Here is a 55854-nt window from a genome sequence, read left to right as displayed (position 1 = left end):
CAGGGGGGGTAAATGCCTCAAACGCTGAGGAATATGCCCGCACAGGGATAGATGTTGCGGTGACCTCGTCTGTTTACTGGGGGAAACCAGCCGATATTGAAGTGGTTATGCGCCCTGCGGAACAGCTTTGAACTTTGTGCTTATATAATTTTCCTAACAATTGACCCGCTTGAAAAATATCCCCGCTTCATGTATGGTTAAATGTGGCGTGTGTTTAAAACATATGCCGCAAACTACGGGTGATTTATGAAAATTCTGCTTACCAATGATGACGGAATCTACTCTGACGGCATATATCAGCTTTACCTTGCCTTGTCTGAGTTTGCGGATGTCACCGTTGTTGCTCCGCTGACAGAACAGTCCGCCGTGGGGCATGCCATTACAATTTACGATCCCCTCCGCACGGAGGAGTTCTACAGATACGGCAAATTTTTCGGCACTGCGGTGAAGGGAACCCCTGCCGACTGTGTGAAAATAGCTCTCTCAAACATCGTTGCGGAAAAGCCGGATCTTGTTGTTTCCGGAATTAATCACGGTGCGAATGTCGCCACAAACGTAATTTATTCCGGCACTGTTTCCGCCGCTACCGAAGGGGCTATGCTGGGCATAAAGTCCATAGCGGTCAGCCTCGCCTCCAAAAGATGCCGCAACTTTGAACCTGCGGCCAAGGTCGGCGCATTTTTCGCCAGAAAGCTTTACCATATGGACACTGACAACGGGATGCTTCTGAATATAAATGTTCCTCCTCTTGAATACGAGGAGCTTAAAGGGTGGAGATACGCTGTTCAGGGCAACACCAAGTTTCTGGACAGCTTTGCCGTGAGGGAAGACCCGAAAGGGAACAAATACTTCTGGCTCACCGGAGAGGAATACAAGAGGGACGACCGTGATAATTCTGACGACTATGTGGTTTCTCAGGGGTATGTCAGCGTTACGCCTCTTATGTTTGATATGACACATCACGGGCTTTATAACAAATTAAGATCAACGGAGGACGGCGGTGAAATTAACTAGACTTTTTATGGTTCTTATCGTGGCTGTTTCGCTTTTCAGCGGTATAGTGGGATGCGAGGGCGGATGCTCTGACGCTACTTCGCCCGAAAAGAAAACCGAAAGCGAATAATGAAAAAATTTGTTGCCTCCTGTCTGCTTTTTGTTTTGACCGCTGTTCCGGCTTTTGCCGATGTGCTCATCCCTGAATTTGCGTTCACGGGGGAGGATATTTCCAAGTTCAGCGTGGCGCCTTCCTACATGGACGTTTCACTTTCGTTCAATGTTGCCTCCGGCTTTGATACCTACATCAGGCAGGAAAGCTTCCGGCTGGAAAACACTCAGGAAAAAGAGTACTCATCCGCCGAACCGGGCGGGATGTACTCCGGCAGCTTCGGCACAAGCCTTTCTTCCGTTTTTGTGGGGGAAAGGGCCTACCGCAACAACATAGTGAAAAACTTCATCCGAAAGGAATATATTCAGGTTATTGAATCATACGGGAAATACAGACAGAGGCTTGCAGGAACACCTTATATTCAGGAATGTTCGCTCCTTTACGGTCTTTCCCTTATGGAAACGGGCAATCTCTCAGGCGGTGCGGATGCGCTTAAAACCGTTATCAAATCCGGCGGTGCTGCGGGTGATATAGCCACAGACAGCCTTTTCTCATATTACTTCAACACAAAGAACTACCCTGCCGTCATAACCGCAGGCAGGGAACAGCCGAAGTTTACCGAATATTCACTTTATACATACCTCTACTCCCTCATGCAGAGGAAGGACTACGCTCAGATAGAGAAGACCGCTGCGGAGCAGAAGGAGCTTTTTGACAAGTTCCCTTATATGTATGATTTCGCTGTGGTGGCGGACTACCTTCTCGGCAAACCGGAAGAGGTGGCAAAGCTTGCCGGCAAAGCAACAGCGAACACAGCACCCATGATAGCCGACACCCTTCTTTCACGGGGAGACAGAGCCGGGGCTGAAAAGCTGATTAATGCCATGCCTGAGGGTGAGGCAAAAAATGTTCTGAACGCGAAGCTTGCTGTTCTCGGCAGGAATGTCAACAGAGCGGCTGAGCTTACCGGAAAGCTTAAGGCGGATGAAAACAGGCTGAACGTTTTCTTCTTCTACGTCAGGCAGATGTTCCCTGCGCTTGATCCCGCCTTCGGCGACCGCATAAACTTTGATAAGAAAATCAATAAGGACTATATAAACTACTATAACGGCCTTGCGGCAATGGCGGGGAAAGACTATCCGCAGGCGGTGCGCCGTCTGGACAGCATAATATTCAGCCGCGAACTGATGGAGAGTGCATATTTCTACCGCGGTATAGCATATTTCCGCACGGATATTTCAAAAACCGAGTTTCTCCTCCTGAAATACATAGATTCCAGCGAAGAGGACGAAAAGGTTAAAATAGCCCGTTATGTTCTGGGGCAGATTTACTACCTCCGGGGCAGAACAGCGGATGCGCTGATGCTGGTGGAGGACTGCTTCACAGATGACTGCAAGCTGCTTAAGGCTGAAATAGCCATCGGCGGGCAGAAATATGAGGCTGCGGAAGGACTTCTCGGCAATCTTCAGGGAGAAAAAGCCTCCAAACTGCGCGCTGCGATTCTTTACAATAAAAAAGACTTCAAGGGCGCTCTGGCCGAACTGAAAAAGGTTCCCCACACTGAAAAAGAGACTGATTACCTCCTCATGCTCACGTATCTCAAGCTGGATCAGCATGACGAGGCAGTGAAAATATACAGAAAACATTTTGCAGACATGCAGTTTTTCGACACTCTGACGGAGAGTCTGTTCCTCGCAGGTGACTACAGGCGTGTGCTTGATCTGCTGAACTCCACGGACAATGAGCCGAAAAACCTTCTGCTGAAGGCTAAGGTTTACACCTCGATGAAGCGTTATGACGATGCGGAGCCTATTTACCGCACGCTAATCGCCAAAAATTACGCTATATTCGACTCGGTTTACGGTCTGCTTTCCGGCTATGCGGCAAGGAATATGAAGACTGAGTTCCTGAAAACCGGAGAGATGTCACTCACCGGACTGGGCAGGTTTGAGAGAAAGGATTTCCTGCTCATTCAGGCAGCCAGACTGGCCATTGATCTCAAGGAGATTGATCTGGCAACCAAGATGGTTAACCGCTTTTTCGGCGAGTTTCCCGATTCCCAGTATGTGCGCGAGGGGTATCTTCTGCGCGGAAGGCTGTTCAAAAATACAGGCAGGCTTGAACAGTGTATAGCTGATGCGGACAGGCTTATGGCTATCGGCGGCTCAAAAGAGGATGCCCTTTTCCTAAAAGCTGACTGCACGGAAGCCAAAGATTCTGCTGCGGCTGTTAAAATATATCTCCAGCTTACTGAATCCGAAAGGTTCAGGGAGCTTGCCAACAGCAAGATTGCCGAGGTTTCCAGAAACCCTGCGGAAGTTCTGAAATCCGCTGAATATTTTAAGGACAAGGATTCGGAGCTTTACTATACGGGTATGGACAGATACCTCTCACTCCTTGACGGGGCGGAGCTTGTTAAAAACGAGCAGACGGTTAAGGATATGCTGGTAAGCAAGAATGTTTCCGTTATGCCGGGTGCGTATTTTCATCAGGGCAGAATACTTGAGGTTAAAAAACAGCCTGAACAGGCGGCAGCAGCATATATGAAGGGGTATTACCTCTTCCCCGAATCAAAATATGCGAAACAAAGTTTAAGAAAAACGGTCGATATATATAAGAAGCTCGGAAAAACTTCTGAGGCTCAGGTGCTGGAGAAGAAGCTCAGCGGGAAATAGGGAAATCCCCCTCTTTCCCCCTTTTTAAAAGGGGGAGGGTCGTTCAGGGCATTAATAGCTGAGCAGGTTTCCATGGAAGAGACTGCCGCGTCAGGCTCACGCCTTCCTCGCAGTGACGGTTAAGATGTCATTGCGAACTCTTTAAGAGTGAAGCAATCTCTCATGCGAGTGGGGGCAAGCTGTAGGATGTAGTTTTTTTCAAACTGTACAGTCTTGTGACCGTCTGCGGCGTAAGATAGTGTATAAGTGTGTAATATATTAAGGTATTTATATCGGTTCGGATAGCGGATGAGCGTGATAGGTTCCCATGGAAGGGAGCCCGCCGTGCGGAGCGAAGGACGGTTTATCCGTCCGCGAGCGTGTTTGAAAAAAACACAGGATGTAGTTTTTTCAAACTGTACAGTCTTGTGACCGTCTGCGGCGTAAGATAGTGTATAAATGTGTAATATATTTAAGGTATTTATATAATTGGAGGTCTATTGATGTTGGATTCATTCGTGCAGATTATGGAGAAGGGCGGAGTGCTTATGTATCCGATTCTGTTTCTGTCCATGATTTCCCTTGGAATATTCCTTGAGAGGCTTTATGCCCTCAGAAAAGAAAGATACATGCCGAAGCTTTTTCTGGATAAGCTTTTTGAGGCACTCAGCAAAAAAGATCTCGGAGCGGCAAGAACAATCAGCAGCGCTGATGCCAGTTCTGCTGCCAAAATCGCCTCTGATGTGCTGAACAACCTTGACCTGCCCATTTCCAGACTGATGGAAGCCACTGAGGAATCAGGCCGTTACGAAGCCCGCAGGCTTGAGAAATATCTCCCCACGCTCCAGACCATAGCCAGCGTTTCCCCTCTGCTCGGTCTTTTGGGTACGGTTCTCGGTATGATTAAGACATTCATCGTGATAAGCTCTCAGGGTGTGGGCGATGCTCAGGCTCTCGCCGGGGGTATATCCGAGGCGCTGCTTACCACTGCGGCAGGTCTCAGTGTGGCTATCCCCACCATGATATTTTACTACATAGTGCGCCACAGGTCTGACAGGGTGAGCCTTGAGCTTGAACAGGCCACCAGTAAAATGATTAACCTTATCTTCAAAGAGGGCGGACAGTGAAATTTTCCAGAGACGACCGCAAACAGAGCCTTGATATAAACATTACGCCTCTGATAGACGTGGTCTTCCTTCTGCTTATTTTCTTCATGGTATCAACATCATTCATAGTTTCGAGCTCCATTGATGTTGATTTGCCCAAGGCGAAGGGTGACCCGGTGGAGGTTAAGAAAAATATCCGTATTTCCATAAACAGCGAAGGCGGAATCCATGTTAACGGCGTTCTTTACGCTGATGACAAGGTGGCGGGAATACTGGACAGCCTTAAGAATGAAAGCCCTGAGGCGACGGTTGTTATAGAAGCCGATAAGGCGGCAACCCACGGAAAGGTGGTTTTTGTTATGGACGCTGCCAGAAAAACCGGCTTTGCAAAGTTCGCAATAGCAGTTGACGAGGAGTAGTCTTGGCACGGCTTTTTCCGTTTGTTCTGATCTCTGTTCTGGCGCATATAGCCGCTTTGGGCTTTCTGCCGGAATTTAAGGTCGATTTTTCGAGCAGATCCGAACCCATAGCGGTGGAGATAATTCCTCCGAGGCCTAAGATTCTGCCCAAACCGCCCGTAAAGGTTACCGGTGTGCCGGAACGGCCTGCGGAAAACCCTTTCAGAAATGTTGAACCCACAATAACCATGCCGGAGCTTGATATTCCGAAGGTTGATGTTGATACAAATTACGAGGTCGAAATTCCTGACCTTAAGGTAAGCCGTGTCACCACCGATTCTGAAGTCAGAGTGGATAAAAGGCTCCTCTCAGAGATTCAGTCCACCCGTGAGACCGTGGAAAAGGAAGTCAGGGCAGGGCAGGGCGAAAAGTCCACCACTGAGGCGAAGGAATACGCGGACAGCAGCTTCTTTGTGCTGGAAAATATAAGCAACAACAGACGCCGCATAACCCATGTGCCGCCTAAGCCCACATTTTCTCTGTCTAACGACACAAAGGTGAACGTGCGTTTCAAGATAGACAAACAGGGAACCACATACGGAATAGTCCTCATAACCAGAAGCGATTCAAACATAGAGAAGCTGGCTGTTGAATTTGTGGAAAGGCTCAAGTTCAACTCAGTTACATACGCAACCAACGACTCCGCTGAAATAACTCTCTACTTCAAGGTTAGATAATGAATTCTCTTACTGAAAAAATACGCGCCCGCATTGCCGATAAAGGTATGATAACTTTTGCTGAATTTATGAATATGGCTCTGTACGAGCCGGAGCAGGGCTACTATCAGAAAAAGAACCCCTTCGGTCATCAGGGGAGCTTTTACACCTCCGTAAACGCTTCCGCATCCTTCGGCAGAACCCTTGCCAATGCTTTTGCTGATACGGCGGAAAGACTTTCTCTGCCCGCCTGTTTCTGTGAAATGGGTGCGGGAAGCGGCATGCTGGCTAATGATATTCTCACGCATCTTAAAACTTCCAAACCTGAATTTTATGCAGGGCTCAGCTACACCATCATAGAGAAAAGCGGCTATCTCATTGACTGTCAGCGTGAACTGCTTAAAGAGCATGAAGGAAAAGTAAGCTGGAAAAGCTTTGAGGAGTTCGGCGGATTTCAGGGTATTTTCTTCTCAAACGAACTGGTGGACGCTTTTCCGGTGCACAGGGTCATCAGGCTGGGGGAAGATGTTAAGGAACTCTATGTAATTGAGCATGAGGGCGGGCTGACATTTTATCCTGACAGGCTTTCCACCCCGAAGATACAGGAATATCTCGACAGGATAAACCTCAGAATAACGGACGGGCAGATAGTCGATCTCAATCTGGACATGATAGGCTGGGTTCAGGCTCTGGCCTCGAAGATAGAAAAAGGCATGGTTTTCACCGTGGACTACGGCTACCCGGCAGAAAATATATTCGCCTCCTACCGCAGGGACGGAACTGTTACCTGCTACTTTAAACATTCCCAGAACAATGACTTTTTCGAGAGAATAGGTGATCAGGATATAACCGCCTTTGTGGATTTCACTTCATTGCAGAGCTATGGCAGGGATGCGGGGCTGGAGCCGGTTTCACTTACACCGCAGTGGCTGTTTCTTGTGCAGTCGGGCATTCTGAGCGAAATAGAAAATGCGGAAACAGACCTCCAGAAGGCATCGGTTAAGGCGCTTATAATGCCGGAGGGTGGCTTCGGGACAAACTTTTTTGTTCTGGCGCAAAGGAGGAATGTTGAGATACCGGACGACTTCCCGTACCGCAAGGGGGCCAAGGAAACCCTTGATATTCTGGCGAAAATGAACGGATTCTGAAAAACCTGAGAGGCAGTAACTGTTGAGGGAGAACCGGGATTTTCTTTAGATGATCTAATGTATTTATGTTTTATTCATATTTTTTTCTGCTATTCTGAGTTTATCAGTTAAAATTTATCTTACGGACAGACACAATGGAAATGAGAAAATACGTAACACTGCGTATAACTTTATTATGCGTTCTGCTCACTGCCGCAATGACGGCTGTTATCGGCATGAAATCGATTTCCGATAAAAAGAGGGATATAGGGGAAACTCTTGCGGAAACAGCGTATCTTACATCGGATAAGCTGGATCGTTACATGTGGTCACGCTACAGCGAAATAAAAACCTTCTCAAGGATAGAGGCTGTGGCAGAAACGGAAAATTATACCTCAATCAGAAAAACCATTGAAAATCTTCAGAAGAATATTCCTTCATTTTCATGGATAGGTTTTACCGATACTGCCGGTACAGTGAAGGCCAGTACGGGCGGGATTCTCGAAGGAATAGACATATCAAAACGTCCTGTATTCACTGAGGGGATTAAGGGTGAGTTTGTAGGGGATGTACATGATGCTGTTCTGCTTGCCAAGCTCCTCCCAAATCCCAGCGGAGAACCTATGAAGTTTGTGGATGTAAGCTTCGCTGTTGAGGATGCATCTGGAAGCAGGAAAGGTGTTCTTGCTGCGCATCTCAGCTGGGAGTGGGTCAATGATATAAAGAATAAGATTCTGGAACCTGTGAATAAACGGAAAAATATTTCCGTATACATAATCAGTCAGGATAATACCGTGCTTCTGGGGCCGAAAGAGGAGATCGGAATGACGATTGCACTCGACAGCCTGAAGTATGCCCGGAACAATGACTCCGGCTGGCGGGTAGAGGACTGGGGGGATGGCAGCAAATATCTTACAGGCTACTCATTCAGCAACGGTTACGGGGATTACAAAGGGCTCGGCTGGACTGTCCTCATCAGACAGCCGCTTAATGTGGCTTATCAGCCTGTTCAGCAGTTGCAGGTTTTTATAATATCCACCGGAGTTCTTTTCACTCTTATATTTTCTGCTGCCGGGTGGGTTTTTGCGGGTGCAGTATCAAGTCCTATTGTCTCTGTTGCGAAGGCTGCGGATAAACTGAGGTTCGGCAAGATTGCCCCTATCCCTGTCTACAAAGGGATAAAAGAGATTGAGGTTCTTTCGGATTCAATAAATGATCTCATTCTCAGCCTTTCCAGCACCGAGTCCGAGCTGAACAACATGCGCAGTATTGCTTTGGCTGATAAACTCACCGGACTGCCCAACCGGGCGGCACTGGAGAGATATTTGGAGAAAAATACCGCTCTGGCAGCCAGACAGGGGTTTGCTCTTGAATTTATGTACATAGATCTGGACGGTTTTAAACCGATAAACGATACCTACGGTCACGCAGCCGGGGATGAGGTGCTGAAAGAGGTGGGCAGAAGGCTTACTGCGTCAGTCCGCAAAGAGGAGATAGCAGCCAGAATAGGCGGGGACGAGTTTGCCGCCGTTCTCTTTGCCAGTGATTTGACTACCGGGGAAAATGTCGCAGCAAGAATAATAGAGTCTGTCTCAATGCCTGTTGATATAGACGGGAAATCAGTCAGAGTCGGGTGCAGCATAGGCATCTCTCTCTGGGAAAGCGGAAACTGCACAGCCGAGGTATTTGAAAAGGCTGATAAAGCGCTTTACATATCAAAAAAGAACGGAAAAAACAGATATACAAGAAATTAGGGAAAACAGCACAGCCGCCCTCAGGGGCGGCCATGCAATATTATTTCAGATAAGCTTCTGTACGAGGAAAAACAGCAGATAAAACAGCAGGAAGAAGCATATCACAAAGGCGGATATGCCTATTGACCAGTATTCAATCAGACCTTCCACATAACCATCCTCAGATTTTGCCATTTTCTCCCTGAGCCCCTTGAACCTGTTGTCGGGAACCATTATAAGCAGGAGCCCCACGGGGTTTCTGGTGAGCATCCCCAGCGTTTTCGGTATATAGCCGAAGAAGAGAGCCTTGCCGAAATCCATAAACCTGATCAGTATATTGTCCACAAGCCATACGAAAAGCTTGTAGCCTTTTCTGTAGAAAAAGTCGAAATCGAGATTGACTGACTTTATCTCCGCAGGGTAAAGCCCGCTTCTCAGCAGCAGCGTGAACGCCAGTATGGAGAACAGCAGAAGCTGAAGCTGGAAGATGGTGTGGTCTGCCGTATATGCGTTGTATGTGACTTCATATGGGAGTATCTGAAACAGATAGCCCGGAAAAATGCCGAGGAAGATGTTCAGGAACGCCAGAAAGCCCATGCCCATGAGCATATTGAGCGGCGCTTCCTTCGGTTTCAGACCGCTGTCATGCCCGAAGAAGGCAAAGAACGGAATCTTGATCCCTGAGTGGTCAAGAACGCCCGCAGAGGCAAACAGGAGCACAAGCCAGATTACCATGAAGCCTTCCGTCGCAACGGATGACAGGATCATGGATTTTGTTACGAATGCCGAAAACAGAGGAAAGGCTGAGATCGTCATCGAACCGACTATGGTGAAAACCGTGGTGAACGGCATGTATTTGTAAAGCCCGCCGAGCTCTGTTGCCTTTATTTTGCCTGTCTGGTGGAGAACAGCGCCCATGCCCATGAACAGCAGGGATTTGAACATTATATGTACAAAAGCCTGCCCCACAGCGGCGTTTATCGCCATTTCGCTCCCCACGCCTATACCCACAACCATGAAGCCGAGCTGGTTGATAAGGCTGTATGAGAGAACCTTGCGCAGGTCATTCTCAAGCACAGCGTAGAATATGGGGAAGGCGGTCATCACCGCTCCGGTGACTATGAGCACCTCTTCGCCGGAGAAGCCTCTGGTGAGGGTGTAGATAGCTGTTTTTGTGGTGAACACGCTGAGCATTACAGTGCCGAGGAAGCTTGCCTTGGGGTATGAATCCACAAGCCATGTGTGGACGAACGGCCACGCGGCGTTCACGCCGAAGCCTATCATTATCAGCCCTGTGGCAAGGTCTGTCCAGCCCATGTGTACGAAGGCGGCATTGCCCGTGGTTATGATATAGATCACAATGCCGATGAGCAGTGCAAGTCCGCCCACAAGGTGGAATATGAAGTAGCGGAAGCCCGCTCCCACAGCCTCCTGAGAGTCCTTGCGCCAGATTATGAAGGTGGAGGCGACTGTCATTATCTCCCAGAAAATGTAGAGAGTTATAAGGTCATAGGCGAAAACCGCACCCAGACCGCCGCCCGCGTATATGAGGCCGATTATGAACTCTTTATTGCTTTTCACATGTATTCCGTAAACCAGAACGGCAATGGAAACTATGTGGAAGGCATATCCGAAAACGAGAGAGAGCTTGTCCACCCTGAAAAGGGCGAGTTCATGCCCCAGAAACTCGTACTGGAGGTAAACCCCGTGGGGGATCATGGCGAGGTTGATAAGGCTCAGCACCGGAACGGCAATAAGCAGTGCATTGCGCAGATTGCCTTTGAGGAAGCCCGCAATGACTCCGCCGAGCATGAAAAACATAAAAGGAGGAATGAGAAGACCGCTACTCATAGTAGTTCTCCTTTCTCATGATCAGCGGGCGGATAACATACTTGGCAAAAAGCACCAGCCCGACGTAGGAAATGAAACCGTAAACGGCGTAAAAGCCTGTTTTTTCCTCAAAGAAGAAATAGGCATGCTTGTGGACGAATATATCCGCAAAAAAGATAACAGCGCACAGAACATAGAGAATAATCAGAATTATCTTTATGTTCCGGGGGTTATCGAAAATATATTTCTTTTCGGTATCCTTCATGATTAATCCGCCCCCTAGTGAGATAAAAATATATAAGCGAGGTACAGAACAGCCGCTGCAAGCACAGCGCCGAAAACAGGCTTATAGCCCGGTACCGCATCGTGTTTAAGCTCTTCGAGTTCCTTGTCATGTTTTGCAGCCATAATGCCCTCCTACTTTGTAAAAAGTCCGCTGACTATTATGTCAGTGAAGCCGGTGAGAACCTGCGGGAAGAAGAACAGAAGCACCGCTGCGCCCGCTGTTATGCACATGGGAATGAGCATGGCAAGGGGGGCTTCGGTGACTTTGTCGTCCATACCCGCATCCAGAGGCTTCATGTACGCTGTGTAGATAATAGGCAGGAAGTACAGCGCATTGAGGAATGAGCTCACAGCGAATACCACAGCCACGGGGAGCATCCCCGCTTCCACAGCGCCTGAAACAAAGTAATACTTGCTTATGAAGCCTGAGAGGGGCGGTATGCCTATGAGGCTCAGTGCGCCTATGGTGAACACCGCCATGGAGACAGGCATTTTTTTGGCTATGCCGCTTATCTGGCTGATGTACTTCTTATGCAGAGCCACATAAACCGCACCCGCCCAAAAGAAGAGGCTTATCTTCGAGAAGGCGTGGATGGTTATGTGGATTATGCTTGCTTTAATGCCTGACGGGGAAAGCAGAGCCGCCCCCACGACAATGTATGAAAGCTGGCTTATGGTGGAGTAGGCGAGCCTTGCCTTGATATTGTCCTGCCTCATGGCTATCAGGGATGAAACCACAATGGTGACGCACGCGAAAGATGCGAGGAATGCTCCCGCGCCTATCTCCCTGAGGAGGTCAACACCGAAGACATAAAGAATAACCCTCAGCACCACAAAAACACCCATCTTCACCACCGCAACAGCATGCAGAAGCGAGCTGACCGGTGTGGGCGCCACCATGGCGTTGGGCAGCCATGAGTGGAAGGGCATTATCCCTGCCTTTGCTATGCCCGCGATGTAGAAGGCGAATATGACACCGAAGAAGAGGCTGTGTATTCCGCCTGTGTCACCGAAAACGCCGCCTAACCTGAAATCCATGGTTCCGGCTGTGAAGTAGGTGAACACTATAGCGGGAAGAAGGAACGCTATTGAGGTTCCCAGAAGGTATACAAGGTAAATCCTTGCCCCTTTGAATGCCTCCTCGTTCTCTTCGTGTGCGATAAGCGGATATGTGAAGAGCGTAAGCGCTTCATAAAATATGTACATAGTGAACAGGTTCGCCGCGAAGGCAGCGCCTATTGTCACGGAGAGCGAGCCCGCGAAGCAGATGAAGTATCTGGTCTGCGCATGCTCATTAAGCGCCCTGACATAGCCTATGGAGTAGAATGAGGTGAGAATCCACAGGAAAGATGCCGTAAGGGCGAAGAAAAGCCCCAGACTGTCCACCTTGAAGGCAATATCAATGCCCGGATAGGCGGTGACAAGCTTGAAATATATCTCCTTTCCGCCGAGAACCGCCGGAACCATACTGAGAACAATGACGAACTTGGCGACAGCGGCTATTATAGTCCAGCTTTCACGCAGGTTCGGGTTTCTGCGGGAGAGATAAATGGGGACTATGGCTACAAGGGAAACCAGCACAGCATAAAGAGGCATAGCGGAGTGTATCATTTCCATGCCACACCTCCGAGAACAGCCTCAGCAGCTTTGGCGGCCATCTCCACAGGGAAGGTGGCGAAAATGCCGAAATATATGCAGAGAAAGGCGACAAAAGCCATGGGGATAACCATGCCCATCGGTTCGCTGAGCTTTCTTTCCGCGGAGTGAGCATCAGTATGAACATCACACTCATGACCGCCTTTAAAGTACATTACAAATATTACCTTGCCGAAGTAGATTGCCGTAAGCAGGGAACTGAGGAGCACAACACCGATTGCGTACCAGTGGCCTGAGGCTATTGCACCCATTATCAGATACCATTTACTGACGAAGCCCACCGTGAGCGGCACGCCGATTATTGAAAAGGAGAAGACGGTAAACGCCGCAGCCATAAAGGGCATTCTCCTGCCCAGTCCCGCAAAGTCGCATATCCTCTCTGTGCCTATGTTGAACACTATAAGACCCACAACAAAGAACAGACCGCCCTTCATAAGAGCGTGGCTGAATATATGCACCATGCCGCCTGTGAGCGCTTCTGTATTGACCATAGCAGCAGCCAGAAGGATGTAGCCTATCTGCCCCACGCTGGAGTAAGCGAGCATTTTCTTTATGTTTGTCTGCGCTATGGCTATCACAGAACCTGCGATTATTGAGAGCGAAGCGAAGAAGATGATTATACTTGTCATGGGTATTGAGCCGAGGCTGAACTCAATGTCAAACACTGAGTACATAAGCCTTATGAGCACATAAGCCCCGACTTTGGTGGATGTTGCTGCCATGGCGGCGCTCACCGCTGAGGGTGAGTAGGTGTAAGCGTCAGGCAGCCAAAGGTGAAGGGGGAAAACCGCCATTTTCACAAACAGTCCCACCAGAATGAATGCATAGGCCGCAAGTACAACGCTTGAACCGTGCAGAGGCTTGACCCTTTCAGCCAGATCCGCCATGTTCAGTGTGCCGGTCACCATGTAAAGGTAGCCGATGCCGAGAACGATGAACGTAGCGGCTATTGTGCCTATGACCAGATAGTTGAAGCTTGCCATGGGAGCATATCTTTTGCTGCTGACGGCTATGAGGGCATAGCCAGAGAGGGATGTTATCTCAAGGAAAACATAAACGTTGAAAAGGTCGCCCGTGACCGTGATGCCCATCATACCAACAACAAAGAGGATGAACACAGAGTAGAAAGCGGGGTGCTTCTCCTCCGGTATTTCCTTTTCCACAAGCTCTTTCCCGAAGAGGAGCGAGACGAGGGATATGAACGATATGACAGCCAGAACAAACGCATTCAGCATGTCTATTCTGTATTCTATGCCGATGGGGGGAGCCCAGTTGCCCATGAAATATGAGATGGGACCTGTGGCGCTCACCTTGGCAAGCAGCGACATTATCATGCCGAATGAGGCTGTTATAACAGCGACAGTCACGTACCAGCATATTTTTCTGCTGTACATACCCAGAAGAGGGATCACAGGAACAAATATCAAAGGAAGAGCAACAAGAAAAGCGGGAAAGTTAGCTGATAAGTTCATCGGCCTGCACTCCCGCCGGAGCTTCCGGCTTCTATCTCTCTTATTTTATCGTCTTCTATCGTTCCGTAGGCCTGATAGATCTTGATTATAAGAGCTATCGCCACCGCAGTTGTGCTCACTGAAACCACTATCGCCGTGAGTATCAGAACATGGGGAAGCGGGTTGTCATACCTGATTGCCCCCTCCCATATAATGGGCGCTGTGCCGTCTTTAACCTTAGCCATTGAGATGTAGAAAAGGAAAACGGATGTCTGGAATATGCTTAAACCTATGATTTTCTTCATAAGGTTCTGCTTGGCGATAACGGCGTAAAAGCCTATCATCATCAGGCAGACGCATATAAGGTAATTGTATTTTGCGGCAATAAAATCAATCATCGTCCTTCCTCGCAATCTCAAAGAATATCGTAACCATTACCGAGGCAACCGCAAGACCGACACCCAGTTCAATCCCTATCATGCCGAGGTGGTTGCCCGCCTGGGCTGAGCCGAAGGGGAGTTTGCCGTATTCCAGAAACAGACCGCCGCAAAGTACGGTGATGAAACCTATTCCTGCGTATATCATCAGCCCCAGAGAGCATGTGATGTCACTTATTTTCTTTTTGAATTTTTCTCTGGCCTTTTCCTTGCCCACTGCAAGGGCTATGAGGATGAAGGCGGAAGCAAAGATAACGCCGGCCTGAAAGCCGCCGCCGGGGCTGATTTCGCCGTGCGCCTGAACATAAAAAGCGAACAGGAGGATAAAAGGAACCATACATCTGGCGACTGTGCGCAGAATTACATCATCTTTCATTTTTATCCCTCCTTCTCAAAAGCAGAATCACGGAGATGGCAGCAGTGAAAACCACTGATGTTTCTCCGAGGGTATCAAACCCCCTGTAGCTGGCGAGAATTGATGTTACGATGTTGACGGAGCCTGTGTCACTCTCTGAATTCTGTATATAGTACGGCGCCACATGATTATGAATCGGCGCTTCGGGGTTGTTGTAGTCGGGCATGTCCACCGTTGCGTAGAAGAGCATGGCTGCCGTGACCATAACAATGAACAGCGGCCCGTACTTGGCAAGGCCTGTTCTTTCTCTGGATGATTCAAAGCGGTTCATCCGTGTTAGCGCCCCTATCATGAAAACACCGGACACCCCCGCGCCGACAGCGGCCTCTGTGAAGGCGACGTCAACCGCGTTAAGCTCCGTCCACACAAGCGCTATGAAAAGGCTGTATGCGCCCAGATACATTATGGAGTTGAGTATGTCCTTAGCCTGAATTGCGGCTATGGCTATTATTACCAGAAAGAGAAGCAGCATAAGGTTAATCATTTCTCTTCCTCCATGGCTTAAGCCCTTCAACCCATGCGGCTTTTGCTATTGCATGCGCTGCTGTGGGGTTTGCGATGTAGATAAAAATTATTACGAACAGCATTTTGAGGCTCAGTATATTGAAGCCTTCATAAATGATCAGTCCGATGATAATCAGAGTCTGTCCGAGAGAATCCGCCTTGCTGCCAGCGTGCAGCCGGAGGTAAAAGCCGGGGAGCCTCAGTATCCCTATTGATGCCGTGATGACGAAAAAGCATCCGACAAAAATAAAAATACCGCTTAATATGAGTTTAATTTCCATGATTTCCCCCTAGTCCAGCCGGCCTCTCTCCATGAAGCGGAGGAGAGCTATGGTGACAATGAAGTTGATCAGTGCGTAGACAAGGGCGAGATCGGAGAAATGAGGTCTGCCGTAGATATATCCCAGAAGCAGGATAATGATGATGGCTTTCGTGCCGATCAGATTCGCCGCCAGAATTCTGTCAAAGACCGTAGGACCCTTAAGCATTCTGGCTCCGGAAATAAATACCGAAAGAAGGATGAGTACCGCTGCTGTTTCAAACATTTCCGCTCCCCTCAATTTTGAGCACCCTGCGTTCCATCTCTCTGCTTAAGAGACCGTCCGCATGCTCCGGCGTGAGTGCATGAACAACAAAAATGTTATCTTCCTTAATGTCCAGCGTGACAGTTCCCGGCGTTATTGTGATTGAGTTTGCCAGAATTGTCAGTCCCAGATCGGTCTTCAAGTCGGACTTGAATTCCACAATCTGCGGATCGATGGGCATCGAAGGGCTCAGTATTATTTTGACCACCTGAAGGTTGGCAACAATTGTCTCCTTCATAAGCCACGGAAGATAAAGGATAATATCCTTAACTATCCGGATGTGATCCTTCCTGAGCCTGCGCAGAAAGAAGTCATGGCTGAGATATGCGGCTGTCAGACTGAAAATCACCGCAAAAGCCACCAAAAGTCCGCTGAACTCTCCTGATAACATGAACCAGAAGATGAAAAGCACCAGAAATGTGAATATGAATGTCATCCCCGCTCCTTAAAACAAAACAGGTTTATAGTATCAGTTTTGAAGATGTAGTCAATATTTTTCGGAAAAACCGTATACAGGGTTTTATTTTTTAAGATATTGTAAACAATGCAAATAGTCAGTATTACCGAAAAGAAGGCAGCCTGCGCTATAGGGTTTATGTATGAGACATATCTTAAAAAACTATAACTGATACCGCTTAATGTATTTTGTATACAGTATACCACTGATTTGCGGAGTTTAGGGTTATTTAAACAAAAATTTTTAAAATTTTTATGTTGCAGTATCGGCATATCCGGCATATAGATTTACTAAGTTAGATATTTCTAAGTAGGTGAACTATGATTGAAAAACTTATTCTCTTTGCCATACTGGCCTGCGCAGTGTACTTCCTTTACCACAAATTTTTTAAAAGCAAAGGCTGCGGCTGCGGCGACGGTAAAAGCTGCTGCGGCGGCGGCAAGCACGAAAGTTAGGCATACACCGTGGACATATTTTCTCTTTGAGGTATATTATAACTTACCCAAGGAGATAGCCTTATGCCCGAACATATAAGCATAGCTCTCAGAGGCGAGAAGGTTCTGGGTCTCAGAGCCGAAGAGGTTGAAGACCCTGCCGACCCTCTGATAAAGCAGCTTGCAAAAGATATGCTGATAGCAATGAAAACCCACGGCGGCGTGGGTATAGCTGCGCCGCAGATAAGGGTCTCAAAGCGTGTTCTTATTATCCACTCCAAACCTAATGAGCGTTACCCCGATGCTCCAGATATGGAGCCGCTGATCATGGTAAATCCTGAAATAATCTCATTCTCAGAGTGCTTTGACACTATGTGGGAGGGCTGTCTGAGTGTTCCCGGTCTGAGAGGGCTTGTCCCCAGACAAACGGGGATCAGCGTGCGCTTCTCTGATCTGAGCGGAAGAGAGCAGGAAACCTGTCTTCAGGGTTTTCCCGCACGGATTTTTCAGCATGAGTTTGACCATCTGGAAGGTATACTTTTCCCTTTGCGCGTTGCGGACTGTTCTGATATTTATTCCGAAAGTGAGTACAGAAGAAGGGTGCTCGGACTTTCATGATTGATGACAAGGCTTTTAACGAGCTCTACCACCCTGTGCTTATCCCCCGGACTATGCTGAAAGCAGTGAAAAGCCTTCTGAGCAGTGCCTTTAAGAAGGCGGCAGGTTCCCCGCTGGAGAGTGTTCTTCTCAGCCTCTGGCTGAACCACTCCGCATTCAGCGGGCTCATTGAGCGTTCCGGCTTGCCCGGACACGCGGTAAGAAACAGGTATGGTAATGCTCTTATTCTCAGCCTTCCGCCGGAATCCCTGAACCGTATGGCTGTTTTCGCCTCAAAGCATCACCGCCGAAGAACGGCCGGGGTGTTTATATGGGACGGTGACTGGGACAGGGGTGAAGCTGTGTTCAGAGACACTGACAGATACGCCCTGATGTCGGATATTTGGGAAAACAGACAGGATTTGCGGAAAAGCAGAAAATATACCGAACTGACAGAGATGATAAAGCGGGGGACTCCTTACACCGAATTCAATAAAAACCGTTCCGGAATTTATCTGAATACGGAGGATAAGGTCTGCAAATATCTGGAAATATATCTGAAATTTATGCAGCAGCTTGAGGTTCACGGCTATGACACCTCACTGGAGAAGGACCCTGTCTGTATCGCACTGGACATGGACGGCAGGCCTGTGAAAACCGCCAAAGGTCTCCACCGCCTTGCTATGGCGCAGATTCTGGGTATGAAGAGTATTCCTGTAATGGTGAGGGGTGTTCACCGCGGATGGTGGGAGAAAACAGCCGGAACCGAAAAGGACAACAACCTGAAAGTTATGCGCGCCATTGAGCATCTCCGGCAGATTATCTGAGAGCCTTTTTCAGCTTTTTCTTGAGGTTTATAACTCTCTTGTAGCAGTGCAGCCACTTAAGCGCATCCCTGACGGCATTTCCCGGATTATCACCCGAAAAGGCAGCATATTCTCTCATCATTATCGTCATAGTGTCGTCATCCGGCCAGAGTTTTATGAAGTTTTTGAGCCTTTGCTCATAGGTCAGCTTTCTGAAATGCATGCGGTTGATGTCCACAAGCTCGAACTTCCAGTCAGAGCCGTTTTTACTGACAAGTATGTTTCCGGGTGAATAGTCCAGATGATGGATATTCTTTTTATGCAGTCTGAAAGTGAAGGCGGCAAAGGATTTCAGCAGTCTGTTCCTGTCTTTGATTTCTTTATCAAGAATGGCTTTTCTTATTGTAAAGTCATTTTCGGAATAGGACGAAACATAGAAGCTCTCCTTTATCAGGCCGCCGGAGAAGAACTCGATATATCCGAGCGGATCCGGAGTGCCGATACCCAGAGATTTCAGAGCGACTGCATTCATGAAAGACCTTTTCGCTTTGCTGTCCCTTAAAAAGGAGTATGCGACCCTGTTAAAGGATGCCGGAACTTTAAATGATTTCAGAACCAGATCCATGCCTTTATAGCGGACGATCCTGATTTCATTCCTGGCTTTCTGCAACACTCTGAAATTTTGATCAAATAGATGTTTGATGTTCACCAGCAGATCTTCGCAATCATGTGCGCTGTCTGCGGTTTCGTATCTGAAATAAGTCAATCTGCCTCACGGAAATTCTGTGCTGAATCATAATCATGCTATGCACATTAAAAATAATATTGCCGTTTTGGATGCAGTGTTCAATATAAAGAGTGTAATTTTTTGTAACAAAAGAATGACATATGGTTGACAGTGATGAGGTAAACTGAATTGCTAATTAAGCATGCGCTCTTTTGCCTGTGATGTAGGCTATGCGGTAGGTTACGGGAATGGTTTCACCGTCACCGAAGAATGACTGGTAAAGCTCGCAGAATCTGCGGTATGAATCTTTTCCTGCGGCTGTTGTTCTGCCTGTGAACCTTGCTCCGGTGGCTTTCTGTTTTTTCAGAAATTCTTTTACATCGGGAAATTTCAGCACATAGTCGTGTATTTCAAGCTGATGGCTTATTCCGGGAATTTCTGACAGGAGACTGTCATAAAATGCGGCAGTTTTCAGGGGATAAACACTGCCGAAACCTGTTATTCTGTTCAGCACCGCCATTTCCGCAAAGGTTCCGTCACAGAAAACGGAAAAGCAGAACCTTCCCCCTGTTCTGAGTGTGTCAAGCGCCGCAGGAATGGAGATTTCAGGCCGCTGAAACCATTGCAGAACGGATGAACTTACGAGAATATCCGCGCATCCGTTTTTCAGCGGGAGCCTCTCTCCGTCCGCCTGAATGAACAGGCCGGGAAATGACGACGAGGCTTTTGCCATGGAGTAGGCTATGTCAAGGCCGATGAAGCGCTGAGGTCTGCATCTGCTTATGAACATTCCGGTGAAAATGCCGCTGCCTGTGCCTATCTCCACCGCAGTATGCGGTGCGTCAGCCTCAATGAGCGAGCAGAGCCTCGCTGCTGCGATTTTCTGTATATCCGCAGAGGAATCATAGCAGTCCGCCGCTTTGTCAAAGAATCTTTTTATGTGTATTTTCATAGATTATGTCGGCAATGACCTTTTCTTTAATATAGTGACCGCTTTCAATGGTGATGAGCTTTTCCCCGTGGAGCATGTCCGCCACATCCTCACTGGCGCGGAAATTTACTATCATATCCGCAGCACCCTGCACAAGGATAACTTTATCCGCGGCATCACTGCCTTTTACATCCGCACGGCTTTCCAGCAGAAACTCAAGACCGCTGATCAGAGCAGATATTGTTTTTTCATCTGTTGCAGGTGCAAAGTCCGCCAGCCCGCATTTATCGTAAAAATCACGCAGAACGGCCTGCGGATCGCGCTTCATTTTCTTTATCATCAGCATAACAGCCTGAGAATGAAAGTAGTCACAGAAGCTTATAAACGGCGCGAACAGAAAAATTTTTTCATATTTATTCATTATGCTGTCTATGTTTTTGAGAATAATGTGTGCCCCTGTGGACCACCCCGCCAGAATCTCGCCGCCTTCGGCCAGAGCGTTTTCAATTTCGTTTTCCGAGTGGGTTACAAATGGGAGATAAAACGGATAGGCGGAGGAAATCTGGGGAAAGAGAGCGGGAAAACCCGCCCAGCCGGAAACGAATTTAAGCATTTTTCAGCCTCCTGACGGAATGAACAACGTGCTCAAGCTCATCATGGTTCAGATCAAGGCGGATTGAGAGGCGCAGTCTCGCCGTGCCGTCAGGAACCGTGGGGGGGCGTATCACCCCTGTCCTGATTCCGGCATCTTCCAGAAGCCTGCCCGCCTGCTGAACCTTGAAGTTATCTCCTATTATAACAGGAATTATCTGCGTGGAGGAACCGGCAGTATCAAATCCTGCCAGATTCAGGGCATTCCTCACTTCTGCCGCTTTTTTGAGAAGTTCCTCACCGCAGGACGGATTGCTTTTAAGCCATCTGAGAGCGCCGAGATTTGCCCCGATTACCGCCGGGGGCAGGGATGTGGTGAATATGAACGCGCGCCCCTTATTGCGGATGAAGTCTGTAATATAGGCATCTCCTGCTATATATGCGCCGAACGAGCCCAGAGCCTTGCTGAATGTTCCCATGTGAACATCTATGCGCTTTTCAAGCCCAAGTTCATGGGCAAGCCCTCTGCCGCAGCCGAGTACGCCTGTAGCGTGAGCCTCGTCTACTATGGTAAGTGCGCCGTATTTTTCCGCAAGGCGGGTTATTTCTTTCAGATCAGCCCGGTCGCCGTCCATGCTGAAAACGCTGTCGGTGACAATTATCTTCTCTTCCGTGCTTTTATATTGCTCCAGAAGCTCAGCAAGATGGGCGGTATCATTGTGGCGGTAGCGTATATGTTTTGCCCCGCTGAGCTTTATTCCGTCTATTATGCTTGCGTGGTTGAGCTTATCCGAAAAAACCGCAGTATGTCTCCCCGCAAGAGAGGCTATTACTGCCAGATTAGCCATATAGCCCGTGTTCAAAACAAGACAGCCTTCCGTTCCCTTAAACTCCGCCATCTCTTTTTCCAGAGTGCCGTACAGGGAGAAATTCCCCGTGACAACTCTGGAGGCGCCGCTGGAACAGCCAAGGGCAACGAGCGCCGTTTGGGCTTCATCAGTCAGTTCCTTTTTTTCGGAAATACCCAGATAATTGTTAGAGGCAAGGTTTAAAAGACGCTTTCCGCCGGAAATAATGTATTTCCCCGCTCCTTCGTCTATATCGGGCAGACTGCGGTAAAGCCCCTCGGATTTTATTTTTTCCAGTTCATGTTTCAGCTTTTCTCTCATATTTTTAAGGATATAACCCATGCTTGCGCGGTGTCAACGAATATAGTAAAATGAAAACCATGAAAACAGATTCAAAATGTCCCACAAATATCTGGCATCCATGCACACAGATGAAAGACCTTGAAACCCATCCTCTCCTTGAAATAGAGCGGGGTGAGGGGGTCTATCTCATAGACAGGAACGGCAAAAGGTATATAGACGCTGTTTCGTCATGGTGGGTGAACCTTTTCGGTCACTGTAACCCCAGACTCACGAACGCACTGAAAAAACAGGCCGACAGGCTTGAGCATGTTATATTCGCCGGAGCAACCCACAAACCTGCGGAGGAGGTTGCGGAAGGGCTCCTTGCACTTACCCCTCCGGAACTGAATAAGATCTTCTTTGCCGATAACGGTTCATCCGCTGTGGAATCCGCGATGAAAATGAGCTACGGCTACCGCAGAAACACAGGCAGCCACAGAAAAAACCGCTATGCCTTCCTCACTGACGGCTACCACGGCGAAACGCTGGGCTGTCTTTCCGTCTGCGGGGAGACTCTCTACACTGATCTGTACGGCGATATAATGATAGATAATATAAAGGTTCTTGGGCCTGACTGTTTCAGGTGTCCCTGCGGCAAAAAACGCGGCGGATGCTCTGCGGAGTGTTTCAGCTTTATGGAGAAGGCTCTGCGGGAGAACGCCGGAATACTCACCGCTGTTCTTATTGAGCCTTTGATCCAGTGCGCGGGCGGATTCAGGATGTATCCGCCGGAATACCTCGTAAAACTTCGCAGGCTCACGACAGAGCTTGATATACATCTCATTTTTGATGAAATAGCGGTCGGCTTCGGCAGAACAGGCACAATGTTTGCCCTTGAACAGGCAGGTGTCTGCCCTGATATGCTCTGCCTTTCAAAAGGGATAACCTCCGGCTATCTGCCGCTGAGCGCTGTTCTCACCACGGACGAAATATTCTACGGGTTTTATGATGACTACTCTGCGGGAAAGGCTTTTCTGCACAGCCACAGCTATACCGGTAATCCCCTTGCCTGTTCCGTTGCAGCGGAAACATTGAAAATCTTCCGTGATGAGAATGTTATAGAAAACAACAAGCCTAAGTTTGCCCATATGCGCAAATGCATTGAGGAGGCCTTCGGCGGGCATCCGAATGTGGGGGAAATACGGCACACGGGCTTTGTCTCCGCTGTTGAGCTTGTAAAAAACAAAGAAGGGAACCTGCCCTTTGAATCCGGGCTGCGAACAGGTTTTCAGATATACAGAAAAGCGGTGGAAAAGGGTGCTCTCCTGCGTAATCTTGGGGATATAATCTACTTCATGCCGCCCTATATCATCAGCAGGGATGAGACGGAAACGCTTGTGGACATAGCGCGGGAATCTGTGAAAGAGGTGCTCGGTTGAGGCTTTTCATATCAGGTTCCGGGACAGGGGTTGGCAAAACGTTTTTTTCCGCCCTTCTGGCGAAGCATTTTCATGGGCAGGGCAGGGATGTTTCGTACATAAAACCCGTCCAGACAGGCTATCCTGCGGATGATGATGCCGCATTTGTAAAAAGTTTTTCCGGCATATCAAAGGCGAAGACGCTTTTTACCGCAGAGCCGCCCGTTGCCCCCTGTCTGTGTTTTGATAAATTTCCGTTTGAGGAGGCTGTCTCAGCTATAAATGATGATTCATCCGAAGTACTTATTGTTGAAGGCGCCGGCGGAATAGCCGTTCCTCTGGATTACACCCGGATGACATGGGAGATCCCCAAACAATGCGGACTTGAGGTGATCATAGTTGTTCCCGATAGGCTCGGCTGCGTTAATGAAGCTGTGCTTAATTATTCTTTCCTTACGGAGAAAGCTATCTCCTTCAAAGGGTTTGCCATGAACAGACATTTTTCGGAAACAGAGAGCGACACAAAAAATGCGGGAATAATAGAAAAACTTATCCCCGCTTCTGTGATATATTATTTCTCTGAATCCCTTTATTCAAAGAGTGATGAAACATCCGCACTGTAGCTGATGTGCCCTTTGCCTGCATTTGCGGCTCTGTTGGATTCGGCAATGGTTTTAAGCAGACTGTCATCTTCACCTTCTTTCAGCTTCGCTTCCAGAGCTTCTATAACAGCCTCAAGGTTTGTGCTTCCTTCAGTTCCGAAAAAGTTTGAACCGAGCTGGAAAAATTTTTTCAGTGCAGCCTGCTGTGCTTCAGTTGTAGCTGTATCTTCTGATGAGAAATTTTTCAGCATATCCAGAGCCGCCTGAGAGATCTGCACCTTGTCAAGAACGGAAGTGGATGAATCGGTTTCAGATGAGGTTTTGCCTATGAGGAGCGGACTGGCATTCTCCTTTGCCGACTGAAGTGTTGTGGATGCGTCGTTTTTAAGAAGTTTGTTGTACTGCTCCAGCATTATGCTCTTGGCTGTGACCTGCATTTTTTGCCTCCGGTTTGTTTTCGTTTTTTTATAAGTAGCAGTCCGCATGCCAATTTGATATATTGCGGAGCGGAGGAAAAGTTTATGACCAAATCACCTGTGGAAAAGCTTCTGAGTCACCGTTTCAGGGGTTATGCTCCGGTTGAGCACACCTTTTCCGGCTTTCTTGAGGCGGCAAAAAGCTCCGTTAGGTATTTTGAGATAGACACCAGAGCCTCAAAGGACGGCGTTCTCTACGTTTTTCATGATCCGTACATTCAGGGGCATTCATTTCCACAGACGGAGAGCAGCGTTCTTGACGGCTTGAAGATATATGCGGATGAGCCTGTACCGCGCCTTGATGATGCACTTGGGGTATTCAGTAAAAAATTCCCGACTGATAGGGTTTTCTGTCTTGATGTGAAGGACATAGGCTTTGAAAAGGAGCATATACGACTGATAGAAAAGCATGGAATGGAAAAGCAGACTGCCATAGTTTCATGGTGTGCTCTTTCGCTGATGAATTTCAGCAGGGAAGGTTTTTCCGCCCCGTTGTTTCTTTCCCACCAGAGCCTTTTTTCCTACGGGCTGCGGGGAAGGTTCACGGAGTTTTTTGCTCAGAACCGTATAAAAGTAAAAAAATACAATGTGTTTACCGGCAGAAATGTTTTTGAGTCCGTCCCGCGTGAGCTTTATCAGGGGTATTTTCATTCCCTGCGCTGCCGTACTCTGCCGGATAATCTGCTCAGGGTCATACAGAAATCAGGCGGCGGCGTATGCGTGGCAAAAAACCTTGTCTGCCCGGAGCTTGTTTCTTACTGTGCTGATAACGGGCTTAAACTGTGGATTTATTCTGTAAACGAAATCAACTCGTACAGACGTTTTGCTGCCATGGACGGAATTGACATGATCTTCTCCGACCGCGCGGAGAGTATTCTCAAAGAACTTATAAAATAAAAAAAGGAGCTCCGGAGAGCCCCTTTTTTGTTTTGTTGTTTTTAGGAGACAAAAGGTATCGTGCTATTCTGCGCCGATTCCAAGGTATGTTCTTATTTTTTCCTGCTCGAATTTTTCCTGCGACTCAGGCTCAGGTGCACTGACAGAGCCTATGTAAGCAGCAAGGAAGGCTATTGTCATTGAAACGATAGCAGGGTTTTTCAGCGGGAAGATAGCCTTTTCAAAGCCGAATATGTTAACCCATATAACAGGGCTGAACAGTATGCAGACAGTGGCGGAAACTGCTCCGGCTATGATTGACCATACAGCGCCCCTTGTGGTGAACTTTTTCCATGTGATGGAAAGAAGCAGAGCCGGGAAGTTGGCGCTTGCGGCAATGGCAAATGCTAGACCGACTAGGAACGCAACGTTCTGGTTTTTGAAAAGGATGCCGAGAGCAACAGCAGTAATGCCGAAGATAACCGTAGCTATTCTTGCAACTTTAACCTGCTCAGCTTCTGTTGCCTGACCTTTCTTGAAAACGCTCACGTATATGTCGTGGCTCATTGCGGAGGAAGCCGCAAGGGTAAGCCCCGCAACAACCGCAAGGATTGTGGCAAACGCAACAGCGGCTATGAAGCCGAGGAAAGGTTTACCGCCGAGAGCGGCAGCAAGGATGGGGGCAGCCATGTTTCCGCCCTTGTCAATGCCGAGTATGAAGTCTTTGCCGACTATTGCAGCAGCACCGAAGCCCACTATGGGGATAACAAGGTAGAAATAGCCGATGAAGGTTGTTGCGTATGCAACTGACTTTCTGGCTTCCTTAGCATCCGGCACTGTGAAAAATCTCATAAGAATGTGCGGCAGACCGAGAAGACCGAACATAAGCGCCAGACCGAGTGAAAGAGCCTCTAAGGGGCTGGTTACAAACCCGCCGGGTTTGAACATGCTTTCAAATCCGTATGTGTCGCCTACTGCTGCAAAAAGTGTTCCGGGATTAAAGCCGAATTTAACAAGGACAAGTCCCGCAAGAACGGTTACGCCGAAAAGAAGAAGAACAGCTTTGATTATCTGTACCCATGTGGTTGCAAGCATGCCGCCGAAGAGAACATACAGGAGCATAACAGTACCGACGAGGATCTCCGCCAGTTCATAGGGCATGCCGAACATAAGCTGGATAAGTTTGCCCGCACCCACCATCTGCGCGATTGTGTAGCAGAGAACCACGAGGATTCCGCCCACTGCGGAGGCGATACGTATCGGACGGTTTTTAAGTCTGGATGAAACAACATCGGCGAAGGTGAATTTACCGAGGTTTCTTAAGGGCTCTGCTATAAGGAACATAAGAGCAGGCCATCCCACGAGCCAGCCGACTGCGTATATTGCGCCGTCATAACCCTGAAGGGCAACCATGCCTGAAATACCGAGGAAAGAAGCGGCGGACATATAATCGCCGGCGAGGGCGAGGCCGTTCTGAAAACCTGTAACGCTGCGTCCTGCTGCGTAAAACTCACTTGTGGTTTTGGTTTTTTTTGCTGCCCAGTATGTGATCATCAGCGTACCGGCAACGATTATGGCGAAGAAGAGAAGGGAAATAGGGTCTGCCTTGCCCGCCTGGAAATTTGCAAGTCTTTGAGCAATAACTTCATTCATAAGTGCGCCTCTCCTATTTCAGCATCTTTTTGAGTTCTTCGACTTCTTTGTCGTATGAGCTGTTTGCCCAGAGAACATAAATAATGGTGAGAACCCATGCAATGAGTATTACTGCGACGAACAGCACTATCCCTAAAGTAATGTTAGGTGCAACGAGTGTGACCATTTGTTCCTTATCCAGCGAAATAAGGAACAGATACCCGAAATACACCACGAAGAGGATTGCCAGCATTATGTAGCTGAAAGTCCACCTCTTTCTGACGAGGGTTTTAAACCTGTCAGAATTCACGATTTCGTGAGCGTTCATAAAGACCTCCTACCTGTTTTGGAAAAAGTGTAAAAATACAAGCAGTTTTAATTATGCGGTTTAATTCATGTTTAAATCCGCGTGCGCCTTAAAGTAAAACCACTTTATATAATGTATGTATTATTAAATTATATAGACTGTATTTGTCAAGAGTATTTTATAAACCCATATACAGGAAAATGTTATAAGTATGTTGATATAAGGTGTAAAAAATTAATAGATCTGTATGTTTATTTAAAGTTATTTGATTAATGATTAATGAGACATTGGTATATAATTTATGATAAATAAATATGTTCATAAATAATTGGTTTAATGGAGGTGTTTATTCATGATAAAAAAATATGTATTTAAGTGAAAAGTATAGTATATAAGTAACTTATGTTTAGAAAATATGTGAAAGAACGGGTCTGTGAAACAAAAATATATTTTGTTTTAAGCAATACAATTGATAGTGTATAAATATCCTAAGAGTTTAAAAATAGCCTGTTAAAAAATGTCAGATATGTATATAATCAAAAGAAAAAGGCTGTCAGAGCCTGTTTGCGCATATGTAAAATGGCGGTTGATTATTATATATGTTTATTTTGACACCGCATCTGAACGGGAAATTTTTTCGGAGGCTTTATGGAAATCAGCTCCATGAACGGAATGACAGACATTCTCGACAGGCTTACAAGATTTTATGTCTTTAAGGGTATAGAATACTCCCGTCTCAGGCTTCTGCTTGAGAAAGGCGAGCCTGTTTCCGTGGAGCAGGGCGGAGTCATATTTAAAAAAGGCGAGTCGTACCATAAAGGTGTTTACCTTATATTTTCCGGTGAAGTGGAACTCTACGGCGATTCCGGCCTGAAAGCCGTGATCGATGCAGGTGATTTCGCAGGTCTCTCAAACTTCGTGGGCAAATCGGTTTACCATGTCAGCGCCACAGCCTCTAAGGATTCTGAGTTTATTTTCATACCGGAGCTCAGCATATACAAGCTTATGGAGGTCTCAGAGGATTTCAGGGAACGTTTCTACGGACTTGTGACCAGAAGGATGAGCGCCATCACGGGAAAAGACACCGCAAGCATAGAATCCAGCACATATAAACCTGTGGGCAGTTACATGACCAGCCCTGTAATAACTGTTAAAACGGCTGATACGGTAATGGATGCGGGCAGAATCATGTCAGAGTATAATATAGGCGCTCTGGCGGTTCTGGGCGACAGGGAGGCTCTGGCAGGGCTCATAACCAGCAAGCACATGGTTCACAGGTTTCTGGCAAATATAGACAGCAGCCTCCGGGCTCCGTCCGTGAAAAATTTCATGGAAAAGGAGCCGCTGGTGCTTCCTGCGGAGTTTCCGCTTGCCGAAGCACTGGGGGAAATGCAGATGAAAGGGCAGGAATACGCCCTTATATCCATGAAGAATAAACCGGTGGGCATAATCTCCAATAACGACATTATGCGCACTCTGTTCAGAAATACATCAATCCACAACACATATATAGAAGGTGTTTCCGGTCTTGAGGAGCTGCGCGCCTCGCACGCCGGGCTTTATAAAATAGCCGAAGGACTCGTGGGGAGCTCAAGGCTGACCTATGATGTTCTGCCCGCTGTATCTGCTATACATCTTAATATTCAGAAGAAGGTCTACCGCCTCACCGCGGAGAAATTTGCCGCTGAAACAGGTTATGACATAACAAAGGTGAAGCATTCGCTTATTATAATGGGCAGCGGCGGGCGCAGAGAGATGATGCTGGACCCCGATCAGGACAACGGTTTTATCTTTGCTGATGATGTTTCGGATGAGGACATAGCGATGTTCCTTAAATTCGGCGAGATGTTTACTGATAACCTTGAGTTTGTCGGCTATAAAAAATGTCCGGGCAATGTGATGGTTACAAATCCGGAAATGTCCATGCGGCTTTCAGAATGGAAAAATAAGGTTCGTGACTGGGTGGACGGCTCGGCGGGCAAAAGCATCCTCTGGAGCAATATAGTCTTTGATTATGATGGGTTAGCAGGGGATGAAAAGCTTGTCTGGGAACTCAGAGAATATATCAATATGAAAATATCCCAGAAGCCTATATTCCTGATATACATGCTGGAAAATGACTCCAACCAGCGCAGGCCCATAAACCTTTTCGGAAAATTTATCACTGAAAAGGAAGGGGAGCACACCGGAAAGATGAATATGAAAATAGCGGCTCTGGCTTTTATTGTGGATGTGACCCGTGCATTTACTCTGAAATGCGGTTTAAGCGATCTGAACACCATAGAGCGCCTTAAGCACCTGCGCCGCAAGAAGATTCTTTCAGATGAGCTTGTCTCTCAGACTCAGGATGCCTATGAGATTCTGGTGGATATAACCCTGAATGAGCAGATCAGGCAGGCTCACTCCGGAGAGAGGATCAGCAAGTTTGTAAACCCGGAAAGCCTTTCCATGTACAATCAGGAGAAGCTCCGCAAGGCGCTTAATCACATGTCGAAGTACCTGTCGGTGGGGCTTAAGTATTTCAAGGGACACCCTTAACTGAATGTATGAAATAGAGCATGGCTTTGTTTCAGTCATTCTGAACGCAGTGAAGAATCTATATGCTGAGACTCTTCGCTTTGCTCGGCAGGATGCACGGATTACTGTTATTAAGTAAGACGGATTGACGGGCGTATGTTTCTGATATAATCTCGTTTCCATGAAATCGGACATCAGGCGGATATTTTCCAACGCATCATCGCTGTTTATCCTTCAGCTTATAACATATGCCATATCCCTTGCTGCGGTTCCTTACCTTGTCCGTGTTCTGGGGCCTTCCAAATACGGGCTTGTGATATTAGCGCAGTCCGTAATAACCTATTTTATATTCCTTGCTGATTACGGCTTTGATATGTGGGGAACCATGCGGATAGCCGAAAACCAGCACGACAAAAAGCGGCTTTCAGAAATATTTCACAATGTAATGGCAGCCAAGCTTCTTCTGGGCTTTGCCGGTTTCATCATTATCCTCATCCTAATCGCAGCAGTGGGTAAATTCAGAGAGGAATGGCGGCTTATCCTCCTGAGTTTCGGTATGATAGGCGGGCAGATTCTTATCCCTTCGTGGTTTTACAGAGGCATGGAGCGGATGAAGTTCATAGCCTTCTGCCTTGTCGCCGTGAAAACAGGCTATCTGGTTCTGGTTCTTATCATGGTGAAGACAGAGGCGGACTATGCCCTTGTGCCTCTGGCTAATTTCATCGCCTATACCCTCGCCGGCTTATACGGCATATGGACAGTATATGCAAAATTCGGCCTCAGATTCACAGCCCCTGTATTCAGCGGAATAACCGAAGGTCTGCGGGGCGGTTTCACATACTTCGCCAAGGCAATCACGGATAACTTCGCCAAGATAACAAATACGGTCATTCTCGGTTTCATAGCGGGGGATGCGGCTGTGGGCTTTTACGGCTCTGCCGAAAAGCTTATGGATGCAGTACGCGCCATGCTTTCCCCTGTGTTTCAGGCTATATTCCCCCATTCCCGAAAAACAGCAGCCCGCTCAAAGAAAGAATGGTTCGGCTTTATCAAAAAAGCAGGAGCCGCTGTGGCTGTTTTTGCCGCTCTTCTTTCCGCCGCAATCTTTCTTTTTTCGGATTTTGGCGTAAGACTGGTTCTGGGCAGCGAGTTCATGGCCAGTGTATCTGTTCTGCAAATGCTCGCGGTTTATCTTTTCTTTTTCTCGGTTAACAATATACTGGGGGTGCAGACTCTGGTATGCTTTGACAGGGGCAGGGCGTTTCTCAGCCTTACTCTGGCGGCGAAGCTTCTTGGACTTTTGCTTTCGTTTATTCTGATTCCCGCTTTTTTCGAGAAAGGTGCGGCTTTTGCCCTTGTTTCATCAGAGGCGGCCTACAGCCTTTTTCTTATCCTATATATAATGAAGAGCGGACTCCTCAGTGATGTCCGCAGGAGCGTCACTTGAAAGCGGCATTTGTGAACAGCCATCTCAGAACCGAAACTTTTTACGGAATATCATCCCATCTTGATGCGGAGTGCTACTGGATTTCCACGGGCGATCCTGACTGGGTAAGCTTTCTGGAATCAAAGAAAGTGCCGAGAGAGCGTATTCTGGATCTCGCTTTTGCGTACGGTGATGAAGATACTGATCTGGATGCAGTTCTTGAGATGGAGAAACACTCCGCCTTTAAAGCTTCTGCGATGATTATGTCCGACAGGCTCCTGCGGCATAAATCAAGAGAAAAGGCATATTCGTATATCTCCTCAGTTTATAAAATGATTAAACAGTTCATTACGGATAATAATATAGATGTTGTTTTCGGTGAATCCACATGGACGGCGGAGCTTGCAGCCTCGGCTGCGGCAGAGAAATGCGGTATACCATTCCTTACACCCGCCACAACAAGAATACCGAACGGAAGGTTCACTTTTTTCAAAGGGTTCTTTCAGGATAAACTGTTTATGGAAAAGCCTGTTTTTGACTCTGATCTGGAAGCTGCCGAAGAGTTTTATGACAGGTTTGTAAATCATCGTCCTGTGCCGGATTATGCTCACATAAAGCGTGATTTTTCCCTGTTCAGCGGTGAAAATCTCCGCAAGTTTAAAAAACACCTGACATATATGATGTTTCACAGGGATAAGGATATGACCCGCCCTGATCTGGATTATCTTTTTGATCAGCGCATTTTCCGCCGGAACAATGCAAAAAGGCTGAAAAGGCTGAGGCTGAGCAGGGATATTTCCTTTCTTAAGGGGCAGAAATACTGCGTCTATAACCTGCACATGCAGCCGGAGGCGAGTATTGACGTTCTCGGTTCCTATAACTCAGATCAGTTTCACATAATCCAGAATATTGCCCGTTCACTTCCGGCGGATGCCGTGGTGGTCGTAAAGGAGCATCCGCAGGCAGTGGGGGACAGAGTGCGTGAGTTTTACAACGCCGTGAACGACCTGCCGAACGCTGTGCTTGTGCACCCCGAATCAGATAACTGGGAGCTGACCGCAGGAGCGTTTGCAGTGGTTACTGTTTCAGGCACTGTTGCTTATCAGGCCGCACTTCTGGGCACACCCTCCGTTGTCTTCTCCGATGTATTTTTTGCCGAACTGCCCCTTGTGTACAGATGCCGCAGTCAGGAGGAACTGCCTGATGTCCTGAAAAAATGCATGGACTCGGACAGAAACCCGGACAGGGCAGCCTGCACGGCTTTTCTGGCAAAGCTGATCAAAAACTCATTTGAAGGTTCGGTCTACGGCAGAGAAGTCAGTGACGGAAATGTTCAGGAAGCCAATTTCAAAGCCGCGGCGAAAGGATTTAATTCTGTTCTCAGCTATATAAAGTCTGAAAATCCCACGGTTATCCGCTAATCCTTAACGAGGTACTGCTGGTTATTGTAATAACCTTCCAGAAACGCTGTGCGTGCCTCATCCGGGCTTAGGTAGGTTTTGCTCACCGCCACATCCGCCGAGTATTTCAGCTTGGCACTCATTACGTCTATGCTTTCACTGGCCTCATCCTCAAAGCCTTTTCCGGTTATTGTGAGTTTTTTTGCGTAGTTGTCGGAGATTATGCCTCCGAGGAGGGCCTTAAGCTGAGGTGCGGACATGCTCCCCTTGGTGTTGCCCATGCTCACGGTTATATCCATCTTAAGTCCCTCCAGAGTACCCATTATGGAGCCAAACTCGCGCCCGGATTCGCTGGTGAGCACAGTGTCCACAAAGTCTGCGGTGGGTGCTTCCACACTGATTTCAAACTTTCTGAAAACTTCCCAGTTCTGGATTTTATTATACGCATCCCCGATGAAAACCGGATCAAGGATCACAGTACTATCATCCGCAAGCCAGCGCAGAAACTCTGTGAACGCTCCCTTGCCTGCCGTGCCGGAGGCAGTGAGGATGAGCCTGTCCTGCGGGAGAGCCAGTCCGTAGGTTATGTCCCCCAGAGTGCCGGAATTAAGGGGAACTTCGCTGAGTTCCCCGTTTCTGTCATACCAGACAGGCCAGCTTGACTTCTCTTTGATAAGCCCGAAAAGATAGGCGGGGTAGCTGTTCACCTCGAAAGATTCGAACAGCTTGAACATTATCTCTCTGCTTTTTGTCTCGAAAAAGCCGTAGTCCATTCCGCTTTCAAACAGTGTGGAGAGTTTTTCGGAAAGGGTCATGAAAACCCCGTCCTCCTGAGATTCTATATTGAAGAAGTTTACATTGATCCGCTTTTTTTCAGCCATTTATTTCCTCATCGCTTTAAATTAAGTTTATACTATCAGCAAAAGCATGAAAAATAAAGGAGGCGTGTATGAGCGCTATGGCATTTGTATCCATAACCCCTCTGGGCGAGGGGGAGGGCGTTTCCGAGTATGTGGCCAGAGCTGTGCGGGTGATCAAAAACAGCGGGCTTGACTGGCGGCTTACGCCTATGGGGACAATAATCGAGGGGGAAAGCCCTGCTGCCGTTCTCGGCGTTATCAACTCCGCAGTGGAGGAGCTGAGCGACTGCAACCGTATTTCAGTTTCCATAAAGATGGATTACCGCAGAAACAGGGAGACGGGCATGAGCCGAAAAGTGGAAAGCGTTATGGAAAAAATGGACCTGTAGGAAAAAAAGTACATTTCTGTTTTGAGTAAATGATCTTTACCGGGATTTTACCCTAAGCGTGCTAATAACTGAACACCTGTTCGGAAGGCTTTTTTAAGTTATACGGCCTGATGCCGATTGGAAAGGCAGCGGAGATGTGCCATGCACCAGTCAGAGAATGACTTAATGAATGATGAATCCAGCAGCACCGCACCCATAGACAGGCTTGAAAAGGTTCTTGAAAAGTGCAGAGAGCTTGCCTCTCAGGAGCCGAACGGCTGTGCAGTGGTGAACAGGCTGGCAGAGGATCTGGAAACAGTATTAAGCAAAGCTAAGAGATTGGTTTGAAATAATTATATCTGAGCTGCTTTGTTGTGGTATTATATAGTATGACGGCTTTGTGAGAAAGCCGCTGGATTGAGGGCTCCTCCGGATTAATCCGCAGGAGCCTTCTGCGTTATTACAGTATACATTATTCTGAGCCTGTTGCCGCAGAACCCTGAATACGGCAATTTTTTCCTGATTTTTTCTGGCACGTTTCCTGCTTAAAACAGTTACAGAGATTGATAAAGGCAGGATAAGAGATGCAGACCGCCGGGCAGATTACAGCAATACCCTTTACTGAGAGGCGCAAGGCAAAACTTATACCTGTATCGGAAATAAGGTTCTGTGACAGGGTGTACCGATACCCGGAAGATTTTCCCGCAGAAGTGATAACTAAGCTCATCGAGCTTGTGGCTCATGATGAAATCAATATGAAAGAGCTTAATTATCTGCACCTTGTTCTGATAGAACTGCCGAAAACAGCGGCAGAGCAGCGCAAAAGCGCATTCCCTTTTTCAGACATGCAGGAGCAGGACTTCGCCGAAGGCGGACTGAGCTTTGCGGAATATGTGGATTACCAGATAGAACGCATGAAAAGACTGGCCGAAAACGGAATAGGCGAGGACTACTCCAGAAGGATTCGCGAGCTTCTGCTCCGTTTCAGGAACCTCTGATAAGGTTCCGCCCGCTCCGCCTCTCTTCGTGAGGGCGCATATATAAAATTGCGGCAGCGGGGAAACATTTACTACGGCGTCGAAAGCGTGGTTGCAAAATCACGTAAATACTGTCCTGGGGGTGCAGCGATGCGCCCCCTTCCTAATTTAATCAATCCCTATCCACTCCAGTCTGCCGGAAACGAAGTTTACCAGATACTTTTTCACGGGCTTTCTGTAAAGCTTTGAGAGAATGTCGGCGTATCCGTTTATCTGCTCTGTGTATTCCTCCATCATTTTTGATGTTATGCCGCCTGTTTTGAAATCCAGACAGCAGACCGCTTCATCCTTGACGGAATAGAAGTCCACTGTTTTTATGCCTTCTTCATCCGAGAAACTTCTTTCACGGAAAATTTCGGCGTTCAGTGTTATTTCCTGAAAAAACGGATCAGAATACAGCATCAACAGGGCGTTTTTTATCCTCTCCTGATCATCACTGCCCAGATACGGCGAATGCTTCATAACGGTGAAGCGGGCTGTTTCTTCCGCCTCCTCATGGCTGAAATGCACACCGAGAAAGATAGCCTCGTGCAGTGCTGTTCCGAATATTTCTCCCTGGAAGTCCGTGCTTTCCTCCGTGATGGGGTATTCGGGAGCGGGGCGGGGTACAAACTTTTCCGCTCTGCGTTTTTTTTCTTCCGCCTGCGGCGAGAATGTTTTTCTGTATTTTGTGCCTATTGTCAGAGGTATTTCCGCATTGTTCGCCAGAAGCTGCTCCAGCGAGTTTGCCGAAGGTTCCTCTTTAACTGGGATGTAAAGCTCTCGCTTTGCCCTTGTGACTGCAACGTAAAGCAGGTTAAGTCTGTCATGGTAGGCGGCTTTTTCCTCCGCTTCGTAAGCATCGCGGAAGCTGCCGCTGACAAAACCGTTCAGCTTTTCGCCGTGGTTGAATATTATGCTGTCGGCCAGCATGGAGCCGCTTTCAGAGTAAAATATCATCCGAGAGTTATTGGCGTTGGGCTTTACACTGATTTCAAGGTCGGCAATGATAACCGCTTCAAACTCAAGACCCTTTGATTTATGGACAGTCATAACCGTCACAGCGTCAGACTTTCCGGCGGAGAGGGCGTTTTCGGATTCCGCCCTGCGCCTGAACTCCTCAAAAAAGGCGGGAAGATTGGCTGTCACAGGGATATAAGCCGCTATGTCGCAAAGCTTTTTGAAGTTTGCGTCCCCCTCGAACCTCTCCGCGAGGTAAAACTCATTCACAGCCATTGCGAAGGCTGAGCGTCCGTTCTGTCCGTTTATTTTTTCTGCGAACTCTTTCAGCTCCTCCCTGATTTTTTCACAGAAGCCTTCCTGAGCCGCCTCCTCAGCGGAGTTCACCGCAGGTTCCGTCATGCGGAAGGAAAATGCGCTGAGGCTGTCTCCGTAAAATATATGGCTGAAAATGTTCATGATTATTTTAAACGGCGCGCTGTCCGTGAGTTTCTGCCTTGTTTCACTCCGTGCCGGTATGCCGTTCCCGTTCAGATATTCGGTGCATGTGTCCGCCTTGAGGTTGGTTTCTGTGAGCACAGCGATTTCTGATGCTCTGAAACCTCGCTCCAGAAGGTCGTTTACGCATCCGAGGATATACTCCTCATTGCTGTCCTTTTCGATAATTTCCACACTGACATAACCTTCGTCAGGTCTGTTGCCCTTCTGCTCTGTATAGCGGAAGGTTTCATCTTTCAGTTTGCCGAAAAGCAGATTGGCAAACTCCATGACCGCCTTTGCGCTCCGGTAGTTTACATCAAGCTGGCGTTCTGTTATGAAGTCGCTGTAGCTCTCTGTAACAGTATCAAAAAGGCGGCTTTCGCCCCCTCTGAACCTGTAAAGGGTCTGTTTGGGGTCGCCCACATAGAAAAATGACTTAACCGCATCCTGCTGACCGACACCGGCAAGCGCCTGCTGTACAAGGGGTTCCAGAATTTTCCACTGGGCAAGGCTCGTATCCTGAAACTCATCAATAAGGATGTGGAGTATGCGCCCGTCCAGACGGAAATAAAGGTATTCCGTGTCCTCGGCAATGCTGTTTTCCACCAGCATGCTGTATGCCTTCATTGTTATGTCTGCGAATGTGAGTACATTGCGGGATTTTTTCAGCCGCTCAACCTCGGCAAAGAAGAGGGTGTAAAACTTTACGGAAAGGCGGATCATCATCTCGCCTTTCGCCTCAAGGCATCTGCCGATGTTCTCTGTGACTTCGCTGTAGGCTTTTTTCTGTGTTTCGGTGTATTCAAAGGCTTTGAAATAGCCGACAGCCGGGTCACATGCGGCGTAAAGGGCTGTTCCGCTTATCTTTTTAAAGTCAGCGCCTGCTGCGAGGCCTTCCGCCTGTTTTTTCTGGTTTCCGTTGAGCTTTGAACCGAGCAGTTCGGTTCCGAAGGATCGGGATGCGGCAACTGTCTGTTGTTTATAGAAGTTTACGCCGTCAATAAGGGCAGTGAAGCTTTCCAGCGATGTTCTGTATTTTTCGGCAAGCAGAGGGAGGCCGATCAACTGATTCTCAAAGTTTGACTGCTGTTTGCGTATCTCATCCATCAGTGCTTTCGGTGTCTGCTCCAGTGCGCGGGCGGCATTTTTCAGCATATCCCCGGTTTCCGCTGCAAAGATCTGGAATGTTCTGAAAAACGCTTCCGCTTCAAGCTCTTCCTTCTCCTTATCCTGAATTATTGAAAAACCGGGCCGGACATTTGCTTCAAACGGAAACTGGGATATTATACGGTTTATGAATGAGTCGATGGTGCGTATGCGCATCTGGGAAAAGTTTTTCAGCACATAGTCCCGCACGGGCCTTGCCTTTTCCTCAAGTTCTTCATCCGTAAGGTTATTATGCTGGCGGAGGATCTCTCTTTCCCCTTTAAAGTCGGCTCTGTTGCCGTCAGCTAGGGCGTTCAGCACCTGAATTATCCTTTCCTGCATTTCTGCGGTGGCCTTCACTGTGAAGGTGAGGCAGAGAATCTGTTCCATCTGCGCACCGCTGAGCAGCAGGTTTATGTACCGAAGGGAGAGGTTAAAGGTTTTCCCTGTTCCGGCGGATGCTACAAGAGCAATATTACATTTATTATCAAGATTTTGCATCAGCTTCTCCCGCACAGATCGGAGTAATCGCAGTATTTGCAGTCCGCCTGTTTGTCTGTTCTGGGGTAAGACTGCTCAGGGTCGGCTATCCGGTTGAGCAGGCCGCCCAGAAACTCCCTGAACTCATCCATGCAGCTTACATCGAATGCCTTGACGGTTCTGAACTCTTTTTTTATGTCATACCAAAGGATTTCATCAGGCAGGTGTCCGTGTTTGTGCATAAAAAGCAGAGCGTAGAGCGGCATCTGCACATCTTTTATTTTCTCAGGCTTAAAATCTCTGAAATCTTTGACAGTTTTGAGTTTATAGTCGATTATAGCCGTTCTGCCGCTGTTTTCGTCTGTTCTGTCCAGCCTGCCTTTCAGGCGCATTCCGTTTATCTCCGCTTCTAAATCATCCTCTTCCGTCTTGGGTCGCCAGCCCTCCTCAAAACGGCTTATTTCATTCACAGCAAAGTAGTAAAGCCTTTCAGCCAAATCCTGAACCTGCTCTCTTTCAAGGGGATTTGTCCTGTAAGCGTCAAACCTGCCCATTGCTTCCAGAAAACCGCTGTATATGCGGCTGTGGAGCTCTTCCGCATTTTCAGGCAGACCTGCGGAGTAGATATTTTCAAGAACACTGTGCATTGCCTTGCCGTATTCATATGGCGGAATGGAGTCCTCCGGCCTGTCTGCGGGCTTGAGGCCGATTATATATTTTGCGTAAAACCTGTACGGACAGGCGATATAATCATTGAGCATTGTGGCTGATATGCCGCGTCTTTTCAGCTTGCTCCCTATTCCCGCATCCGGCCTGAAGGAGCTGACTTCATGGAGTTTCAGACCTTTTTCCGATGTAGTGAATATTCGGAAGCCTGATGAGGAGTACAGGCGGACAATCAGCCTTCTTTTTATTATGAGTTCTTCAAGGAACGGGCTTCTGTATGATGCGCCCTTATCACGGGAAATGCATGATATAAAGGCAAATTTACTTTTGGCTATTATCTGGCTCATATAGTTTTTGATGAGGTGCTCCCTGTCCTGAAATGTTGGCAGGCGGAGGTTTCTGCGGATTTCCGTGTTCAGAAAAAGATCCTTGTCGCTGGAAGGCGGAAAAACATCGGCATTCATATTGGGAATAAAAACCGCATCGAAATGCATGTTTCTTGTTTCCAGCAGCCCCATGACCGTTACCTCGCCCCCCGGACGGTGAAAACCTATGCGTGCGAGCCCGCCCATTAGCTGTTTGAGGGCAGTGTGAACGGGGAAAACATCTGTCACGGGTGCGTAAACGGTTCTGAGCCTTTTCAGTTCTTTAATGACCAGAGTTCCGTGCTGTTTCTCCCTCTCGTCATCAGAGTTTTCAAGGAAAATTTCCGCAAGATCCATCAGCTTCTTAGCCGCATCAGGCAGAGTTGTGTGGGTTTCATTGAAGAAGGGCGCAAGCACTTTGCGCACGGATGAGAACCCTGCTGTTTCCTCAAGGGACACTGCAAGCCGTTTCATGGTTATCAGGTCTTTCAGCCTTTCAGCGAGTGATGAAAACCCGGTTATCTTTTTCAGAAACGGCTGTGCGGCTATTTTTTCCATTGTTTCTATGCCGATCAGACCGCCGGAGAGCATGTTTTCTTCCGCCGCCTGTCTGATTATGTCCGCAGTATGGTATATTTCAGAGTAGGTTCCGTCTGTTCCTGCCGTAATGTTGAAAAGGTTGTAAATATCATGTTCTATGAAGTAAGCCTTCATCTTTTCATCAGGCAGAATCACTGCCATACGCTTAAAATCGATCCCTTTTGCCGCAGTTTCATATATTTTCTCGACAATGAGTTCGTATTCTTCCAGCCGTGACCCGGTTTCCGCTGCTTCGATGCCTGCTGACTGCAAAGCTTGATCATCATCCGGTACGGTGATATTCAGAGTTTCTTCAATCTCTTTATGGTTAACCGTTTTTTCGCCCAAAAAGTGAAAAAACAGATGTACGGAACAGGTTTCTGCCAGCATTTTGAGCGTCCGCATCTCATGCCGTGTGAGAAAGCCTGTTACAAGGAACACATAATCTGTGAACCTCTCTGCAAAGAACTGATTAAACTGAGGATTGTCGAACATTTCTGAGGAATCGCATAGTCCGTTTTCGTCCAGAATTTCTGTATAAGCCGTCCAGAGAGTGTAAAGGATGTGTGTCTGACGTTCATAGTCAGTGTAGAGGGAGTGCTTTGCAAGCTCCTCCGCCGTTATGAGCTCACCCTTGATCTCCCTGAAAAAGCGGAAAAACGCGCTTCCCGTTTCGGCAAAGGTGATGAAGTTTTCCATGAAGTCCGGATCTGTGCGCTTGAACAGGGCGAGTTTCTCATCCGTGCTGAGGCGTTCCGCAGCCTGTTTCATGTAGAAATGCCTTAGCTCCTGCGGAACAACAGGTTTTTCGGTGCGGAAAAGATAGCTGTTAAATTCCGGAATGCTCAGGATAACGGGTGATTTTTCCGATTTGCTGAGCCTGAGTGCCAGAGAGCGCTTGTTCCTGCCTGTGGGCAGAACGCAGCAGACCTCGCCGCTGAGGAGTCCGGCATCCTTAAGATACTCCGAGATAACGGGAATAACTGGCTTTCCCGAAGGGGTTCTGAATGTATGAATCATAAGCCGATTTTAACATCCGGCGGGAGCATTGTTCAATATGATTATTTCTTTTCAAGCTGTCCGAGGATGTCTTTCACTTCCGCAAACACCATATCAGGAGTTATGTCCTTCATGCAGGAGTGATCCGTTTTTTTCGGAAAGCTGCCGTCTTTTATGCAGGGGGAGCATTTTTTCTCAAGCCAGATATAGCGGCTGAGGTGGTTTGTGATCGGGTATCTGTTCAGCGGGCATGTGGGGCCGAATATGGAGACAACCGGGATTCCAGCCGCCGCACCGAGAATCATTGCCCCGCCGTCGTTGGCAATGAGCAGCGCACAGCGCTTCAGTGCAGCGTAAGAGCCGGCGACAGGTATTTTTCCGCAGAGGTTTTTCACCCTTGATTCGTCAAAACTGCTTGTGTCCAGCAGTTCCTTATCACTTCTGGAGCCTATCACAAGGACATTGCAGTCCGTTTCCGCAACAATTTTTTTGATCAGCTCAAGATACCCGCGCCAGCGTCTGAGGTCGTCCTCGGTTTTCATTCCGGAGCGTCCGCCGGGAGCCACGGAGATAACTTTTTTGTCAAAAAGGCTGCCTGAGAGATTTCTGATCCTTTCCGGCTCCGCCTCGCTGTGGTAAACATTCATGGCGTGTCCATCCGGTTTGAACCCTTCAGCCAGCTTGCAGAGCTCTATATACGCGTCAACATCGTGAAACTCGTCCCCGTTTGTGAGCATGCGGGTGAGGTGCTTGCTTTTTCCTTCGCTGAACCCGTATCTTTCTGGAACCCCTGCACTTTTTGCCGCATTATCCCATGCGCCTTCCCGCTGCATAATGAAAATTTTCTCGGCTCTGAATGACTTTATCAGGTTTGTGACCTTAAAAACGGTTTTCATCCGGGCAATCATCCCGCCAGTGTAAAAAGCATCGTCATCAAAGGTTATAAGCCTGTCAATATTAGGATTTCCAAGAAGTGCCGCTTCGCAGGTTTTGCCTATGATATAGATGATTTCTTCATGGGGAAAGGATTTGCGGTATGCTCTCAATGCCGGGGTGGTCATTATTGTGTCCCCCAGTGCGCCGAGTTTGAAAAAAACGGTGACAGGCCTTCTGCTCAAGCTGTGCTCCGGTATCTTAGTGAAGATTAAAGAATTTTATACTCAACTTAAAAATTTGGGAAGAAGTTATTGAAAGGAGATAACAAAAAAGACAAAGTCGCAGGTGTAAACCAGTGTGCAGCTATGAAATGCCTGCACACCGATGTGCAGAAACTGCACACCGCGGACGGGATATACACTTCTGTTTGATGTTTATCATAAAGCACTTACCTCAATTCTGCCGTTTTGGCATGGAATGCGCTAAAAAGGCAGACTTTTAACATTAACGGAGGAAAGAAATGAAAAAAGCAGTATTGTTAACACTTGCAGTAGTTTTGGCTGCCGGAATGGCTTTTGCCTATGGTCCGGGAGCAAAGGGCGGCAGAGGCGGTTTCGGCGGATGCGGCGGAGCCGGGTATCAGTCCCCTTGCGGCGGCGGTCCCTGCGGGTCTGCTGCGGCTGATTTTCAGCCCGTAACGGAGGAAGCGGCAAAGGCTGCTGTTGAAAAATACGTAGCGGAAAACTTCAAAGGCTTCAAAATTGATAAGTTCGACAAATTTGTTATGCCCAGAGGCGAGTCCTACCAGGCAACGGTTAAAGATGCCAACGGCAATACATTCTTCTTCCACGTAAGGATGGACGGTTCCGTTTTCGGCCCCATAACTGCAAACTAAATATAAACCTTCTTAAAAATCGACGGGGAGTCCGCAAGGCTCCCCGTTTTTTTTTGCCTATCCTAATATCTATTAATTATATAGATATTATGTAATTTTTGCTCACTGCTGTGCGGATATTGCACTCCTTTTTTGGGTTCATAATTATTTTATTCTTTTGTATAAATTATTTAAGTTTTTGGCATATTCAGGCACGCTTCCCGCTTTAAAAACGGCATACAGAATACAAGGAGGATAAAATGAAAAAAATCGTATTACCTGTAATGGCAGTATTTCTCGCGGCCGGAGCCGCTTCGGCTATGGAGGGAATGGACATGAAGCCGGAAAGTAAAATCAATGCTTATGTTGCCTCTCCCGCAGAGATGACAGATGCCGCAGAAAGCTACAGTGTGGAGCTCGAACTTCAGCGTTTCACAGGCAGGATTGAAAAAGGTGAGGTGATAAGCGCATATGTGGCGCTGCCAGAGGAAATGGTTGACTCTTCCGGCAGTTATAACGTTGAGAACGATCTTAAGCGTTTTCTTGATAAAAGCTCTGAAAAGGGAGAAAGAATAAATGTTTATATTGCTTCTCCTGAGGAAATGGTTGATGCGGCAGGTTCTTACAGCCTTGAGAATGACCTGAAACGTTTCGGTATCGAATAAAGGTTTGCCGGAATAGGGAAGGAGTCCATGAATCGGGCTCCTTTTTTAATTATTTGATCAAAACGGGAATTAATACTAAAGAAATATGATCTCCTGCCGATAAAAAATGAATAAGGAGAAAATCATGGATCTTGCTTCACTCGCTTCCGGTTTTTCACAGATGAAACAGTCTGAATACGCCATGCAGGCATCAGTAGCCGTTGCAAGGAAGGCTCTGGATGTTCAGGAAAGTCAGGGCGCAGCAGCGCTTAAGCTTATTCAGTCCGCGGAACTGCCTAAAAATTCCGGCGGTGAAAAGGGCAACTTTTTTGATGCCATAGCCTGATTATTTTTTCAGCTTGTGCGTGTGGGAGTAATTAAACTCAAAGTTCCCCAGATCTGAAGTTGCGTAAACCTTGCCGTATATTTTCATCTCCGCGTCTTCTGCGAGATATGCCTTAATGAACTCCTGTCCTGCCCGCTTCGGATAAATTGTCATATTGAATGACAGGCTGCCGGTGTTCTTTTCTTTGATCTGAAAGCTTTCATTGTCCGGGTTTTTGCCCGATGCGACAATTGATTTCCCCATCAGTATGTTGTATGTAAATCCAGTTATGTAGACAGGGAACAGGTTATCGTTTTTGATTGAAAGATCAACATCCAGATCTACCTTGTCAAAGCTGAGTTTATTTTTGATGCTGACATTTTCGATTCTGACGCTCACGTTGGAGGCGTAATAGTTTACCATCTGTGCGCAGGCCGCGGCAAACAGCGTGATAATGAGTATTGGCAGCAGTTTTTTTATCATATCTTCACCTTTTCGTGAGTATGATATTATTTAAAGCATGAAGAGAAAAGAGAAAAATGCCGCTTCACGGAAAAGCGGCCGGATGATTATGTCAGATTTTTCCGCCTGTTTTGTCTGAAACCTTCTGCCATTCAATATTGAGAAGAGCCTGAAAATCAGCAACGTCGGCCAGATAGTGGGTGTCCAGATAATATGATTTTCCGGAGGATGAGTTTTCTGATTCATACTCCTCTTTGGATGCTGATACTGTGGCAAAGGATGATTTCCTGAAAGATATGGGGTATTCCCTTTCTATTTTATAACTGTCCAGCAGGGTGTCTATTTCTATTACAATTCTGACTTTATTTTTTATGGCATCCACATACTGGATTCCATCCGCTCTTACTATGCTGAGGTCGCCTGAGTAAATTCCTGAGAGCTTGTATGTTCCGTGAAAGCTGTCTGATGCGCTGGCTGAAACCGGGGTTGTTCCCGCCTCAGTGGTGTGCGGGCCGGACGCTGTGCCGGAGCTTCCGCATGAAATTGTAATAAAAGCAGCTAAAACAGCCGCCGCAAAATAATAAGGGACTCTCAGCACCTGACCTTCACCTGTGAGCGTAGTATTTGTATGTATCTGCTTAACATTTCGGCAGAAAATGAGGAAACTTCACTTTTTTCTGCCGAAAATCGCGGATAAATATTTACACTACTTTGAAGCGGTTTACAACTCTATATTGATCCTCGGACTGCATTTGCAGATCGCTTACCGTATGTGATATTTCAGCAAGGGCTATGCTGCTCTGCTCCAGCCCGGAGGAGATCATCTGTACATTGTCATTTACTGAGTTTACGGCGTCGCTCTCTTCGTTCACGGCGCTGCTTATGGCACTGTTGTTGAGGGATATATCTTTTACCGAAATCATAATCTGCTCAAATATTTCCCCGGTTTCAGAGATTGCTGTGACACCTTTACCCACCGCGCCTACAGCCTTGTTCATGCTGCTTGATGCGTTTTCTGTCTCTTTTCTGAGGGTGGAGATAATGCCTCCCACTTCCCCTGTGGCGTTTTGGGTGCGTTCTGCAAGCTTTCTTACTTCGTCTGCCACAACGGCAAAGCCTCTTCCCGCTTCGCCTGCTCTTGCGGCCTCTATTGCGGCATTGAGGGCGAGGAGGTTTGTCTGGTCTGCTATATCGTTGATAACATCGAGGATTGCACCGATTTTTTCTGATGAGTCAGCAAGTTCGTTAATGGTTTTTGCCATCTCCTCAACACTGCGCTTAATATCTCCTATGTCCTTAACTGCGGAGTCAAGCTTCTTTTTACCGTCGTCAGTGAGCAAGTTGGCTTCCTGAGATCTCTTAAGAACTTCGCCTACGTTCTCGGCTATCTCCTTGGAGGTTGCGGCCATCTGCTCTACAGATGCGGCTATGCTTGATATTTGTGATGTCTGCTGGCTCATAGTGTTTGAAAGCTGCTCCGTGGAGGCGGCAAGCTCGCTGGAACCTGCTGAAACAGATTCTGAGGACTGCTGTATACTCCGGACAGTTTCGCGCACTTTTGCTATGAATGTGTTGATGTAGTCAGCGAGTATTTTTGTTTCGTCGTTAACATCCACAATAATTTCCTTTGTGAGGTCGCCTTCGCCTTCGGCAAGGTCTTTCGCCGTTACAGTTATGGTTTTGACAGATTTGATTATGGATGCTGAAACCAGAAGAGTTATAACCGTGTTCACCGCCAGAATGAACAACATTATAATAAGGCTGTTTATAACGGACGAACGGCTGATAGACGCTGCTGCTGCCGCATTTGCATCCACCTGCTCATTTATTTGCATAACAATTTCCTGTACCTGGTCATCGATCGCCGTGCTTGTGTCATCAATGATATTGTCAAAGGCTCCGAAAACTGAGTTATCCGCTCTGTCTTCAACAGCCTGAGCGAGATCCACGCTTACCAGGGAGTATAACTTGTCGAACTTTTTGTATATATCATCAAATTTCTTAAGTGTTTCTGCGTCTGTTATTATCTGCTGAATCTGCTTTTTGTTTTTTTCATAGCCGTTCAGGATGTCCGCCATTTCCTCTTTTCTTTCATCGCTGATAAATCCGTCCATTCTGTCGACAATAATATCCATCGCCAGAAGGTTAAGCTTGAGATTTGCTATTTCCATATTGCGCACTGCTGTTGATTTATCGAAGGAAACACCCTGAGAAGCTGCAAGACCGTTGAGCTTTCTTATGGTAAGATTATTATAAAAACCGAGAACGAGGAAGAGTGCACTTCCCACAATGAGTATTGCCATTATTTTTTTTCTGATGGTAAGGTTTCTCATTTTTTCACCGCTTTTGAGTTTTTAATTTTTAGTTAATATATTTTTTATAAGGATTATATCCTTAATGATACTTAAAAACATTGATAAATGAAACATAATTATTTTATTGTGTTTGAAAAGGATAAACTTTTTTTCTCAGAAATATGCGAGAGTGATTGCTGATGGCTAAAAACTTATTGAAAATACTTGGTTTTATTTTTGTTAACACTTTTCTTTTCAGATGGTTCTTCGAAAATCTCGGCGGCTGGCTGTATGAAAGCGCGGTGAACAGAAATATGCTGAGGCTGGTTGTTTTCTCCCTTGCGGCTGCTCTGGTCATAGTATTTATCATAAAATTCGGTTTTCCGGCTGAAAGGGGAAGGTGGTAGTGCTTGCTTTTTCCTGAAACCTGTATAGGATATTCAGAAAAATGTATATAAAGGAGTTGGAATGAAAAAGATAGTCCCTGTTATTATTTTGGCTGCGGCTGTTCTGATTATGGTTTTTTCACTCAGAACGGAGAAAGACGGCGGAATGACCCTCGCAGCTCTTCAGGCGGAAGCCGCAGAAACCGGAAAGGCAATGGTGGTTCAGTTCACCTCTGACGGGTGCATTACATGCAGAAAGATGAAGCCCGCCCTTGAGAAGATTGAGTCCGAAGGGGGTGACAGGTATATGTTAAAGGTTGTTGATGTTGATATAAACACCGGCATAGCAATAGAGATGGGCATAACTGCTGTTCCGGTTCAGCTTTTTATCTCTCCGGAAGGGCAGATTCTTAAAAAGAACCTCGGCTACCTTTCCTACAAGGATTTCACTGATATTTTTGCAGAGTATTCAATATAATATGCCGCCCTCCGGGGCGGTTTTTTTTGCTGAATGTAAAAATTGTAATAAATATTCCATTTAATTATGAAAAAGTTTAGGATGTTAAAGATAAAGCGGTTTTATTCTGCTGGCGGCTTTTTCATGCATTTTCAGGCATTCAAAAGCATTTACAAAATTTGTTTTCATTAATATCTTTATAACGATATTGCAAATAAAGACTGAAGGTTTATTTCAATGGAAAAAGTAATACTTGTCGTTGACGATGACCCTGAGATACTGGAAATAATCAGACTTCTGCTTTCCCTCGAAAAATATACAGTGCTGACAGCCTCTACGGGGATGGAGGGTATCGCTAAGGCAAGGGAAAATAATGTGGATCTCATCGTTCTTGATCTGAATCTGCCGGATGTTGACGGTCAGCAGATATGCAGACTTGTCAGGAAGGAGAAGGATGTGCCGATCCTCATTCTCTCAGCCCGTGACAATGTTTCGGATAAGGTTATCTGTCTTGAATACGGCGCGGACGATTATCTCACCAAACCCTTTGAAAATATTGAACTCACAGCAAGGATAAAAGCTATTCTGCGCAGAACAGAACCCATTGGTGAGGCATGTCAGGAAGGCGTTATTCAGTTTTTTCACATAACAATAGACAAGTGTGACCGCACAGTGCACATAGGCGGCGAGAAAATAAACATAACCCCCAAAGAGTTTGAGCTTCTCATGTATTTTTATGAGAAAAGGGGGCAGGTTCTCTCTCGTGATGACATAGTGAAGGACATCTGGGGGAAAAACACGGTATACTCATGGTCCAGAAGTCTTGATGTTCATGTGAAAAACCTCCGCCAGAAGATAGAGACAAACCCGAAGAATCCCGACATTATCAAAACTGTTTCAGGTGTTGGCTATAAAGTGAAAAAATGAGACTCACACTCAAGCTTATTACCAATATTGTTATTGTAACGGTAATTTTTGTGGTGCTTTCCACAATGTTTCTCTGGCAGCGCCAGAAGGAAATTATAATTGAGCAGGCGCACATTCAGGCGAAAACTCTGTTCGAGATGATTCTGATCACGCGCCAGTGGGTGGCTGAAAACCGGAATGATGTGCGTCCTGTGCCTGCTGTTGTCACCAAAGAACTCTCCAAATACGCGGGCGTTATGTCCCGTTTCAGGTTTCATATAACCAGCACAAGCCTTATTAATCCCGAAAATGCGCCGGACGAGTTCGAGGTGCGCGCTCTCACTGCACTTGCCGGAGGCAAGGCGGAATATGACGAAACAATAGAAGAGGGCAAGAACAAAATATACAGATACATGGCGCCGCTTTACATAAACGAGGCATGCCTTGAATGCCACATTTATCAGGGCTACACAGTGGGCGATCTCAGAGGCGGAATATCCGTATCTGTTCCATTGGACGAGATTGAAGCCTCTATCGACCGCAATAACCGCTTTTTCTATATGGCAGGCATTGTAACCTTTCTCGGTATAGTCATAACAATCAGCATTCTGGTGCGCAGACTTGTACTGACAAAGCTGGACATACTTGCGGACGCGGCTTCCTCCTTCAAATCCGGTGACTACACCCGAAGTGTGGACATTGATACTGACGATGAAATCGAGGAACTGGCGGAAGCATTTAACCTGATGCGGGAGAGTATTCTCCAGAACGAAGACAACCTTAAACGCAGACTGAAAGACGTCACGGGCAAGTATGTCATGCTTGTGAATGAGCTTGAGCATAAAAACGATGAACTCCGTTCGGTAAACTCTTTTAAAACTGAGATTCTGGATTCGATCTCACACGAGATAAGGACTCCGCTCACGAAAATCCTCGCCTACAGTGAGCTGTTACTGAAGCCGGAGCTTGAGAATGATGTTAATCTCCGCTACAAATCAGCGGAGACGATCAGGAAAAGCTCAAAGGCGCTCAACAGGCTTTTCAACGAGATAATAACCCTCAGCAGGCTTGAGCATAAGCAGCACGATTATCACTTTGCCCCCGTGAAGATAGCCTCCATGTTTGAGGAAACTCTGGCATTCTTTGAGCAGGATATAAAGGAGAAGAAGCTCAGACTCAGCGCGGATATTCCGGAAAATCTTGTGGTATGTGTGGATGCTGATGTTTTTAAATATCTTATAGATAACCTTCTCTCTAATGCAATCAAGTTTAACAGGCAGGAAGGGGAACTCTCTGTCAGAGCGTTCAGGAAGGACGGCTGGGCATACTTTACGGTGAGAGATACAGGCTGCGGCATACCTCAGCACGAAATAGAAAATGTTAAGAAGCGTTTCTACAGAGCCAGCAATGTGAAAAAGGATTACCCCGGAACAGGGCTTGGGCTGTCTATTGTGAACAGAGTGGTTCACGCACATAAGGGAAGTCTGGAAATCGAATCAGAGCTTGGGGAATATACGGAGTTCAGGGTTATTCTGCCAAATTCCGCAGCGCTTTGCGGTTGACGGAGGCGGTTTTTCCCGGTGCATTTTTCCGCAGCCGGAGAGCCTTCCCGCCGTCTACATGTTTTTAGAGATATTTCCGTAAGGTGCGCTTTCAGTATCCAGCATCATGTTTTCAAGCTCGTACTTGGTCATCCATCCGTTCTGTATGTAGCTTGAAGCGGTCTGGGTTATATCATAAAGATATTCCATGTAATGTTCGCTTTCCTGAATACGGTGACGCTCAACAATGAAAAATGCGTTTCCGCTCAGTGTCTTCGCCTCACGCACGAAACTGGCTTTGCCGTTCAGGCAGGCGGCTTCACGGCCGCATACGCAGTTCATGTAATTTTTGCACTCAGCTTCAAACCCCCGGAAAATGTAGTGGCACTTGTGCTCACCGCAGGAGAATTCGCCGAAAATGCGATGTGCGGATTCATTCATGTATATAAGAGTTCCGTCAGCGTCAAATATTATAACCGGGTATGTGTGCCTGTTATATGAGCTGTAATCAACCTTCATATCCGCCTCGATATTATACTTAATAAAAAATATAACACCCTAAAATGAAAAAATCGTGAAAAGAATTGTGGGAGCTTTCCGGTAATCAATAGATAAATCTGATAATGCTCCGTAAGTTTCTGGTCTTTAACTTTAATTGCAGCATGAAATAATTATGGCGTAGATCGCAATTTTATGTTTGTGGGAATCTGGATTTGTATTGAGAAGACTGAAAACAGGCAACAAAAAAGGGCTTGCCGGAAAATCTCGGAAGCCCTCGGAATGCTTTTTCAAGGCGACGCCCGGAATCGAACCGGGGTGCAAGGCTTTGCAGGCCTCTGCCTAACCACTCGGCCACGTCGCCATTAGATAAAAAAAAGAGCGGGTGACCGGGCTCGAACCGGCGACCTCAACCTTGGCAAGGTTGCGCTCTACCAACTGAGCTACACCCGCAACGGGAAGATATATATACCTTCGGGAGTTCTGTTTGTCAATAAGTAGTTTTCATTTTCTTTTAAATTTTTTTGCAAGTTATATCAGGATCTTCCTGACTTTTGCAGTGTAGTCTTCCAGGCGGCTGATATTGCGGATTACTGAATTTTTATCTCCTGCTTTTGCGCTTTCCTCAATTGCTTTTCCCAGTTCGGTTATGATCTCAAAACCGTAGCTTGCCCCTGTCCCTTTTATGCTGTGTGCTATGAAACCTGCCTTTTCCAGATCCCCGTTTTCGGCTGCTTTGCGCATTTCAGCTATTTCTTCGGTCTTGCGGGTGATGTAAGCCGGTACAAGGTCTGCCAGATCAGGGTCTATGCTTATTCTCAGATCCTCTTCCTCGGCGGTTTTCACAATATCCGGGAAAACGGAGTTGAGAAAATCCTCCAGATCTTTTTTCTTGAATGGTTTGCTGAAGTGACCGTCATAAAGATCCTGCGGAAAGTCGGTTTCTCCGGGCAGGTTGGCTGAGAAACTGAAAACAGGTATCCTGTCTCCGCTCAGGTTCTGAACCGTCCTTATTGCCTCTGCCGCCTCGTCTCCGCTCATTACAGGCATCCGTCTGTCCATCAGCACCAGATGGAATCTGCCTGATTTATACTTATCCAGAGCATCCTGCCCGTCTTCTGCGAAAGTTATTTTTACAGGGATGCTCTTTGTGTACATTTTAATGAGGTTTCTGTTATCCTCCGAATCCTCAGCTATGAGAACAGAGGGGTTGGCAGTGCGCACAGCCACAGGCTCGCTGTCCGCTTGTTTTATGTTATCCGGAGCGGAAAAACGGACAGAGAATATAAATGAGCTCCCTTTGCCCGGTGTGCTGTGTGCGCTTATATCGCCGCCCATCATTCTGACAAGCCTGCGGCATATGGCAAGCCCCAGCCCGGAGCCGCCGTATTTTCTGGACATTGACTGATCGGCCTGCGTAAATTCCTCAAATATTCTCTCTATGTTCTCCCCGCTTATGCCTATTCCCGTATCAGCCACTTCCACATGGAGAACAGTTTCTCCATCCTCCGCATGTGCATCGGCTTTTATGGTTATGCTCCCCGTGGGGGTGAATTTGACTGCATTTCCTATGAGGTTAGAGAGGATTTGCCTCAGTCTGTGCCTGTCACCTTTAACCTTTTCAGGGACACTTTCATCCATAAACATGTACAGGTTCAGCCCTTTTTCGGCAGCAGCGTAAGAAAAAAAGTCCGCAGTTACGCTGAAAACTTCTCTCAGGTCAAAGTTATCGTTCTCAAGCTCCATTTTGCCGGTGTCAAGCTTGGCGAGATCCAGAAGGTCGTTGAGGATTCCCATAAGGTTTTCCGCTGCTCCTGCTATGCTTTCCAGCTTGCTGAGTCTGTTTTTATCGGTTTCGTCTGTTTTGAGTATGTCAACCATTCCTATTACCACATTCATAGGTGTGCGTATTTCATGGCTCATAACAGCCATGAAGGCGGTTTTTGCCCTGCTTGCCTCTTCTGCGGCCTGCTTGGCGTTAATAAGTTCAAGCTCGTTTTTTTTGCGCTCGCTGGTATCCCTGATAACTCCGGTAAAGTAGACCTCACCGTCGATCATGGACGCGCTGACGGCCATTTCTATAGGGAAGTGAGTACCGTCGGAGTGTACCCCCTCAATGTCCCTTATGATTCCGATTACGGCGGAGCGTTTGCCGAAGTCAAACGAATCAAGCCTCTGCTGATGGCTTAGGGCAGCCTCATGGGGCATAAGGATATTAACGCTCTTGCCGAGAAGCTCCTCCTCGCTGTAGCCGAACATTTTTTCCGCAGCAGGGTTGAAGGCTGTTATGCTGCCGTCCTGCTTTATTATCACAACGGCATCCACGACAGTTTCAAGAATTGCGCGTATTTTTGCACTTTCTTCCTCAGCAAACTTTTTGGCTTTTTCCAAATCATTGAGAATTGCCTGCTGTCTTTCGTGGCTGTTCTGTACAGAGAGCGACATTGCATTGAAAGTTTCGGAAACAGCCGCCAGTTCGTCGTTTCCGTCTGCGGCAATGGTTACGCCAAGTTCCCCGGCTGTAATTCGGGCGGATGCATCTGCTATGCGGTAAATCTGCCTTGTGAGTATATGAGCAAGGAGGTAGGCAAATATCAGAGTGGTGCATATCTGTATGCCCGCCAGAATAAACATTTCCCTGAGCGTATCGGATATAAAGCGGGTGTAAGTTCCCGTTGCTATTCCTACCTCTATTCGCCCGATGTAGTAATTTCCGCTGTACAGATCTGCGTATGTATCAAAAGAGCCGTCATGGGCTTTGCTCACCCTTGAATCCGCTTCAAAGGGAACCGAAAGGAATTCTTTTTTCCCGTTCTGGGCTATGGTGGAACCCACTTCGTTTTTCACGCGCGCATACGCAACTTCTTTATGCTCCGAGAGGCTTTTGGTAAGGCTGTCAAGCAGGGCATAATCATTAACCAGTATCGCCTCCTCAGCGGACGCGCTGAGGAGATTGACCGCAGTTTCAGCGCGGAGGATAATTTCGCGCTCACCGTATTCCTTCAGGAAGCCGACACTGACATACAATGCGGCAGCAGTGGTCACCATCTGTATAAATACTGCCCCCAGCGCTATTTTCAGTTTGAAGGACATGTTAAGTCTGCCGAAAATCATTCACCCTCCGGGAGTATAAATGATGAGATACCGAGCCGTTTCATCGTCTCGTTCATTTCAGTGTGTTCGTGAATGGTTGTGAGTATGTTTTTGAAATATTCGGCAGTTTCATCTGACACGCGCGCAGAAACACCTACCACATATGAATCGTAATCCTCTGTCACAAATACTGTTTTCAGATTTTCACTTTTTTCGTAAAATCCGCCGAGAACCGAGCCGGCCGGATAAAGCTGTTTTTCTGTCCCTATCACCACAGAGGTTATGGAATTAAGGTAAACGGGTTTGAAGCTGATGTCATGATCGCTTAGTATCCTCTGCATTTCGTAAGATGAAACATGTTCATGGGGAGAGGCAAAGGCTATATGTTTGTTGTTAAGATCCCTGAGTGAACTTATACCGCTGGCCTTGTGGGTGATTATGGCTCCGCGGAGCTCTTTTTCATAGGGCACTGCTATTGCCTTGTAGCGGTTTTTGGCTGTTTTATACTGTGAGGCTGTCATGAATGCTATGTCATATTTCCCTGCGAGCAGCCCTGACTGAAAGTCAAGTTCCGAACGCTCGGTTCTTATGATAACTTTTATTTCTTCATTTTCGGCTTTAACAGCAAAAGGTCCCCATATTTCCAGAGTTTCCGATGCAGAATAAAGTGGAACTATACCAAAAACAATACTTGTTTTATCTGCAAATGCTGTGCTAAAAAATAAGAAGACCAGAGTAATTATTAAATATTTCATAGACTGCCTGAAAATATACTTTCTGCCGTATTATACATTGTGAACTGATTTGTTGTAAACGCGGCGTACTCTTTTTTATTCGCAGGTTTAGATGGAGATGCAGATGGGAATACCGTTATTGTCTGATATTACTATTATATTTCTTTTTGCCGCGCTTGCTTTGTTTGTGGCTGGTAAGCTGAAAATTCCTGAAATAATGGGATATTTGATCACCGGGGTGCTTGTGGGGCCTAACGGCTTCGGGCTTATTCACGCTGTGGAGCAGGTGGACATGATGGCGCAGATAGGCGTTGTTCTGCTTCTCTTTACCATCGGAATCGAATTTTCCCTTGCTACACTGATTTCTCTTAAACGGCCTGCAATTTTCGGCGGCAGCTTACAGGTTACAGGTACTATAATCGTTTTTGCGGTTATAGCTCATTTCAGCGGATACAGCATAAACAGTGCTGTCTTCGTAGGCATGATGGCTGCCGTTTCCGGTACTGCGATTATGCTTAAGGTATTTGCTGCGCGGGGCGAGGTGGACTCGCTCTACGGCAGGATAGCCTTGGCGGTTTCCATATTTCAGGACATAGCGGTAATTCCCATGATGTTCATGGTTCCTGTTCTGGCCGGACAGGAAGGGGGAATAGGCGGAGTTGCCGTTCTTCTCGGCAAGGCTGTCCTGATTGTTGTGCTGGTTTTCTTCGGAGCCAGAACAATTGTTCCCAAGATCCTTTACCATGTGGCATCCACCAGAAACAGGGAACTGTTCATGATCACCATAGTTCTCCTCTGCCTCGGTGTTGCGTGGTTTACATCCATGGCGGGTCTTTCCCTTGCTCTCGGCGCATTCCTCGCCGGAATAGTGGTGAGCGAATCCGGTTACGGCCAGCAGGCGCTGGGGGATGTTATCCCTTTTAAGGATGTTTTCACAGGCTTCTTCTTCGTTTCTATTGGTATGCTGCTTAACCCTGCCGTGGTTATGGCTAATCCTGTGGGGATAGGGGTGAGCCTTCTTATTCTGATTGTTTTCAAATTCCTTGTTACAGGATTTGCGGTCAACATACTCGGTTACCCGATGAGGGTTGCCGTTCTTTCAGGCCTTTCCCTTGCTCAGGTGAGCGAGTTTTCGTTCATTCTCGGTGCTGCCGGTGCAGCGGCAGGGCTTATAGACGCTGATACATACTCATTTCTCATAGCTGTCACTGTTATATCAATGGCCACCACGCCGTTTCTTATAGTTGCCGCTCCGAAGCTTGCTGATATTCTCTCTGCGGTTCCTTTGCCTTCTAAGCTTCGCTACGGCTATCTCCATGAGAAAAAAGAGGAAGAGAGCAGGGAACTGATAGATCATATAATAATTGCCGGATTCGGGCTTAACGGAAGAAACACCGCCAGAGCGGCGAAAGAAACGGGTATTGACTTCGTTGTCATAGAGATGAACCCTGAAACAGTCAAAAAAGAGAAGGAACTGGGAACACCCATATTCTATGGAGATGCAGCCCAGCCTGCGGTTCTGGAACACGGCAGTCTGCACAGCGCAAGGATTGTGGTTGTCACCCTGCCTGACCCTGTTGCTGTGAGGCAGGTGGTGGAAACCGCCAGACGCGAAAACCCCACGGTTTATATCCTTGCCAGAACAAGATATATAACAGAGATTAAGCCTCTCAAGGAACTCGGCGCTGATGAGATAATTGTTGAGGAATACGAAACGGCGATAGAAACCTTCTCCCGCGTACTGAGAAAATATCAGATCTCAGCGGAGGAGATAGAAAAAATAGCCTCAAGCATACGCTATGAGGTTCACGGCGGAGCAAACGGTTCTGAATCCAGAGTTGCTTATAACGAAGGTGTGTGCCTTACCGGGATGAACATAAAAAATGTTACCGTGCCTGTGGGGTCGCCTGTTTCGGGGAAAACTCTCCGTGAGCTTGATCTCAGGTTCCGTTACAATGTTTCACTCCTTGCCGTGCGCAGGGGACAGCAGGTTATGTCAAACCCCGGCAGCGGTTTTACCCTCAATGAAAGGGACGAGCTTGTCCTTATGGGGGATGATGAGGCGGTGCAGAGCTTTATGAAGAGCCTCTGATGAATGTTGATAACATACTGATTTTCCTCAGCGGCTTCATGATAGGCGGTTTTCTGTGCACACGCGTGGAGGCGTTTCTGGTTGAAAAACGCTTCCCGGAGGACAGAAAACCGGAGGAAGTCATGCCTTATATTAAGAAGCTGGGTTTCGGCGGGGTATTTTTTTCTGTACTTATCGGTGTTGTTGCGTTCAGCCTTTTTCCTCATCCTTTCATATACGGTCTTTGCGGCGGTTACGCTCTTTTTGCCGCAAAGATTGGCCTGTGATGATGTTATCCTGAGTTTTTTATTTAATATTTGAATTGTATTCTCACTCACGCCATTTATCTGTTAAGATAAATTACGGATTTGCCATAGCCTTGCGTCCGTTTTCAGAACACTTTCGGGAGAAAATCATGAAGAGTGCGTTTAAGTCATATTTTTATA

The 55854-nt window shown here is 47.2% G+C and carries 59 protein-coding genes and 2 tRNA genes (2 of these 61 only partly in view); 31 read left to right on the top strand and 30 right to left on the bottom strand.

The features are described 5' to 3' along the window. From modD to OSQ85_RS05090, 9 genes are all read left to right on the top strand, one after another. Window positions 1-131, top strand: partial view of a ModD protein gene (gene modD / locus OSQ85_RS05130; protein ID WP_265821770.1) — the final stretch only. Its footprint begins 721 nt before the window's first position; only the last 131 of its 852 coding nucleotides appear in the window; its start codon lies off the left edge, out of view; it ends in the stop codon at window positions 129-131. Between the two features lie 115 nt (window positions 132-246). Continuing rightward, window positions 247-1014: a 5'/3'-nucleotidase SurE gene (gene surE / locus OSQ85_RS05125; RefSeq protein WP_265821769.1), complete on the top strand. Its 768-nt coding sequence runs from the start codon at window positions 247-249 to the stop codon at window positions 1012-1014. After that, window positions 1001-1123 carry a hypothetical protein gene (locus OSQ85_RS05120; protein ID WP_265821768.1) on the top strand — a complete coding sequence of 41 codons (123 nt, stop codon included), beginning with the start codon at window positions 1001-1003 and terminating at the stop codon, window positions 1121-1123. Before surE ends, OSQ85_RS05120 begins: the two co-directional genes overlap by 14 nt. Continuing rightward, a complete protein-coding gene (locus OSQ85_RS05115) occupies window positions 1123-3780 on the top strand; it encodes a tetratricopeptide repeat protein (protein ID WP_265821767.1) in 2658 nt (885 codons plus the stop codon). The genes OSQ85_RS05120 and OSQ85_RS05115 overlap by 1 nt, the downstream gene beginning before the upstream one ends. 482 nt (window positions 3781-4262) lie before the next feature. Then, window positions 4263-4886, top strand: coding sequence for a MotA/TolQ/ExbB proton channel family protein (locus OSQ85_RS05110; protein WP_265821766.1), 624 nt, complete (start codon window positions 4263-4265; stop codon window positions 4884-4886). Then, complete coding sequence (locus OSQ85_RS05105; protein ID WP_265821765.1) at window positions 4883-5284, top strand: ExbD/TolR family protein; 402 nt, start codon at window positions 4883-4885, stop codon at window positions 5282-5284. Before OSQ85_RS05110 ends, OSQ85_RS05105 begins: the two co-directional genes overlap by 4 nt. 2 nt (window positions 5285-5286) lie before the next feature. Next, window positions 5287-6000 (top strand): hypothetical protein, encoded by a 714-nt coding sequence (locus tag OSQ85_RS05100; protein ID WP_265821764.1) that lies wholly within the window; start codon window positions 5287-5289, stop codon window positions 5998-6000. Continuing rightward, window positions 6000-7127: a class I SAM-dependent methyltransferase gene (locus tag OSQ85_RS05095; protein ID WP_265821763.1), complete on the top strand. Its 1128-nt coding sequence runs from the start codon at window positions 6000-6002 to the stop codon at window positions 7125-7127. The genes OSQ85_RS05100 and OSQ85_RS05095 overlap by 1 nt, the downstream gene beginning before the upstream one ends. Before the next feature lie 134 nt (window positions 7128-7261). Next, a complete protein-coding gene (locus tag OSQ85_RS05090; RefSeq protein ID WP_265821762.1) occupies window positions 7262-8860 on the top strand; it encodes a sensor domain-containing diguanylate cyclase in 1599 nt (532 codons plus the stop codon). Window positions 8861-8905: 45 nt separating this feature from the next. Here OSQ85_RS05090 and OSQ85_RS05085 read toward each other — a convergent pair whose 3' ends face one another. From OSQ85_RS05085 to OSQ85_RS05035, 11 genes are read right to left on the bottom strand one after another with little or no spacing between them, the layout of a single operon-like run. Next, window positions 8906-10690 (bottom strand): Na(+)/H(+) antiporter subunit D, encoded by a 1785-nt coding sequence (locus OSQ85_RS05085; RefSeq protein WP_265821761.1) that lies wholly within the window; start codon window positions 10688-10690, stop codon window positions 8906-8908. Further along, window positions 10683-10934, bottom strand: coding sequence for a hypothetical protein (locus OSQ85_RS05080; protein WP_265821760.1), 252 nt, complete (start codon window positions 10932-10934; stop codon window positions 10683-10685). Before OSQ85_RS05080 ends, OSQ85_RS05085 begins: the two co-directional genes overlap by 8 nt. Before the next feature lie 14 nt (window positions 10935-10948). Further along, window positions 10949-11077 carry a hypothetical protein gene (locus tag OSQ85_RS05075; protein ID WP_265821759.1) on the bottom strand — a complete coding sequence of 43 codons (129 nt, stop codon included), beginning with the start codon at window positions 11075-11077 and terminating at the stop codon, window positions 10949-10951. Window positions 11078-11086: 9 nt separating this feature from the next. Further along, the gene (locus OSQ85_RS05070; RefSeq protein ID WP_265821758.1) at window positions 11087-12571 is read right to left on the bottom strand and encodes a monovalent cation/H+ antiporter subunit D family protein; all 1485 of its coding nucleotides are present in this window, start codon (window positions 12569-12571) and stop codon (window positions 11087-11089) included. Then, a complete protein-coding gene (locus OSQ85_RS05065) occupies window positions 12562-14082 on the bottom strand; it encodes a monovalent cation/H+ antiporter subunit D family protein (protein ID WP_265821757.1) in 1521 nt (506 codons plus the stop codon). Before OSQ85_RS05065 ends, OSQ85_RS05070 begins: the two co-directional genes overlap by 10 nt. Then, the gene (locus OSQ85_RS05060; protein WP_265821756.1) at window positions 14079-14459 is read right to left on the bottom strand and encodes a cation:proton antiporter subunit C; all 381 of its coding nucleotides are present in this window, start codon (window positions 14457-14459) and stop codon (window positions 14079-14081) included. Before OSQ85_RS05060 ends, OSQ85_RS05065 begins: the two co-directional genes overlap by 4 nt. Further along, the gene (locus OSQ85_RS05055) at window positions 14452-14874 is read right to left on the bottom strand and encodes a Na(+)/H(+) antiporter subunit B (protein WP_265821755.1); all 423 of its coding nucleotides are present in this window, start codon (window positions 14872-14874) and stop codon (window positions 14452-14454) included. Before OSQ85_RS05055 ends, OSQ85_RS05060 begins: the two co-directional genes overlap by 8 nt. Continuing rightward, window positions 14864-15397, bottom strand: coding sequence for a DUF4040 domain-containing protein (locus tag OSQ85_RS05050; RefSeq protein ID WP_265821754.1), 534 nt, complete (start codon window positions 15395-15397; stop codon window positions 14864-14866). The genes OSQ85_RS05055 and OSQ85_RS05050 overlap by 11 nt, the downstream gene beginning before the upstream one ends. Next, window positions 15390-15698 (bottom strand): monovalent cation/H(+) antiporter subunit G, encoded by a 309-nt coding sequence (mnhG, locus tag OSQ85_RS05045; RefSeq protein WP_265821753.1) that lies wholly within the window; start codon window positions 15696-15698, stop codon window positions 15390-15392. Before mnhG ends, OSQ85_RS05050 begins: the two co-directional genes overlap by 8 nt. Window positions 15699-15707: 9 nt before the next feature. Further along, complete coding sequence (locus OSQ85_RS05040) at window positions 15708-15962, bottom strand: monovalent cation/H+ antiporter complex subunit F (protein WP_265821752.1); 255 nt, start codon at window positions 15960-15962, stop codon at window positions 15708-15710. Further along, window positions 15955-16437, bottom strand: coding sequence for a Na+/H+ antiporter subunit E (locus OSQ85_RS05035; RefSeq protein ID WP_265821751.1), 483 nt, complete (start codon window positions 16435-16437; stop codon window positions 15955-15957). Before OSQ85_RS05035 ends, OSQ85_RS05040 begins: the two co-directional genes overlap by 8 nt. A gap of 341 nt (window positions 16438-16778) precedes the next feature. Here OSQ85_RS05035 and OSQ85_RS05030 point away from each other — a divergent pair, with 341 nt between their 5' ends. The 3 genes from OSQ85_RS05030 to OSQ85_RS05020 all read left to right on the top strand — a co-directional run bounded on the left by OSQ85_RS05030 (window position 16779) and on the right by OSQ85_RS05020 (window position 18316). Continuing rightward, window positions 16779-16913, top strand: a complete 135-nt coding sequence (locus OSQ85_RS05030) for a hypothetical protein (RefSeq protein WP_265821750.1) — start codon at window positions 16779-16781, stop codon at window positions 16911-16913. Between the two features lie 63 nt (window positions 16914-16976). Next, window positions 16977-17510, top strand: coding sequence for a peptide deformylase (def, locus tag OSQ85_RS05025; protein WP_265821749.1), 534 nt, complete (start codon window positions 16977-16979; stop codon window positions 17508-17510). Continuing rightward, entirely contained in the window at window positions 17507-18316 is an 810-nt protein-coding gene (locus OSQ85_RS05020; protein ID WP_265821747.1) for a hypothetical protein, read from the top strand. The genes def and OSQ85_RS05020 overlap by 4 nt, the downstream gene beginning before the upstream one ends. On the opposite strand, the gene OSQ85_RS05015 is transcribed toward OSQ85_RS05020, so the two are convergent. The 4 genes from OSQ85_RS05015 to OSQ85_RS05000 form a co-directional block, all read right to left on the bottom strand. Beyond that, on the bottom strand, window positions 18309-19061 hold the full coding sequence (locus OSQ85_RS05015) for a lipopolysaccharide kinase InaA family protein (RefSeq protein ID WP_265821744.1): 753 nt from the start codon (window positions 19059-19061) through the stop codon (window positions 18309-18311). The genes OSQ85_RS05020 and OSQ85_RS05015 overlap by 8 nt on opposite strands. Before the next feature lie 157 nt (window positions 19062-19218). Next, the gene (locus OSQ85_RS05010) at window positions 19219-19974 is read right to left on the bottom strand and encodes a methyltransferase domain-containing protein (RefSeq protein WP_265821743.1); all 756 of its coding nucleotides are present in this window, start codon (window positions 19972-19974) and stop codon (window positions 19219-19221) included. After that, a complete protein-coding gene (locus tag OSQ85_RS05005) occupies window positions 19946-20566 on the bottom strand; it encodes a hypothetical protein (RefSeq protein WP_265821742.1) in 621 nt (206 codons plus the stop codon). The genes OSQ85_RS05010 and OSQ85_RS05005 overlap by 29 nt, the downstream gene beginning before the upstream one ends. Beyond that, window positions 20559-21734 (bottom strand): aminotransferase class I/II-fold pyridoxal phosphate-dependent enzyme, encoded by a 1176-nt coding sequence (locus OSQ85_RS05000; protein ID WP_265821740.1) that lies wholly within the window; start codon window positions 21732-21734, stop codon window positions 20559-20561. Before OSQ85_RS05000 ends, OSQ85_RS05005 begins: the two co-directional genes overlap by 8 nt. A gap of 29 nt (window positions 21735-21763) precedes the next feature. On the opposite strand from OSQ85_RS05000, the gene bioA reads away from it, so the two are divergent. Together bioA and bioD are read left to right on the top strand one after the other, a co-directional pair. Next, window positions 21764-23113 (top strand): adenosylmethionine--8-amino-7-oxononanoate transaminase, encoded by a 1350-nt coding sequence (bioA, locus tag OSQ85_RS04995; RefSeq protein ID WP_265821739.1) that lies wholly within the window; start codon window positions 21764-21766, stop codon window positions 23111-23113. Further along, on the top strand, window positions 23110-23715 hold the full coding sequence (bioD, locus tag OSQ85_RS04990; protein ID WP_265821737.1) for a dethiobiotin synthase: 606 nt from the start codon (window positions 23110-23112) through the stop codon (window positions 23713-23715). Before bioA ends, bioD begins: the two co-directional genes overlap by 4 nt. On the opposite strand, the gene OSQ85_RS04985 is transcribed toward bioD, so the two are convergent. Beyond that, window positions 23682-24131, bottom strand: a complete 450-nt coding sequence (locus tag OSQ85_RS04985) for a hypothetical protein (RefSeq protein WP_265821735.1) — start codon at window positions 24129-24131, stop codon at window positions 23682-23684. The two genes, bioD and OSQ85_RS04985, sit on opposite strands and share 34 nt — an antisense overlap. An 84-nt stretch (window positions 24132-24215) precedes the next feature. On the opposite strand from OSQ85_RS04985, the gene OSQ85_RS04980 reads away from it, so the two are divergent. Beyond that, a complete protein-coding gene (locus OSQ85_RS04980; protein WP_265821733.1) occupies window positions 24216-25067 on the top strand; it encodes a glycerophosphodiester phosphodiesterase in 852 nt (283 codons plus the stop codon). Window positions 25068-25130: 63 nt separating this feature from the next. Here the strand turns inward: OSQ85_RS04980 and OSQ85_RS04975 are convergent, their stop codons facing one another. Together OSQ85_RS04975 and OSQ85_RS04970 are read right to left on the bottom strand one after the other, a co-directional pair. Further along, on the bottom strand, window positions 25131-26699 hold the full coding sequence (locus OSQ85_RS04975; protein WP_265821731.1) for a sodium:solute symporter family transporter: 1569 nt from the start codon (window positions 26697-26699) through the stop codon (window positions 25131-25133). Between the two features lie 13 nt (window positions 26700-26712). Beyond that, window positions 26713-27006: a DUF485 domain-containing protein gene (locus tag OSQ85_RS04970; RefSeq protein ID WP_265821729.1), complete on the bottom strand. Its 294-nt coding sequence runs from the start codon at window positions 27004-27006 to the stop codon at window positions 26713-26715. 627 nt (window positions 27007-27633) lie between these two features. On the opposite strand from OSQ85_RS04970, the gene OSQ85_RS04965 reads away from it, so the two are divergent. The 3 genes from OSQ85_RS04965 (at window position 27634) to OSQ85_RS04955 (ending at window position 32349) form a co-directional block, all read left to right on the top strand. After that, entirely contained in the window at window positions 27634-29523 is a 1890-nt protein-coding gene (locus OSQ85_RS04965; protein ID WP_265821727.1) for a putative nucleotidyltransferase substrate binding domain-containing protein, read from the top strand. A gap of 160 nt (window positions 29524-29683) precedes the next feature. Beyond that, the gene (locus tag OSQ85_RS04960; RefSeq protein ID WP_265821726.1) at window positions 29684-30949 is read left to right on the top strand and encodes an oligosaccharide flippase family protein; all 1266 of its coding nucleotides are present in this window, start codon (window positions 29684-29686) and stop codon (window positions 30947-30949) included. Further along, window positions 30946-32349: a hypothetical protein gene (locus OSQ85_RS04955; protein ID WP_265821724.1), complete on the top strand. Its 1404-nt coding sequence runs from the start codon at window positions 30946-30948 to the stop codon at window positions 32347-32349. Before OSQ85_RS04960 ends, OSQ85_RS04955 begins: the two co-directional genes overlap by 4 nt. Here the strand turns inward: OSQ85_RS04955 and OSQ85_RS04950 are convergent. Continuing rightward, window positions 32346-33209, bottom strand: coding sequence for a DUF6731 family protein (locus OSQ85_RS04950; RefSeq protein WP_265821722.1), 864 nt, complete (start codon window positions 33207-33209; stop codon window positions 32346-32348). The genes OSQ85_RS04955 and OSQ85_RS04950 overlap by 4 nt on opposite strands. A 68-nt stretch (window positions 33210-33277) precedes the next feature. Between OSQ85_RS04950 and OSQ85_RS04945 the strand changes: the two genes are divergently transcribed. The 3 genes from OSQ85_RS04945 to OSQ85_RS04935 all read left to right on the top strand — a co-directional run bounded on the left by OSQ85_RS04945 (window position 33278) and on the right by OSQ85_RS04935 (window position 34554). Beyond that, entirely contained in the window at window positions 33278-33577 is a 300-nt protein-coding gene (locus OSQ85_RS04945) for an MTH1187 family thiamine-binding protein (protein WP_265821720.1), read from the top strand. A 141-nt stretch (window positions 33578-33718) separates the two neighbouring features. Further along, the gene (locus OSQ85_RS04940) at window positions 33719-33904 is read left to right on the top strand and encodes a hypothetical protein (RefSeq protein ID WP_265821719.1); all 186 of its coding nucleotides are present in this window, start codon (window positions 33719-33721) and stop codon (window positions 33902-33904) included. Between the two features lie 236 nt (window positions 33905-34140). Beyond that, window positions 34141-34554 (top strand): hypothetical protein, encoded by a 414-nt coding sequence (locus OSQ85_RS04935; RefSeq protein ID WP_265821717.1) that lies wholly within the window; start codon window positions 34141-34143, stop codon window positions 34552-34554. Between the two features lie 147 nt (window positions 34555-34701). Here the strand turns inward: OSQ85_RS04935 and OSQ85_RS04930 are convergent, their stop codons facing one another. From OSQ85_RS04930 to OSQ85_RS04920, 3 genes are read right to left on the bottom strand one after another with little or no spacing between them, the layout of a single operon-like run. Continuing rightward, window positions 34702-37659 (bottom strand): UvrD-helicase domain-containing protein, encoded by a 2958-nt coding sequence (locus OSQ85_RS04930; RefSeq protein WP_265821715.1) that lies wholly within the window; start codon window positions 37657-37659, stop codon window positions 34702-34704. Continuing rightward, the gene (locus OSQ85_RS04925) at window positions 37659-40268 is read right to left on the bottom strand and encodes a PD-(D/E)XK nuclease family protein (protein WP_265821714.1); all 2610 of its coding nucleotides are present in this window, start codon (window positions 40266-40268) and stop codon (window positions 37659-37661) included. The genes OSQ85_RS04930 and OSQ85_RS04925 overlap by 1 nt, the downstream gene beginning before the upstream one ends. A 41-nt stretch (window positions 40269-40309) precedes the next feature. Continuing rightward, window positions 40310-41365 carry a glycosyltransferase family 9 protein gene (locus OSQ85_RS04920; protein ID WP_265821712.1) on the bottom strand — a complete coding sequence of 352 codons (1056 nt, stop codon included), beginning with the start codon at window positions 41363-41365 and terminating at the stop codon, window positions 40310-40312. A 278-nt stretch (window positions 41366-41643) separates the two neighbouring features. On the opposite strand from OSQ85_RS04920, the gene OSQ85_RS04915 reads away from it, so the two are divergent. The 3 genes from OSQ85_RS04915 (at window position 41644) to OSQ85_RS04905 (ending at window position 42987) form a co-directional block, all read left to right on the top strand. Next, window positions 41644-42018 (top strand): PepSY domain-containing protein, encoded by a 375-nt coding sequence (locus OSQ85_RS04915; protein WP_265821711.1) that lies wholly within the window; start codon window positions 41644-41646, stop codon window positions 42016-42018. Window positions 42019-42257: 239 nt separating this feature from the next. Next, a complete protein-coding gene (locus OSQ85_RS04910; protein WP_265821709.1) occupies window positions 42258-42662 on the top strand; it encodes a hypothetical protein in 405 nt (134 codons plus the stop codon). Window positions 42663-42786: 124 nt separating this feature from the next. Next, window positions 42787-42987, top strand: coding sequence for a YjfB family protein (locus OSQ85_RS04905; RefSeq protein WP_265821707.1), 201 nt, complete (start codon window positions 42787-42789; stop codon window positions 42985-42987). Here the strand turns inward: OSQ85_RS04905 and OSQ85_RS04900 are convergent, their stop codons facing one another. The 3 genes from OSQ85_RS04900 to OSQ85_RS04890 all read right to left on the bottom strand — a co-directional run bounded on the left by OSQ85_RS04900 (window position 42988) and on the right by OSQ85_RS04890 (window position 45761). Then, a complete protein-coding gene (locus OSQ85_RS04900) occupies window positions 42988-43449 on the bottom strand; it encodes an NDR1/HIN1-like protein (RefSeq protein WP_265821705.1) in 462 nt (153 codons plus the stop codon). Between the two features lie 91 nt (window positions 43450-43540). Beyond that, a complete protein-coding gene (locus OSQ85_RS04895; protein ID WP_265821703.1) occupies window positions 43541-44026 on the bottom strand; it encodes a hypothetical protein in 486 nt (161 codons plus the stop codon). A 103-nt stretch (window positions 44027-44129) separates the two neighbouring features. Then, a complete protein-coding gene (locus tag OSQ85_RS04890) occupies window positions 44130-45761 on the bottom strand; it encodes a methyl-accepting chemotaxis protein (protein WP_265821701.1) in 1632 nt (543 codons plus the stop codon). 161 nt (window positions 45762-45922) lie between these two features. Between OSQ85_RS04890 and OSQ85_RS04885 the strand changes: the two genes are divergently transcribed. From OSQ85_RS04885 to OSQ85_RS04870, 4 genes are all read left to right on the top strand, one after another. Next, a complete protein-coding gene (locus tag OSQ85_RS04885; protein WP_265821699.1) occupies window positions 45923-46129 on the top strand; it encodes a hypothetical protein in 207 nt (68 codons plus the stop codon). 61 nt (window positions 46130-46190) lie between these two features. Next, window positions 46191-46586, top strand: coding sequence for a thioredoxin family protein (locus OSQ85_RS04880; protein ID WP_265821697.1), 396 nt, complete (start codon window positions 46191-46193; stop codon window positions 46584-46586). A gap of 216 nt (window positions 46587-46802) precedes the next feature. Next, on the top strand, window positions 46803-47492 hold the full coding sequence (locus tag OSQ85_RS04875; protein WP_265821695.1) for a response regulator transcription factor: 690 nt from the start codon (window positions 46803-46805) through the stop codon (window positions 47490-47492). Then, a complete protein-coding gene (locus tag OSQ85_RS04870; protein ID WP_265821694.1) occupies window positions 47489-49033 on the top strand; it encodes an ATP-binding protein in 1545 nt (514 codons plus the stop codon). The genes OSQ85_RS04875 and OSQ85_RS04870 overlap by 4 nt, the downstream gene beginning before the upstream one ends. A 54-nt stretch (window positions 49034-49087) precedes the next feature. Here the strand turns inward: OSQ85_RS04870 and OSQ85_RS04865 are convergent, their stop codons facing one another. The 5 genes from OSQ85_RS04865 to OSQ85_RS04845 all read right to left on the bottom strand — a co-directional run bounded on the left by OSQ85_RS04865 (window position 49088) and on the right by OSQ85_RS04845 (window position 53358). Beyond that, complete coding sequence (locus OSQ85_RS04865) at window positions 49088-49531, bottom strand: PAS domain-containing protein (protein ID WP_265821693.1); 444 nt, start codon at window positions 49529-49531, stop codon at window positions 49088-49090. Window positions 49532-49803: 272 nt separating this feature from the next. Then, window positions 49804-49874 (bottom strand) — tRNA-Cys (locus OSQ85_RS04860). A gap of 16 nt (window positions 49875-49890) precedes the next feature. Beyond that, window positions 49891-49963, bottom strand: a tRNA-Gly gene (locus OSQ85_RS04855). Between the two features lie 78 nt (window positions 49964-50041). Beyond that, window positions 50042-52624 (bottom strand): ATP-binding protein, encoded by a 2583-nt coding sequence (locus OSQ85_RS04850; RefSeq protein WP_265821692.1) that lies wholly within the window; start codon window positions 52622-52624, stop codon window positions 50042-50044. After that, window positions 52621-53358, bottom strand: a complete 738-nt coding sequence (locus OSQ85_RS04845) for a PhnD/SsuA/transferrin family substrate-binding protein (protein ID WP_265821691.1) — start codon at window positions 53356-53358, stop codon at window positions 52621-52623. The genes OSQ85_RS04850 and OSQ85_RS04845 overlap by 4 nt, the downstream gene beginning before the upstream one ends. A 103-nt stretch (window positions 53359-53461) precedes the next feature. Here OSQ85_RS04845 and OSQ85_RS04840 point away from each other — a divergent pair, with 103 nt between their 5' ends. The 3 genes from OSQ85_RS04840 to OSQ85_RS04830 form a co-directional block, all read left to right on the top strand. Then, the gene (locus OSQ85_RS04840; RefSeq protein WP_265821690.1) at window positions 53462-55429 is read left to right on the top strand and encodes a monovalent cation:proton antiporter family protein; all 1968 of its coding nucleotides are present in this window, start codon (window positions 53462-53464) and stop codon (window positions 55427-55429) included. Then, window positions 55429-55695 carry a hypothetical protein gene (locus tag OSQ85_RS04835; protein WP_265821689.1) on the top strand — a complete coding sequence of 89 codons (267 nt, stop codon included), beginning with the start codon at window positions 55429-55431 and terminating at the stop codon, window positions 55693-55695. Before OSQ85_RS04840 ends, OSQ85_RS04835 begins: the two co-directional genes overlap by 1 nt. A 128-nt stretch (window positions 55696-55823) precedes the next feature. Beyond that, window positions 55824-55854 carry the 5' end (the start) of a choice-of-anchor D domain-containing protein gene (locus OSQ85_RS04830; protein ID WP_265821688.1) on the top strand. 3743 nt of this gene lie beyond the right edge of the window, so 31 of the gene's 3774 nt are visible here — the first part of the coding sequence; the start codon lies at window positions 55824-55826; its stop codon lies off the right edge, out of view.

The sequence above is a fragment of the Geovibrio ferrireducens genome, from assembly GCF_026226615.1.
GTDB classification, from domain to species: Bacteria; Chrysiogenota; Deferribacteres; order Deferribacterales; family Geovibrionaceae; genus Geovibrio; species Geovibrio ferrireducens.
The sequence above is the reverse complement of the archived record's forward strand: the minus strand, read 5'-3'. Positions and strand labels throughout refer to the sequence as shown.

Excerpts from the sequence above, each read along its gene's own strand:
- surE (WP_265821769.1), top strand. The coding sequence starts at position 247 with ATGAAAATTCTGCTTACCAATGATGACGGAATCTACTCTGACGGCATA.
- OSQ85_RS05115 (WP_265821767.1), top strand. The coding sequence starts at position 1,123 with ATGAAAAAATTTGTTGCCTCCTGTCTGCTTTTTGTTTTGACCGCTGTT.
- OSQ85_RS05110 (WP_265821766.1), top strand. The coding sequence starts at position 4,263 with ATGTTGGATTCATTCGTGCAGATTATGGAGAAGGGCGGAGTGCTTATG.
- OSQ85_RS05095 (WP_265821763.1), top strand. The coding sequence starts at position 6,000 with ATGAATTCTCTTACTGAAAAAATACGCGCCCGCATTGCCGATAAAGGT.
- OSQ85_RS05090 (WP_265821762.1), top strand. The coding sequence starts at position 7,262 with ATGGAAATGAGAAAATACGTAACACTGCGTATAACTTTATTATGCGTT.
- OSQ85_RS05085 (WP_265821761.1), bottom strand. The coding sequence starts at position 10,690 with ATGAGTAGCGGTCTTCTCATTCCTCCTTTTATGTTTTTCATGCTCGGC.
- OSQ85_RS05080 (WP_265821760.1), bottom strand. The coding sequence starts at position 10,934 with ATGAAGGATACCGAAAAGAAATATATTTTCGATAACCCCCGGAACATA.
- OSQ85_RS05075 (WP_265821759.1), bottom strand. The coding sequence starts at position 11,077 with ATGGCTGCAAAACATGACAAGGAACTCGAAGAGCTTAAACACGATGCG.
- OSQ85_RS05070 (WP_265821758.1), bottom strand. The coding sequence starts at position 12,571 with ATGGAAATGATACACTCCGCTATGCCTCTTTATGCTGTGCTGGTTTCC.
- OSQ85_RS05065 (WP_265821757.1), bottom strand. The coding sequence starts at position 14,082 with ATGAACTTATCAGCTAACTTTCCCGCTTTTCTTGTTGCTCTTCCTTTG.
- OSQ85_RS05060 (WP_265821756.1), bottom strand. The coding sequence starts at position 14,459 with ATGATTGATTTTATTGCCGCAAAATACAATTACCTTATATGCGTCTGC.
- OSQ85_RS05055 (WP_265821755.1), bottom strand. The coding sequence starts at position 14,874 with ATGAAAGATGATGTAATTCTGCGCACAGTCGCCAGATGTATGGTTCCT.
- OSQ85_RS05050 (WP_265821754.1), bottom strand. The coding sequence starts at position 15,397 with ATGATTAACCTTATGCTGCTTCTCTTTCTGGTAATAATAGCCATAGCC.
- mnhG (WP_265821753.1), bottom strand. The coding sequence starts at position 15,698 with ATGGAAATTAAACTCATATTAAGCGGTATTTTTATTTTTGTCGGATGC.
- OSQ85_RS05040 (WP_265821752.1), bottom strand. The coding sequence starts at position 15,962 with ATGTTTGAAACAGCAGCGGTACTCATCCTTCTTTCGGTATTTATTTCC.
- OSQ85_RS05035 (WP_265821751.1), bottom strand. The coding sequence starts at position 16,437 with ATGACATTCATATTCACATTTCTGGTGCTTTTCATCTTCTGGTTCATG.
- OSQ85_RS05030 (WP_265821750.1), top strand. The coding sequence starts at position 16,779 with ATGATTGAAAAACTTATTCTCTTTGCCATACTGGCCTGCGCAGTGTAC.
- def (WP_265821749.1), top strand. The coding sequence starts at position 16,977 with ATGCCCGAACATATAAGCATAGCTCTCAGAGGCGAGAAGGTTCTGGGT.
- OSQ85_RS05020 (WP_265821747.1), top strand. The coding sequence starts at position 17,507 with ATGATTGATGACAAGGCTTTTAACGAGCTCTACCACCCTGTGCTTATC.
- OSQ85_RS05010 (WP_265821743.1), bottom strand. The coding sequence starts at position 19,974 with ATGAAAATACACATAAAAAGATTCTTTGACAAAGCGGCGGACTGCTAT.
- OSQ85_RS05005 (WP_265821742.1), bottom strand. The coding sequence starts at position 20,566 with ATGCTTAAATTCGTTTCCGGCTGGGCGGGTTTTCCCGCTCTCTTTCCC.
- OSQ85_RS05000 (WP_265821740.1), bottom strand. The coding sequence starts at position 21,734 with ATGGGTTATATCCTTAAAAATATGAGAGAAAAGCTGAAACATGAACTG.
- bioA (WP_265821739.1), top strand. The coding sequence starts at position 21,764 with ATGAAAACCATGAAAACAGATTCAAAATGTCCCACAAATATCTGGCAT.
- OSQ85_RS04985 (WP_265821735.1), bottom strand. The coding sequence starts at position 24,131 with ATGCAGGTCACAGCCAAGAGCATAATGCTGGAGCAGTACAACAAACTT.
- OSQ85_RS04980 (WP_265821733.1), top strand. The coding sequence starts at position 24,216 with ATGACCAAATCACCTGTGGAAAAGCTTCTGAGTCACCGTTTCAGGGGT.
- OSQ85_RS04975 (WP_265821731.1), bottom strand. The coding sequence starts at position 26,699 with ATGAATGAAGTTATTGCTCAAAGACTTGCAAATTTCCAGGCGGGCAAG.
- OSQ85_RS04970 (WP_265821729.1), bottom strand. The coding sequence starts at position 27,006 with ATGAACGCTCACGAAATCGTGAATTCTGACAGGTTTAAAACCCTCGTC.
- OSQ85_RS04965 (WP_265821727.1), top strand. The coding sequence starts at position 27,634 with ATGGAAATCAGCTCCATGAACGGAATGACAGACATTCTCGACAGGCTT.
- OSQ85_RS04960 (WP_265821726.1), top strand. The coding sequence starts at position 29,684 with ATGAAATCGGACATCAGGCGGATATTTTCCAACGCATCATCGCTGTTT.
- OSQ85_RS04950 (WP_265821722.1), bottom strand. The coding sequence starts at position 33,209 with ATGGCTGAAAAAAAGCGGATCAATGTAAACTTCTTCAATATAGAATCT.
- OSQ85_RS04945 (WP_265821720.1), top strand. The coding sequence starts at position 33,278 with ATGAGCGCTATGGCATTTGTATCCATAACCCCTCTGGGCGAGGGGGAG.
- OSQ85_RS04940 (WP_265821719.1), top strand. The coding sequence starts at position 33,719 with ATGCACCAGTCAGAGAATGACTTAATGAATGATGAATCCAGCAGCACC.
- OSQ85_RS04935 (WP_265821717.1), top strand. The coding sequence starts at position 34,141 with ATGCAGACCGCCGGGCAGATTACAGCAATACCCTTTACTGAGAGGCGC.
- OSQ85_RS04930 (WP_265821715.1), bottom strand. The coding sequence starts at position 37,659 with ATGCAAAATCTTGATAATAAATGTAATATTGCTCTTGTAGCATCCGCC.
- OSQ85_RS04925 (WP_265821714.1), bottom strand. The coding sequence starts at position 40,268 with ATGATTCATACATTCAGAACCCCTTCGGGAAAGCCAGTTATTCCCGTT.
- OSQ85_RS04915 (WP_265821711.1), top strand. The coding sequence starts at position 41,644 with ATGAAAAAAGCAGTATTGTTAACACTTGCAGTAGTTTTGGCTGCCGGA.
- OSQ85_RS04910 (WP_265821709.1), top strand. The coding sequence starts at position 42,258 with ATGAAAAAAATCGTATTACCTGTAATGGCAGTATTTCTCGCGGCCGGA.
- OSQ85_RS04905 (WP_265821707.1), top strand. The coding sequence starts at position 42,787 with ATGGATCTTGCTTCACTCGCTTCCGGTTTTTCACAGATGAAACAGTCT.
- OSQ85_RS04900 (WP_265821705.1), bottom strand. The coding sequence starts at position 43,449 with ATGATAAAAAAACTGCTGCCAATACTCATTATCACGCTGTTTGCCGCG.
- OSQ85_RS04890 (WP_265821701.1), bottom strand. The coding sequence starts at position 45,761 with ATGAGAAACCTTACCATCAGAAAAAAAATAATGGCAATACTCATTGTG.
- OSQ85_RS04885 (WP_265821699.1), top strand. The coding sequence starts at position 45,923 with ATGGCTAAAAACTTATTGAAAATACTTGGTTTTATTTTTGTTAACACT.
- OSQ85_RS04880 (WP_265821697.1), top strand. The coding sequence starts at position 46,191 with ATGAAAAAGATAGTCCCTGTTATTATTTTGGCTGCGGCTGTTCTGATT.
- OSQ85_RS04875 (WP_265821695.1), top strand. The coding sequence starts at position 46,803 with ATGGAAAAAGTAATACTTGTCGTTGACGATGACCCTGAGATACTGGAA.
- OSQ85_RS04870 (WP_265821694.1), top strand. The coding sequence starts at position 47,489 with ATGAGACTCACACTCAAGCTTATTACCAATATTGTTATTGTAACGGTA.
- OSQ85_RS04865 (WP_265821693.1), bottom strand. The coding sequence starts at position 49,531 with ATGAAGGTTGATTACAGCTCATATAACAGGCACACATACCCGGTTATA.
- OSQ85_RS04850 (WP_265821692.1), bottom strand. The coding sequence starts at position 52,624 with ATGATTTTCGGCAGACTTAACATGTCCTTCAAACTGAAAATAGCGCTG.
- OSQ85_RS04845 (WP_265821691.1), bottom strand. The coding sequence starts at position 53,358 with ATGAAATATTTAATAATTACTCTGGTCTTCTTATTTTTTAGCACAGCA.
- OSQ85_RS04840 (WP_265821690.1), top strand. The coding sequence starts at position 53,462 with ATGGGAATACCGTTATTGTCTGATATTACTATTATATTTCTTTTTGCC.
- OSQ85_RS04835 (WP_265821689.1), top strand. The coding sequence starts at position 55,429 with ATGAATGTTGATAACATACTGATTTTCCTCAGCGGCTTCATGATAGGC.